The sequence below is a fragment of the Bradyrhizobium sp. genome (assembly GCF_035570375.1).
GTDB lineage: Bacteria > Pseudomonadota > Alphaproteobacteria > Rhizobiales > Xanthobacteraceae > Bradyrhizobium.
Genome location: NZ_DATMLW010000252.1, coordinates 1 through 52795, shown reverse-complemented (window position 1 = coordinate 52795; position 52795 = coordinate 1). Strand labels below are relative to the sequence as shown.

Genomic DNA, 52795 nt, shown 5'->3' with positions numbered 1-52795 from the left:
AATCTGCTTACCTGCAACACGGCGCGTATACCGCTGGTAATTATGCGCGTGACCCGAGAGGAATGCGTCCGGCCAAATCCCCGCTTTCTCGCAGACCGCGTCAATGCTCTGGCTCATTTCCGTGCTGCCGCTATGACCAGCCGCGCTGTAGGGTGGATGATGCGAGGCGATGACGAGCGATTTCTTCGACTTGTTTCGCGCCACCGACTTCAATGTGGCTTCCAGCCATTCCAGCTGGGAGGTGTCCTTCCCGCCATTGCCCTCGAGAAAGCCCGGGTTTTCGAGGCAATTCGAATAAAGGCCGATGATCCTGACAAAGGGCGCCTCTAACATCCAATAGACGCCCGGTTGCGTCATCGTTTCACGGTAAATGCCGCTGCCGGCGGCCTGGTCTGGCACGGTGGCTGCATTCGCGCAGAAATTCGCGACAAAGGCCTTCAGGGAAGGTTTGTCAGCGGCGGACTTGGTCTCTCCGTCGTGATTGCCGGGAATGGCGAGAATCTTTCCGGGATAATGCCGGTAGGGTCGATAGAAACGTTCGCCATAGTGGTCCTCCTTGCCAGGCCCGTAGATCACGTCGCCCAGGTGAAAGAGGAAAGAGGGATTTAGAGACCCGGCGCCTGGCCTGTAGTCGGTCGCCATCTCTTCAGCGACTTTCTCGGCTTCCTCCGCGTGGTTAACTCCGCTGTCGCCAAGCGCATGAAAACGGATTTCGCCGAGTTGCTCCACTTCTGCCACGCCGTCAGAGCCAATGACATCGGCGAGATCGATCACACCGTTGCCCTTGACGGCCGGCACGGGACCCAGTTGCTCCTTGCTCCATTGGGTCATCCGTGTGTGGCCGCTGCTCGTGGGCTGGCGCGCGGCGGGCTCGGCCGGAAGAAAGAAAGGATGTGCGTAGCGCTGACGAGAGTATGAGGTCGACGTGCTGAGGTTATTGGATCGAGCGGCAGTCGGCTTGCGTCCCATGGTTTCCCTCCAGAATGATATCAGTGTGCTAAATCAAAGCGGCTCCTTGTGTGTGGCAATGGCCGCACGGCTCCGTCTCACGCCGCGAAATCGCGCGTGGTCTCGATCGGATCTATTGGGCAATGTCGCCGATTGCCTTTAAATCAGGAAGGGATTGCAATCTGCTCGGCTTAACTCCTAAGATTGCAGACTGACTTGCCGACCGCAAGAGCGATTTTGGTGCAGCCGGTCACATCGTGGCGATAATGCAGGGCTTCTCGGTCCGCGGGCCGGCCGTGGAAGCAATTGCCGCACCGTTAACGAAATTGGATCAGGAATAAAGCTTGCGCGTGGTAGCGCTCTTCTCCGAGGCATCTGGCCCGCGAAACGTCCCGAAGACGCCGTCGAGTGTGGGATTGCTGACGCCGAACCAATGCTTCTCGCTGATGAAGTGATGGCGCAGATGATACTGCTTGATCCAGCGGCCGAAGCGTGTCCGCGGTTGGTAGGGAATGTGGGCGACGTAGTGCACCCATTCATAATGCAGGATCGCAAGCATCATCCCGAACAGTGCGGAAAGCGAAGCCTCCGCGCCGAAGATCAACGCGAACAGGCCGGTCGCCACGGCCAGGTTCGGCACCAGAAACCAGATCGGCAAAAACAACAGATCGAGGCGATTGGGCTCGACATGATGATCGTAGTGCAGGCGGTGCTGAAGCTTTCGCGCCACCGGCCACGACAAGGGCGGCGCATGGAAGGCGAAACGGTGCATGCCGTATTCGCTCAGGTAAAACATCAGCGCGCCGAGCAGGACCAGCACGGGACTGAACGCGATCCAGCCCGGCAGGAAGGCGACCGCCTCGATCGCTGCGCCTACCAGCAATGCAGCGACGCTGCCGTGACGAAGAAAGGTAATGAACATTCGCAAAATCGTCCTTGCCGTGTTCGGTTGGCCTGATCATCCGCCGTGGGCGCCATGCAAAGCGGCGCGCCGCCTGAAAAATATCAGAGCCGGTAGACCATCGCCAGTGGAGTGGATTTGACATTCGCGCCCCACCTGGTGCGCACTTTCCGAAGTTCGCCAGGCCACACCCCGGCGGGGCCCATCTTTCGTTGCGGCGAAAGATATTCCCGGCCCGCGGTGAAAAAAGGCGGCGGTTCCAGGGATGACAGACCGGCCGATAATGGCGACAATCGGCCGGTTTCAGTCTCACCCACCCGGGGAAAAATCGACCGTGCTCTCTTCACCACGCTTGTCGCCACGCTTGGCCTTGCTGTTGGCGGCGATTGCCGCAGGCTTCGCGCTGCACCCTTCGCGTGCGCAGGCCCAATGGTGGTCGCGCGGACCGGCCGATTTCGAGGAATGCGCCGATATCGCGGAGAAGGCAGCGAGCAGGGAGGCGAAGGCAGCGGCGCTTGTTGAGTGCAACGCGAAATTTGCCGGACGCCGCAAACCCGGCGGGGGCTATACCTATTTCGATTTCATGCAGAACCGCAACTTCGATATCGCCGGTCCAAACCCGACGCCGCGAGAGCTGAAGCTGATCGATGAGCAGTACACCGCCTGGCTCGACGAGCAGCGGCGGAGCAACATTGCGGCCGCGTTGGCGGCCAAGCAGCTGCAGCAGACCTCGTTGAAGATCGAAACCGAAAAGGCGCCTCAGGTGAGGCCGAGCATCGGCAAGCCGCGAGCAACGGCAAGCGACGCTAGACGAAGCAAGGCGACGGAATGCTCGCGGCAGTCCTTTTCCTGCGAATGGTCGCGGCTTTCCGAAGGCATCAGCGATTTGAAGAAATGGCTGTTCGGCCCTTCTGCGAGCAAGCCCGGGCGAAGCGGCTGAGTCATATATTTTCTGCCCCACCCCAATTTTCCCTGCAACGAGAGGAGTAGCGCGTTTCTCATAAAAAGAATTTTAGTGGCCTTGCGGGATTGTATTTGCCGAGTTGCGAGTTAGCTGAGGTGCAGCTTACGCAATATGCTTTGTTGCATGATGCGAATTTCTGCTAACTTGACCAGGGTTTCGTAACCCTCGCGTGTCACTCTCAGGGACGACGGCGTCGCCTTTGCCCCCAGACAGGAGAACGTCATGATCAGGTTCGGGCTAATTGGAGCGACCGCACTTTCGCTGACGCTTGCGCTTGCAGTCCCGGCAATGGCGGGGGACACACAGAGTAACGGCGTCCAGCGTTATAAACGCCACGTTCGTACCGTTCCGCCGCCTGCGATCATCGCTGGTGAACCTAACCTGCCGATCGAAAACGCGCTGCGATGGGGTTACAGCCAGGGATATCAGAATTACCCGTCGGGGTGGGGCGGTCTATACGGCGATGGCCGCTATCCCGGCAACACGATTTCCAACAGGAATTACCCCACCTGGTGGTGAGCGCTTTTGCGCCGTTTGGCTGGCTAATCGATGGAAGGCTTACGGGCGCGGACTCACCTCTCCCCTTGCGGAGAGGCATAGGCCGCCTGAGGCGTCCTTTAAGGGACGCCGAAGCAAAGCTTCGGCTACGTCGCATCGAAGATGCGATCCGGGTGAGGTTTATCGCGCTCGAAAATCTCTAAACAGAATGCTCGAATAGAGCCCCCTCATCCGGTTTTCATCCGCGCCACCTTCTCCCGCGGGGGAGAAGGAGTGAGAGTTCGCGGCCAGATCGATTCGACCAAAAATTATTGTGCATGGGTCCGCTCGGATGCCAAATAAAAAAGCCCCGGTCGATACCGGGGCTCTGATTCTTGGGAGTATCAGAAAAAATCAGTAGTTCGCGACCAATGGTGCGGCGCCCCAGTTGAAATGGTAGTTGAAGCCTCCCTTGATCACCCAAATGTTGGTGTCGTGTTCACGCAGCAAGATTGAGCCTGTCGGGATCTCAGCATTGCCCGATGTGACGAACGAACCCAAGGTCCTCTTGCCGAAGCCCATGTAGTCGCCCTCGAACTTTACCGACCAGTTTTGCCAAAAGCCCAGCTCGACCCCGCCGCCGGCGGTCCAGCCGGACCGCGTTGCGCTAAGGGTTTGAGTCAGGATCGTTGCTCCGGTGGCGTCGGTCGTGAATGCGTTGTCGGTGGTCCTCGCCCAGCCCCAGCCGGCCTTGCCGAAGAGAAGCAATTTGTCGAAGGCGTAGCCGAACCGACCGGTTATTGTCGCCAAATCCGTCACCCTGGGATCGGGGTGGGAAATGACGTTCGGGTCGACCTGGCTCACGATCGCGTTTAGTGTCGGCGCGGTGGTAAAGTCGGCAAACGAAAAGTCGCCCTCAACTCCAAGGAAAAAATTCGACGGAAGCTGCCAGTTGTAACCCGCCTGAACGCCCCCGAGGAGCCCGCCGGCGTTTTCCTTGGCAACTGTCCCCGCCGGGAAGTTGATGGAGTTGAGAGTTCCAGCAAAGGTCACCGTGTCATTGATTTGCCCACCTCCGAAATGGCCACCAACATAGAAACCATTCCAGTTGAACGGCAGCACGACCGGAGGGGCCTTGGCCGGCAGGTCAGCAGCTCTGGCGGGTGCAACAAGAACGACAGCGGCAAGACCGACGTAAATAAGCTTGTTCATGGGCGAAAATCCAAAATGCTGAGTCAGTATCTCGCGACCGCCGGGCCGCCGAACCTGAAGTTGACGCCGGCGCGGGCGATCGTGTCAGTCAGGGGGACCGTGCGAGGGCCTTCACCCTGAACCGTGTTGAACGCCGTGCTGTTAAATTTCATGTAAAGCACCTCGAACTTGGCCGACCAGTTCGGCGCGAATCCCCATTCGAGACCGCCGCCTGCGGTCCAACCGCTGTGCGTGGATGTCACCGAAGCGAGGAGCACGTTGGTGTTGGAGTCCTTGATGCCGGCTTCCAAGCCCGCGGCGGCATAACCTACGGTGGCGTAGAACAGCAGGTTGTTGACGGCGTATCCGGCGCGAATCCTTGCCGTGGCATTCCACGTTTCCTTGGCGGTGCTTGTGAAGTCCGGGTTGCCTGCCAACCCGATGTCAACATTGCGGCCGGTTTCGCTGACCCAGGACGCGTCACCTTCGAAACCAACCACGAAGCTCGCCACCTGCCAGTTGTAGCCGATCGTGCCGCCAGCCAACCAGCCCGTGATGTCAAACCCCGCCGCATCGCTACGGCCGGTCAATACATCGATGTGGTCGGTGGTCCCGATGGATCCGCCGGCTGCGCCGCCGATATAAAAACCGGTCCAGTCGTAGATCGCCACCGGAGGCGGGGCCTTCACCGCCAGATCAGCCGCTAATGCTGCTGTCGGAGCGAGAACCAAAGCGGCGGCTGCGCCCAATATGATTTTCTTCGTCATGTGAGTCCCTCGAAATTTCGTCGCTGACGCGCGTCTGTTTGCCGGATCAGGTCCCTAGAACCTCCACTGGATGCCGGTCGACACACCGGCCAGGGTCGGACCAACCCAGCAATGCGGTTGCGATTCGATACCCCCCGATGCGCCAAAGGCGGAGTGGCAATCGGTGGTGACGCCGCGGCTACCGGCACCGAGATCGTAGTGGGCGTTCGGTCCGTTGATGGTCGCCGCCACCGCGGTGTACCAGGTCAGGTTCTCGCCGAACTTGTGCTTATAGGTGGAGGTAACCATGTCCGCGTGGTTGTCGTTTGAAATCTCGAGCAAGCCGCAGGCCGCGCCGCAATTGGTAATGGTGCCCGGAACCGGAATGTTGGTCGTTATGGAGTTGTGCTGTCCGGGATCGCCGTTTGCGTTGAACGCGTGCGCCCAGCCGAAGCTGATGCTGTCTGCCGGCGTCAATTCCTGGGTCAGGAACACCCAGGTGCCGTTGCGGGTGCGCTCGTTCTGGAATTGAATGAGCGGCGGCACATAACGATGCAGCATTTCGAAAATGCCGCCGACCGTGGTCTTGGTCGCAAACGTATAGAGTGCTGCGACCTTGAAGGCATCTTCGTCAGCAACATCCGCATTGAACATGGCTAGCTGAGTAGAATTCGGGAACGAGCCATTCGTAACGAGAGTAAAGGTCGGCACGTTGTTGACCGCCGATCCAACTCCCAGGAATCCCGAGATGTCGCTCTGCCGATTGACCGCATAGTGACGTTCATAGGCAACGGTCGCGTAGAACGGCCCGTTGGTATAGCTCAGGTTCGTGCTGATGGCGTTTGAGAACGAGCCGTCGTTACATCCATTCGGGAAAAGTCCGCCGCTGGTTGGATCGTTGCCGCCCGTACAATCACCTCCGCCCGCAGGGAGATTGTCGCTGATCTGGCTGCGGTTCTGACCGGGCGCGAACAGGAAGTTCCACTGGAAGCCGTAAATGGTCGGCGATTCGTACCAGATCGAGTTATTGAGCCGCGTGCCGAATTCGACGCGGTTGTCGCCGCCGGTGTTACCCATGACGACGCGCATGTCGCCGATCTGGCCGGCGAACGGATTGAAGCCGCCGGTGGAGTTTTCGTAAGGCGCATACGTCTTGCCGATCTTGATCGCGCCGAATTCGGGGTTCGCAAAGCCGACATAGGTGTTGCGGTTGAACAGCGAGCCGTTCACGGTGTTGCTGATCTGGCTGTTGGTCTGTCTCAGGCCAGGGGTTGCGGAAATGTCGTAGCCGACTTCTAACTGGTAAACGAAGTTGAACGGAAAATTGGGAAGCCGCTGGAAGCCGCGCACGCCGAGATAAGAGCTATTGGTCGAGATCGCCGGCAGCCAGCCGAAATTTCCAATCGGGAAAGGCTCACTTCCACCGGTGAAGGCGGGATTGGTGTTAACATTGCCGCCGAAGGCCTTCGTGGTGTCGTCGATCGAGATGTCGAAATTGCCATAACCCGTGATTTCGCCACCCGGCGTGTAGAAGGTGAGCGGATTGCCCTTCTTGTGCTCGAGGAATCCGTGTCCCTGCACATCGATTTCCGGCGCATCTAGCGCGCGCGGTGGGGTCGGGGCAGCGGTCACCGTGGCCGCCGGTTTGCCGGCGGGAGCAGCCATGACGGTCGTAGCCACCGGCGCGGGTTTCGCTCGCAACAACTGCGAGCGGAGCGTGGCGTTTTCTTTCGCGAGTTGCTTGTTGTTTTGCTCGATCGCATCCATGCGCTTGATCAGATCGTCAAGCTTGTCAGCGGATGCAGGTAGCGCTTGATTGACGATCCCCAGGGCCATGACGGCCGCGCCGAGTGCATAGTTCTTCATCGTCGTCCCCCAAGAACGATTCCACGCCAGAAACGAATCAAGCGTGACCGGGTCGGGGAATACCGTCAATCAGGGCAGAATTTACCCATGGCTGCTGCAGATGCGAAGAAAAGCAGGCGCTCAGCACCAAGATACCTTGGGGTATCAATGACATAGCTTACCCAAAATTAATGATGCAGTGCGAAATCGATTGTGACATTTCGGCAACGTTTATGAATAATGTATACCAAAGCAACACAATATGACGAGCCGGTATTCAGGGCCGGCCTGTGCCAAGATGATACGCAACATGAGCGGTCGTTCGGCAGTGAACATGATCTCCTGGAACTCTCTGTGCCAATTTGTGACGTTCGCCGTGACAACGGCTGACGGGTGCGTCGATGATCGCGCAGTTCGGTAGTATTCTCCTTCAGCGCCTATTCGCCCCTCAACGCTTGAAACCAACTGAGCGGATCTGTTCCACCGATAGCCCCGGCGAGCCGCGGCCGGCAGTTTCGGCGTCCTTGACCAGTGCGACGATGCGGCGCGACAGCGGCACTTGCAGTCCGCGCCGATCGGCTATTTCGGTGATGACGCCCTGGAGATAATCGATCTCGGTGCGGCGGCCGCGCTGCAGATCTTCCCACATCGACGAGCGTGCTTGCGGATCGACCTTCATGAGGCCTCCCAGCAAAAGCGCGAACACGGCATCGGGCAGCGCAAGCAGATACGGCGTCCAGCTTGCCGGGACCGGCGTCAGCGACACCGGCTTGATGCCTTCGGCGCTGACCGCCGCCAATCCCTCACCGAGCTGATCGGCGAACAGAAGACGCCATGAACGCTGCGCCAATTGCTGGCGCAGCGGCAGCCCGGAAAGCGCGTTGATCGCGTTGTTGAGATTGACGAGCAGCTTGCCCCATTGCACGCCCGCAATGTCGGACGAGGCGCGCATCCCCAACCCGGGCACCGAAAGCCGGCTCGCGGTAGCGGCATCGTCCCGCTCGATCACGATGTCGCCCGATGTCGCGCGGTGAAATCGTCCCTCGCCTTTCGCGATCACGTTGAACGGCACCATGCCTGCGAGCACCGTTCGCCCCGGCAATCGCGCGCGCAGCACCGGAACATTGCCGACGCCGTTCTGCAAACTGACGATGATTGCGTCGCTGGGCGCATGCCGCTCGATGGCGTCTGCGACCGCTGCGGTATCGGCGCTTTTGACGGCGACCAGCACCATACCGGCATCGGCGAGGATCGCCGGATCGTCCGACAGTTTCAATTGGCCCGGCGCGAGGTGATGCACCGCGCCCTCGAAACTCGTCACCGTTAATCCGTTGCTTTCGATCTCGCCGATGACGCGCGGGCGTGCCAGCAGCGCGACGCGGTGGCCGCTCGCCGCAAGCCAGCCGCCGACGAAACAGCCGATGCTACCCGCCCCGGCCACGACGATCGGTCTATCCAGTGCGGTGGATTTGACATTCGCTTCAGTATCGCCGCGAGTTCTCATAGCGAATGTCCAATCCTAAACCGCACTAAAATCCTATATTTGCTAGTGTTCCTTTGGGTTCCGACATTCGTGAATGCCCTCGCTGCAGCACGAGACGAATGTCAGAACCGGGACACTAGCATCATCCCGAATTACCTCTGCTCCCGGCCGTCTCGATAGCAGAGTTTGCTGCTTGCCGCCTCTCGAAGCTGGTGACGGAGCGACCGCTCACGCGCCTTGTAACCGTCATACCGCACGATTATGGTTTACGTGGCGGGGCAGTCAGTCGGCAGGAGATGACGATGGGCTTACTCGACGTACTCAACGGCATGCAGCAAGGCCCGCGCGGGCCCAGCACTCCAAGCGCACAACAAGACAAAGGCGGCATGTCGCCAATGACCATGGCGATCCTTGGACTGCTCGCCTTCAAGGCATTCAAGCACCTTACCGGAGGCCAGCCTGGCGCCAGCCCGAAGCCGTCACAACCATCGGCGCCGTCGCCCAAAACCGTCACGGCCGGCGTGCCCGGCGGTGAAACCGGGGGCCTCAGCGATCTTCTCAAAGGCGGATTGGGCGGCCTGCTCGCCGGAGGCGCGGCCGGCAGCGTGATCAGCGGCGGACTTGGCGACCTCCTGAAACAGTTCCAGGAGAGCGGCCACGGCGAGACCGCCGACTCGTGGGTTGGCAAGGGGCCGAACAAGGCGATTTCGCCCGGCGATCTCTCCAAGGCACTCGGCGCCGATCAGATCGAGAGTTTGGCGTCGCAAAGCGGCATGTCGCGTCAGGAACTGCTGGATGGGCTGAGCCAGTATCTGCCAGGCGTCGTCGATCATTTGACGCCGGACGGACGGCTGCCGACCGACAGGGAGTTGGCAGGCAGGCTCTAGATCACGATGCGATTGAGTGGAATCGCATCATGATCTCATCTCTTTCTTCGAGCATGATCTCCGCGCAAACGCGTTTTCGCGTTTGTTAGCTAGGGGAAAACCGGTTTCCACGTTGCGCTAACGCGGCCCTTCGGGTCCGGATCATGCTCTAATGGTCCGCCGGCAAAAGCACGAGCCGGTTTTTCAGAAGGATCAACCTCCACGAAGAGGAGCTACCATCCGACATTTTCATTCATGCTCTCGAAAGAGGTGACTGTCATGAGCGGCATAATCTGGGTCATCATCGTCGGCTTCGTCGCCGGCATCATCGCGCGGCTACTCTCACCCGGTCCGAACAATCCAAGCGGATTCATCCTGACCACGGTGCTCGGCATCATCGGCGCGTTTCTCGCCACCTGGATCGGCCAGGCGATCGGCCACTACGGTCCGGATCAAGGCGCGGGCTTCATTACCGCGACCATCGGTGCGCTGGTGGTTCTCTTCATCTGGAACAGGCTGGTGGCGGCCAGGGTGATTTCCGATCCCGGCAATCAATAGCGCGCCTTCCTCCCGACGCCGTCGTCATGCCCCGGCTTGATCCGGGCATGACGTCTTTTTATTTGCGCTCTGAAGAAGACGTGGATGGCCGGGACGGTGCCCGGCCGTGGCGGGGCAACGAATGCTCAGCCTACGTAATCAGGTGCGCGCCGGCGTCGATCCGAACCACTTCGCCGGACATGTTGCTCGATTGCGGCGTGGCAAGGAAGCACACGAGGCCGGCGACGTCTTCAGCGCTCGAGGCGCGCTTGAGCGGCACTTTGGCCACGACGGCATCGCGGACCTTGGCCGCGCCTTCAACGCCCCGGCCCTTGGTGAACCAGGGTGTGTCGATATAGCCGGGGCACACCGCGTTGACACGGATCAACGGCGCCAGCGCGCGCGCCAGCGAAAGCGTAATCGTGTTCAGCGCGCCCTTGCTCGCGGCGTAGGCGACCGAAGAGCCGATGCCGCTGATTCCTGCGACCGACGACACGTTGACGACAGAGGACGCGCGGCCGGATGCCTTCGCGCCGGCTTCCAGCAGCGAGCGCGCGGAACGCACCATCTGGAAAGGCCCGATGGTGTTGACCCCGAACAGGCGCTGGAAATCCTCCGCCGACAGGCCGTCCAGATTGTCGTGCGGCACGTGCTTGGTGGTGCCGGCATTGTTGACGAGCGCATCGAGCCGCCCCCAGGCGGCTGCCGCCGCGACAATCCTCCGGCAATCCTCGTCACGGGAGACATCGCCCTGGACCACCATCACCTCGGCGCCGGCGCTGCGGCAAAGATCGGCGGTTTGTTCGGCTTCCTTATGGCTCGAGGAATAGTTGATGACGACACGCGCGCCGCCCTTTGCGAGGATGGAAGCGGTCGCCGCGCCAAGACCCGACGCAGAACCCGTTACAATCGCGCAGAGACCATCCCAGGACATCGCGTTTCCTCATTGAAATTTGGGGCGATCTAGCACAGCGCGCGGGAAATTGCGCGCAAAATCGGTCGCGCGGAATTGCTAGTCCGCGGGCTTCATTTCATGCTGCGCCTGCAGGGGCGCCTAGTGGAGTGGATTTGACATTCGCTAACTAGCCAAAGACTGGTAACGCGAATGTCAAATCCAAAACTCCACTAGTGTGGCGGTTCAGAAGTCCGCATCATTACTGCCGCGAGTCCGTCATGCGGACTTCTGAACCCAAGCCACACTAGAATCAACGAGTTGCTAGTGTCCCTTCGATTCCGAAGTTCGCAAAGGAGGTTGCCGCACAATAATGCGAACTTCGGAATCGGGACACTAGAAACATATTTTTGCTAGTGGTCCTTTTGATTCTAACATTCGCAAAAGTGCCCGCCGGACCGGGATGCGAATGTTAGAATCGGACCACTAGCGGACATCGGTGCTTGCCAGCCATACCTCTTTTCCTCATCATGGATGGCAATAAAAGCCAACGCTCGGGGCAGCGACTGTCGCACAGGGTGCTGGCGAAAACGGGGAACGCCGTGGCGGAAAGTGAGAATATCGTTGCGCAGACCGCAGAACGGATTTTTGCCGATCTTGCCGACGCGCAAACCGTCAATCGCGACAGCGACGGCAGCTGGAAAGCGCCGCTCTGGCAGGCGCTGAGCGAGGCCGGCCTGCCCTTGTCGTGGGTGGCGAAAGATTGCGGTGGTTCGGGCGCGAGCCTTGCAGAGGGTTTTGGCGTGCTGAGTGCGGCGGGCCGTTTCGCGCTTTCGCTGCCGCTTGCGGAGACCATGCTCGCCGGATGGCTGCTGTCGCAGGCAAGGATCGCCTCGCCCGAAGGCGCCATGACGGTCGCGCCCGCAAATCCGAAGGACGCCATCGCCTATGGAGCCGACGGTACCTTGTCGGGCCGGGCGCGGGATATTCCATTCGCCCGCGAAGCCGGACACGTCGCGGTGCTGGCGCATGGAAGCGAGGGTCCCAGCATCGCGCTGGTCAAGGCCGAGGCCTGCCGGATCGAGCCGGGTCTTAGCCTCGGCGGCGACGCCAACGACACGGTGTCGTTCAGCCACGTTGCTCCGCTCGCCATCTCCCCGGCGCCAGAAGGTTTTGATCTGACCTCGCTCTTCCTGATGGGTGCGGTCGCGCGCAGCCTGCAGATCGCGGGCGCGCTGGAATCGATGCTCGACATCAGTGTGAGATACGCAGGCGAGCGCGTCGCGTTCGAAAAGAAGATCTCGAAATTCCAGGCTGTGCAGCACAATCTGGCAAGACTCGCCGGCGAGTCGGCCGCCGCTCTGGCCGCAGCGACCTCGGCCGCCGACACCCTTGCGAGCGGCGTGCTGTCGGGCGATGCGGCGTTCCTCGAAGCGGCGGCGGCGAAAATCCGCTGCGCGGAAGCTGCGGAAAAGGGTGCGGCGATCGCGCATCAGGTGCATGGCGCGATCGGCTTCACCATCGAGCATGTGCTGCATCGCTTCTCGCTGCGCGCGCTGGCGTGGCGCGACGATTTCGGCTCCGAAACCTGGTGGGCGGTCGAACTCGGCAAGCGCGTGGCCGCGCGCGGCGCCGATGAGTTGTGGCCGCTGGTGGCTTCGCGGTGAGTAGACCAATGAAGCAACTCTCGAAGCGGCTTTCTTCTTTCACCTCTCCCATGGGGAGAGGTCGGCGCGAAGCGCCGGGTGAGGGGGTAAAGACTAACGGTAGACCGTACCCCCTCACCCCAACCCTCTCCCCATGGGAGAGGGAGCGCACCTCCGTATTCGCGTCACCCTCGCCTCCTCGACTGAAACTGCAGCCGCTCTCCTGCCGAGATTTCAAATGACCGCAGCCCTCCGTTTCGATCCGATCCGCCTGCCGAGTGAATGCGTCGAGCTCCGCAAGGAAGTGCGCGCCTTTCTCGCCGAGGAGATCGCGGCCGGCACTTTCGATCCGCACAAGCCCAACCGCGAGGACAGCGATGCGCCGGAATTTTCCCGCCGCGTCGGCGCGCGCGGCTGGATCGGAATGACCTGGCCGAAGAAATATGGCGGCCATGAACGCTCATTCCTCGAACGCTACGTGGTGACCGAGGAAATGCGCGTGGCCAACGCGCCGACCCGCCGCTTCTTCGTCGCCGACCGGCAGAGCGGCCCGGTGCTTCTGAAATACGCCACCGAGCGTATCAGGATGGACATCCTGCCGCGGATTTGCCGCGGCGAGGTCTGCTTTTCGATCGGCATGAGCGAGCCCAATTCCGGCTCCGACCTGTTCGCGGCCAGGACCAGGGCAACCAAGGCCGACGGCGGCTTTTTGATCAACGGCAGCAAGATCTGGACCTCGTCGGCCCATATCGCCGATTACATGATCGCGATCTTCCGCACTTCACAGCCGACCAAAGAGAACCGCCGTCATGGTCTCACGCAGTTTCTGGTCGACATGAAGACGCCCGGCATCAAGGTCAATCCGATCGGCCAGATCACCGGGCAATTCGAGTTCAACGAGGTGGTGTTTACCGACGCTTTCATGCCGGACGATCATGTGCTGGGCGAAATCGACGGCGCCTGGAAGCAGGCGACCAGCGAACTCGCCTATGAGCGCAGCGGACCGGAGCGTTTCCTGGAAACCTATTACGTGCTCACCGAACTGGTCCGCGCTTTGGGGCCTTCGCCCGATACGCGAACGGCGGAAGGTGTCGGGCGCCTGGTGGCGCAACTGCACACCATGCGGCGGATGTCGGTCTCGGTAGCGGGCATGTTGCAGGCGGGCAAGGAACCGGTCGTGGAGGCCGCGATCGTCAAGGACATCGGCACCGTCTGGGAGCAGCAATTGCCGCACCGGGTGCGCGACCTCGCAGCCTTCGTCGATGCGGACGCCAGCAATCACGAGACGCTGGAACACCAGCTTGCATTTGCCATCAAGACCGCGCCCAAACTCACCATTCAGGGCGGCACCACCGAAGTGTTGCGGGGTATCATCGCCCGGGGGCTCGGTCTGCGCTAGGCTGATCAAAATGAATGTGCCGCCACGCACCCAGATCACCTCTCCCTGTGGGGGAGGTCGGCGTGAAGCGCCGGGTGAGGGGTAAGGACTAACGGTAGACCGTACCCCCTCACCCCAACCCTCTCCCCATGGGAGAGGGAGCGCACCGTAGGCAAGTGAATCGGAGAACTCATGAGCAACTACAGTGATATCGGCATCGAGAGGATCGGTCATGTCGGCCTCATCGAAATCCGCCGGCCGCCACTCAACTTTTTCGATATTTCGCTGATCAACCAGATCGCCGACGCCTTGGAAGAGTTCGATTCCGATATCGAAATCCGCGCATCGGTTCTGGCCGCCCAGGGCAAGGCGTTTTGCGCAGGTGCCAATTTCAACGATCCCGCGCGGCAGGAGCAGGAAGCGCGCCAGAAAGCCGATCCCGCCTCTACTCTCGGCCCGATCAGCCATCTCTATATTCAGGCGGTACGCATCTTCCGCAACAAGAAGCCGATCGTCGCGGCCGTCCACGGCGCGGCCATCGGCGGCGGACTGGGACTTGCGGTAGCGGCGGACTTTCGCATTACCTGTCCCGAGGCACGCTTTGCGGCGAATTTCACGCGACTGGGCTTCCATCCGGGTTTCGGGCTCACGGTGACGCTGCCCGAGCTTGTGGGGCGGAACAATGCCGAGCTGATTTTCTATACCAGCCGCCGAGTGACGGGCGAGGAGGCCTGCCGGATGGGCCTTGCCAACGAATGCGTGCCGCAGGACCAGGTGCGCGGCGCCGCCATGAGGCTGGCGCAGGAGATCGCGGAATGTTCACCGCTCGGCCTGCTTTCGACCCGCGCCACGATGCGTGCCGGACTTGCCGATCGCGTCATGGCCGCGACCCATCACGAACTCGCCGAACAAACCCGGCTGCGCGCGACCGAGGATTTCAAGGAAGGCGTCAAGGCGACCGAAGAGCGCCGCGTGCCGAATTTCAGGGGACGGTGAGGTTCGATTAAAGCGCGATGAAGTTAGGTTCGAGCTCTGTCCGCAACAGAAGTGTGCTCCCTCTCCCAAAGGGAGAGGGTTGGGGTGAGGGGGTAAGATTTCTCGTGAGACCACGGCCCCTCACCCGATTTGCTGAGTTTATCATCGGGCGGCGCGTCGCGCCGACCCGTTGGCAAATCGACCTCTCCCCAACGGGGAGAGGTGAACCGAATGAGTCGGCGAAGTGATTCAAACAAACTTCATCCGGCGTTAGCTGCATCAACACCGGCGCCATCCACAACCTCAATGGCCCTCAAACACCGGCTTGCGTTTTTCGACAAAAGCCTTGGCCGCTTCCTTGTGGTCGGCGGTCTCGCCGGCGCGCGAGTGATGAAACGCCTCGGCGTCGAAGCAGGTTTCGAGCGGCAATCGCTCGGCGTTGTTGATGTTGCGCTTGATGTAACCGAGCGTAATCGACGGCCCCTGCGCCAGCGACATCGCAAGCTCCCGCGCCGCCGCATCGACCTCGGCGTCGGCAACGACCCGCGTCACCAGCCCAAGCGCCAGCGCTTCCCGCGCCGTCAATATCGGCGACATCAGATAGAGCTCGCGAGCCTTGGCGCTGCCGAGCATCTGGGTCAAGAAATAGGTCCCGCCATAATCGCCCGACAGCCCGACCTTGGCGAAGGCCGTGGTGATCTTGACCGTCTCCGAGGCGATGCGCAGATCGCAGGCGAGCGCGATCGAAAGGCCCGCGCCTGCGGCCGCGCCGTCGAGCTGCGCCACTACCGGTTTCGACATTTCGTGCAGAATCCGGGAAACTTCCATCGCGCGCCGCAGATTGGTCATCCTGGTTTCGAACGGCAGCGGCGCCCGCCCGTCCGCCATCGACTTGACGTCGCCGCCGACACAGAAGGTGCCGCCGGCGCCCTTGAGCAGAACGGCGCGGACCTCGTGATCTTCCGCCGCGCGCCGCGCCGCCGCGACCAGCCCCAGCGTCATCTCCGGATTGAGCGCGTTGCGCCGGTCAGGGCGGTTCATGGTGATCGTCAGCAAGCCGGACTCGAGGTTTTGCAGCACGATGTCGTTGCTCATGTCGGTTGCCTCCGTTGCTATTGTCAGCTGCCGTCATTCCCGGATGCTGCGCGAGCACCTTGCCTCAGATGCGCGCTTGCGCATCGGGGAACTTGCGGATTCCGGATTCGCGCTTTGCGCGCGCCGGAATGACTGTGCGACTTCGTCACTCCGTCATTTCTTCACCAGCGGGCAGCGTGAAAGTTCGAGCGACTGGAACGCCTCATTGCCGGGAACGGTTGCGATCAGCTTGTAGTCATCCCAGCGCCCTTTGGATTCCGAGGGCTTTTTGACCTCGAACAGGTACATGTCGTGAACCATGCGTCCGTCCTCGCGGATCCGGCCGTTTTTCGCGAACATGTCGTTGATCGGAGTTTCCTTCATGATCTTCATCACGGCGGCAGCGTCGGTGGTGCCGGCCGCCTTCACCGCCTTGAGATAGTGCGACACGGAAGAATAGACGCCGGCCTGTGCCGCGCTCGGCACCCGGCCGACCCGGTCCTTGAAGCGTTTGGAAAAGGCGCGGGTCTCGTCGTTGAGGTCCCAATAAAAGGCTTCGGAAAGCAACAATCCTTGCGCGGTCTCAAGCCCGATACTGTCGATATCGGTCACAAAAACCAGAAGCGGCGACAGCTTCTGTCCTGTCTTCATGATGCCGAACTCGACCGCCTGCTTGATCGTATTGATGGTATCGCCGCCGGCGTTGGCGAGCCCGATGACCTTGGCCTTGGAAGCCTGCGCCTGCAAAAGATAGGACGAGAAATCGGACGTATTGAGCGGGTGCCTGACATTGCCCAGCACCTTGCCGCCGGATTTCTGCACGACATTGGCTGTGTCTTTCTCCAGGTCCTGTCCAAAGGCGTAATCGACCGTAATGAAGAACCAGCTGTCGAGCCCCTGCTTGACTGCGGCAAGGCCCGTCACGTTGGCCTGGGCAAAGGTGTCGAAGACATAATGCACGGTGTAGGGGCCGCAGGCTTCGTTGCTGAGCCGGATCGATCCAGGTCCGTTGAAGAAGACGATCTTGTTGCGTGCCTTGGCGATCTCGCCGGCGGCAAGCGCGGTGGCGGACGCGGCGACGTCATAGATCATCTCGACGCCCTGATTGTCGAGCATGTCGCGGGCGATGTTGGCGGCAAGATCTGCCTTGTTGAGATGGTCCGCCGCAAGGATCTCGATCTTGCGGCCAAGCACCTCGCCGCCGAAATCCTCTGCCGCCATTTTTGCCGCCGTCTCTGAGCCGGCGCCGGTGATATCGGCATAGAGTCCGGACATGTCGAGGATGCCGCCGAGCTTGAGCGGAGGCTTGCTCTGCGCCAGTGCCACCTGGCTTGCACCCACCGCCAGCACCGCGCCAAGAGCGGCGGAAAAAATCCGTCTCATGAAACCTCCCTGTCGCCGCCTTGAATAAGCAGCTTGCTATTTCCGGTCTTTCAATCATGCCGTAAGCGTTGGGAGGCGGCAAGCTGTCGGGCTTTGGCCTTTCGACGCGTGGAATGAAGGGTAGGATGAACAGGACGCCATGAGCGCCCGGGCAATGTCAGACGAGATTCGATCCGTGCGGCAGGCGGCGATTGTGCTTGGCGCACTCGCACTTCTCGCCAGTGCGGCAGGTTCGGCATCCGCGTCACGCTGCGCCTTTGAGGCGCAGGGCGAGGGCCGCGTCGCCGGCATCATCGATGCGCGCAGCTTTCGCCTGCAGGATGGCCGCGAGGTCCGCCTTGCCGGCATCGAGCCGGTGTTGCGAGAGGGCGCAAGCAGCCAGGTGCTGGCGAAAATCCTGGCCAATCGCGACGTGACCTTGCGCGGCGAGGACGATACGCCCGACCGGTACGGACGGCAGGATGCCTTCGTATTCGTCACTTCCTCCGAAAGCTCGGTGCAGGAGGAACTTCTGGACCAGGGAGAAGCGTTCGTTTCGGCGACGGTGACCGACAAGGAATGCGCCACCGCCCTCATCGCCGCCGAGGCAGCGGCCCGCCGCGCCAAACGCGGCCTTTGGGCCGATCCGGCCGTCATAAAAAACACCGAAAGTCCGGGCGATATTTTGACCGGGATCGGGCGTTTTACTCTGGTCGAGGGCAAGGTATTATCCGTCCGGCAGGCGGGGACGACGACTTACCTGAATTTCGGCCGAAACTGGACACGAGACTTCGCTGTGACTATTTCAAGGCGGGCGTCAGCGGGGTTCGAGGCGGCCGGCATTCTGCCTAAGTCCTTCGAGAATCGCCGGATTCGGGTTAGGGGTTTCGTTGAGGCGCATGGCGGGCCGCGAATTGATGTGCTCCGGGTGGGGCAGATTGAGCTGCTTGGCGGGAACTAGCCCGCGCGGGAAAGAGTAGCCGTAGTGGTGCACGTTGAGGGACGGCGCGAGAGCGGGATGAGCCGCGGGCTTTGGGGTGCGTACCAAGGTGCGACGGTACTGCTCGTGTGCGCGACGCTGGCGCTGGCCGCTTGCGGCGACATCAGCCGCTTCCAGGCCGCGGCCCCCTCGAGCCCGAGTTCCGCAAAACCCAATCGTACGATCGTTCAAAGCGCGGCCGCCGAGAAGGAGCATGAGCGCATCCTGACCTCCTACGGCGGCGCCTATGACGATCCGAAACTGGAAGGTTTGATCACCAAGACCGTCGATCGGCTGGTGGCCGCATCCGATCGTCCCGATCAGGCCTACAAGGTGACGATTCTCAATTCGGGCGCGGTGAATGCGTTCGCGCTTCCGACCGGCCAGCTTTATGTGACGCGCGGGCTGATTGCACTCGCCAGCGACACCTCCGAATTATCCTCGGTGCTGAGCCACGAGATGGCGCATGTGCTGGCCAAGCACGCCGCGATCCGCGAGGACCAGGCGCGCCAGGCCGCCGTCGTCACTCGTGTCGTCACCGACATGGGCACCGATCCGGATTTGACGGCGCTGGCGCTCGCGAAAACCAAGCTGACGATGGCAAGCTTCTCGCGCTCGCAGGAATTCGAGGCGGATGGCATCGGCGTCGGCATCTCGGCGCGCGCCCATTTCGATCCCTATGGCGCAGCGCGGTTCCTCAGCGCGATGGAACGCAATGCCGAACTGAAGGCGGGAAAGACCTCGGTCGATCCGCGCGCGCAGGACTTCCTGTCTTCGCATCCGGCAACGCCGGAGCGGGTAGCGAACGCGCAGAACACCGCAAGGCAGTACACCTCGCCGGAGCCTAATGATCGCGAACGCGACACTTATCTCGCCGCAATCGACAACATCGTCTATGGCGAGGATCCGAGCGAAGGTTTTGTTCGCGGACGGCGATTCCTGCATCCCAAGCTCGGCTTCAGCTTCTCGGCGCCCGAAAACTTCACGCTCGACAACACCGCCCAGGCCGTGATCGGCGTGCGCGAAGGCGGCACCCAGGCGATGCGTTTCGACGTGGTGCGGGTGCCGGCGGAACAGTCGCTCGGCGACTATCTCAATTCCGGCTGGATGGAAAATGTCGACAAGTCCTCCACCGAAGACGTCACCATCAATGGTTTCCCGGTGGCTTCCGCCGTCGCCCATGGCGACCAGTGGCAATTCAAGATCTATGCGCTGCGCTTTGGCAGCGATGTCTACCGCTTCATCTTCGCGGCCAAGCAGAAGACGACCGAGAGCGAGCGCAATGCCCGCGAAACCGTCGGCTCCTTCCGTCGCTTGACGCTGGACGAGATCCAGGCGGCGCGGCCGCTGCGCATCAGGGTGATCAACGTGCAGCCCGGCGATACCGTCGAATCGCTGTCTCACCGCATGGCCGGCGTCGACCGCCCGGCCGAGCGCTTCCGCATCCTCAACGGACTTGACATGCATGCCCAGGTCAAGGCGCGCGACCGCGTCAAGATCGTGGTGGATTGAATCGGAAATCTACTCAGCACACGATCACGGAGGTCTCTATGGTCGCCGAACAAAAACGGAGCCTTAAATAGAAAGACCTAGCGAAACTGGAGCAGGCCTATACGCGTCGCCAAACAAAAAGCCCGGTCTTGCGACCGGGCTTTTTCATTTCATTGCTTGAAATCAGATCAGGCGGCTTCATCCGCAACAGCAGCGTCGTCGCCATCGATATCGACCTCGCCATCGATGTCGCCTTCACCGTCGGCTTCGGCTTCGGCTTCCACCTCGGCCTTGGTGCCGCGACGCGGGCTCTTGGCTAGCTGACTTTCGATCTCCTTCACCGCCTCGGTTTCCGTCACATGCTGCACGACGGCGATTTCCCGCGACAGGCGGTCGAGCGCGGCCTCGTAGAGCTGACGTTCGCTGTAGGACTGCTCGGGCTGCGATTCCGAGCGATAGAGGTCACGCACCACCTCGGCAATCGCGACGATATCGCCCGAATTGATCTTGGCTTCGTATTCCTGGGCGCGGCGCGACCACATGGTGCGCTTGACGCGGGCGCGGCCCTTGAGCGTTTCCAGCGCGCGCTTGACCAGTGCCGGCTCCGACAGCTTGCGCATGCCGACATTGGCGACTTTGGCGGTCGGAACCCGCAGCGTCATCTTGTCCTTGATGAAATTGATGACGAACAGCTCGAGCTTCGCGCCGGCGATCTCCTGCTCCTCGATAGCCAGGATCTGGCCAACGCCATGCGCGGGATAAACGACGAATTCGTTGGTCTTGAAGCCCTGGCGCTGGGTCAAGGGCTTCTTGGGCTCCTCGACCCGCGGGGCCACCACCGGCTTGGCAGCAGGCTTGGCGGCAACGACGGGCTTGGTGACCGGTACCCTGGAGGCGGTTTTGTGGCTTGCGGACCTGGCGGCAGTCTTGGCAGCAACCTTCGAAGCAGTGGCCTTCGAACCGGTCGCTTTCGCGGCAGTTTTTGCAGTCTTATGGGGCATTGAGCTTCTTTTGTTTTTGGAGGACTTGGCCGAGACCCCGGCTTTCCTGGTATCGGAACTCCGGGCACGGTGCTTGGATGCGCCACGGCTGGCCGCGGCGGCTTTTTTGGAAGCCTTGGAGGTACTCGGTTTACGCGTTTTTTGTGACACAGCCTGCGCGCGGAACTGCCACGCCCCTGTTCGATGTTTCACGGGAACCCATAGGGGCCATTAAGCGGGCTGACGGGTTCGGCTAGCGAATTGCGGAAATATAGCACATTTCCCGCAAAAATCAATGATTTATGGCCCCTCAGCGGGGTTTTGGGCCGAATTTTGCCGGTCGCAAAAGCGTTAGGGTTAAGCCAATGGGCAATAAAAAACGGGAATCGGCCCGCGACCGCGAACTAAAGTTCCATGCCTGGAACTAGTCGCCCGCCCCTGGCGCTGAAGAAAAATATTTTTCGAACTTGCCTTCGACCCCCTCGAATTCCTTTGCGTCAGCCGGGGATTCCTTCTTCTGGGTGATGTTCGGCCAGGTCTTGGCATATTCGGTATTCACCTCGAGCCATTTTTCGAGACCCGGCTCGGTGTCGGGCTTGATGGCGTCGGCGGGACATTCGGGTTCGCATACGCCGCAATCGATGCACTCGTCGGGGTGGATAACCAGCATGTTTTCACCCTCGTAGAAACAGTCCACGGGGCAGACTTCGACGCAGTCGGTATATTTGCATTTGATGCAGGCTTCAGTGACGACGTAAGTCATCCAGGGCTCCGAACGGTCGTTTTTGTGCGGGTTGCGTAGCGCAGGAACTCATCAGCCGCAAGTGAAGCAAAGCGCCTGCCGGCATGCTTTTTTCAGGCCATCGCGCAACTGGCTGCGCCAGAGATAATCACTCCGGGTAATCCTGCAAATCCAGATAGAGCGCGCGTGCCGACGGTGCATCTCCCCGCCGCTCCGAAAACCCGATCACCTTGAGAAGGCGCACGCTTCGATCGAGTCCGATTGTCAATACGTCACCTACCTTGACCCCATGGCCGGGCGCCGTCTCGCGCACACCATTGATGCGGACATGACCTGCCTCGACCAGCGCGGCGGCGCTGGTGCGGGCTTTGACCACCCGCGCGTGCCACAGCCACTTATCGAGACGCTGACGTTCCAACGATCCGGTCCGGGACGGCCTTTGCCCGTCAATCCCAGAGCATGATCCGGAAAAGTGGGAACCGGTTTTCCGAAAAGATCATGCTCAAACAAAAAGATGAGATCATGATGCGATTCCACTTCATCGCTTTATGACCTAGTCCTTGCGGTTGGCGGCAAGCTGCTCTTTCAGCGCCGCCAGCTTGGCGAAGGGCGAGTTGGGATCGATCGCGCGCTCGCGATCGCGCGGACTTGCGCTCGTCGCATATTGTCGATGCGACGGGCCGCTTTCCCGGCCGCCCTTGTCGCGGTCACGCTTGTCGCGACCGCTCCGGTCGCGCCCACCGCCCTCGCGCCCGCCGTGGTCGCGTTCGCCGCGGAACTTGCCCTTGTTCCTGTCCTCACCCCGCCCCTTGCCTTCGAAGCGTTCGCGCGGCCGACCGCCCTTGTCGTCGCGCGATTCGCGACCCGCCGCCCCCTCGGCTGCGGCAGCCTCGGCCGGTGCATCGGAATGGGGTTTGCGGAACTCATGGCGGTCGCGCCGTCCGTGCCGCCGCTCACGCCTTGCGCCTTCGCCTTGTTCGGTCGCAGCCGCCTCGCCCGCGGCGCCAGGCTGCACCGCATCCGCGGCGCGATGCTGGCGGCGATGCCGGTGACGATCATGGCGCTGCGGCCGCCGCTCGTCTGATCGGCCGCCGGGACGCCAGACCTCGACCAGTTCTGGCTCGGCCGGCGCAGCCACCGCAGGTGTGCCCGAATCCGCCGGCGCCGCCTCGGCGACAACCCCGCTTTCCGCCGGCGCTTCCGTTAGGGGCTGCGCAAGCGTTTCGGGAGGCGCGGGTGTGGTTGCCGCCTCAACGACACTCTCCGCTTCTGTTTTCGCTTCGAAAGCGGCGGGCACATTCTCAGTTGCGGTTTCCGGCTCGCGTGGTCCCATAGAGAACGCGACCTCAGGCAGCAGCGTCAGCGACGAAACCACCGCAGGCTGTTCGACCGGCGCCGACGCCTCGTGAACGACTTCGGCCGTACCTGTTGTTTCCGCTGCGGCAACGTCCTGGGCCACGCTCACGGGAGCGGCTTCGGCAGAAGCCTCCGCCTTGCTTTCCGCGGGCGCGGCTTCGTCAGCCGCTGGCGTTTCGACCGCCACCGGCTTCGGCGGCGGCGGGGGACGGCGCTCCATCCGATAGCCGAGCGCGCGCAGGATCGAGGCGAAATCTTCGCCGGCCGAGCCGGTCAGCGACGTCATCGCCTGCGTGACCACAAATCCGCGGCCGTCGAACGCACCGGGCGGCTTCTCGCTGGGCGAAGCCTCGCGCCATGCCAGCGCGGGACGGATGAGATCAGCCAGCCGTTCCAGAATGTCGACGCGCACCGCGCGCTCGCCACACTGGCGATAGCCGAGCACACGATAGGCATCGCGAGGAAGCGCCTTGTCGACCGGGAAAGAGGTGCGCCCGCTCGCGGCAAGATGCTGCGCACCTGACAGCACCGACAAGTCGACATTGTCCTGCTTCAGTGCCCAGAGCAGCGAGGCGAGCGCGCGCGCCGCAGGCTTGAGAAGCTGCGGGACATAAATGTGATAGGCGCCGAAGCGCACGCCGTATTTGCGTAACGATGCCCGCGACGGCTGGTCGAGATCCTTCATTTCGGAGGCGATTTTCGTGCGCTCCAGCACGCCCAGCGATTCGATCAGCTGGAAGGCGATGCCGCGCGCGATTCCCGTGACATCCTCGGCCTTGCCGAGCTCGAACAGCGGCCCCAGGAGCTTTTCGATATGCGTCTTCAGCCACAGATCGAGCCTCGTCTGCACCGCCTCGCGCGGCGCACCGGTCAGGCGCTCGTCGGAAATGATGCGGATGCGCGGATGCAGCGCGTCGTCGGCCGCCACCAGTCGTGCGACCGCATCGCCGGTCCAGCGGATGGTTCCGTCCGAGGTCAGCACGAACTGATCGTCACGCGCGGCGGCCAGTTTCTCGGCACGCGCGTCAATTTCGCCGGCGAGCGCCTTTTGCGCGGTGGCCTGCAAGGCCTTGGCTTCGGGGCCGGCCTCTGCGGCATCCGGCGCAAAGGTGAAACCATCGAGACGGCCGATCACATGGCCTTCTACGATCACTTCGCCGGTCTTGCCGATTTCCGTGTTCAACATCGTGTTTTCCCGCAAGCGGCGCATCAATACACTGGTACGGCGATCAACGAAACGCTCTGTAAGGCGTTCATGCAGCGCATCGGATAATTTATTTTCGATGTCACGCGTAATTCCCTGCCAATGCTCGGGATCAGCCAGCCAGTCCGGACGGTTGGCGACGAACGTCCAGGTGCGAATCTGCGCGATCCGTCCCGATAACGTGTCGATATCGCCGTCCACCCGATCCGACTGATCGACCTGGGCGGCAAACCAGGCATCCGGAATCCGCCCTTTTTGCATCAGGAATCCGAACAGGCTCGTGACAAGCTCGGCATGCGCGGCCGGCGCGATCTTGCGGTAATCCGGAATCTGGCAGGCATCCCAGAGGCGCTCCACGGCGGCCTCCCCGTGCGCCATATCCCGCACATCGTTATCGCGCGCGGCGTGATCGAGAACGCGCAGATCCTCGGCGATGGGAGCGCGGGTCAAGGATTCGTGAGCGGGTGCGAGCGCCAGCGAGACCTGCAAGGCGCCGAGCGAAGAAAAATCCAGCCTGGAATTGCGCCACTGCAGCACTTTCACGCTTTCGAAGGTGTGGTTCTGCAGCGCATTGACGAGTTCCGGCTCGAACGGGGCGCAGCGGCCGGTTGTGCCGAAGGTGCCATCGCGGGTGGCGCGGCCGGCACGCCCCGCGATTTGCGCGAATTCGGCCGGATTGAGCCGTCGGAACTGATAACCGTCATATTTGCGGTCGGAGGCAAAGGCGACGTGGTCGACGTCGAGATTGAGCCCCATGCCGATGGCGTCGGTGGCGACCAGATAATCGACGTCGCCGTTCTGGAACATCGCGACTTGCGCATTGCGCGTGCGGGGCGACAGCGAGCCCAGCACCACCGCCGCGCCGCCGTGCTGGCGACGGATCAATTCGGCTATCGCGTAAACCTCATCGGCTGAAAAGGCGACGATTGCGGTACGCCGCGGCTGACGGGTGATCTTGCGGTCGCCGGCGAATTCAAGCTGCGAAAGCCTCGGCCGGGTGACGATGTTGGCGCCGGGCAACAGCCGTTCGATGATAGAGCGCATGGTGGCTGCGCCGAGCAGCAGGGTTTCGTCGCGGCCGCGCCGGTTGAGAACGCGATCGGTGAAGACGTGGCCGCGTTCGAGGTCGGCCGCGATCTGAATCTCGTCGACGGCGAGAAACGACACGTCGAGATCGCGCGGCATCGCTTCCACTGTGGAAACCCAGAACCGCGGCCGCGGCGGCTTGATCTTTTCTTCCCCGGTGACGAGTGCGACCGCATCGGAACCGGCGCGATCGGCGATCTTGTTGTAGACCTCGCGTGCCAGCAGCCGCAGCGGCAGCCCGATCACTCCGGAGGAATGCGCCAGCATCCGCTCGATCGCCAGATGCGTCTTGCCGGTATTGGTCGGCCCGAGCACGGCCGTGACCCCGGAACCGGGAGCCCGTCCGTTTGCAAGCGAGGGCGGAGGTGACGAAAGTGCCATGTTTTTACGGGATTTCTGCGGCGATCGGCATCCGGCGCATCTTGCGCGAGGCGTACAGCGATTTGAACGCGAAAGACGCTGAGGGTTGGAAGTGTTTCACAATGCGACGCTTGTGGGGTCGCGGTTTAAGTTTCGGAACGGTTGCGGAACGAATCGCGCCCGAATCGCTGACTCATATGGTCGTCCTGCTTCGTTCACCGCAACATATCGCGCAGATAGCGTGTTTTGCCACTAGATCAAGTTTGACTCGGGCCGACAAGCGGCGGTTTTGACCGCAAAATCCTTAAGCCCGAAGGGGGCTTCGAGTCGAATCAGAAGTGGATAAGAGTCAACAGGATTCGGTGAGGTCCCTTGTCGCCGCGGCGCGACGAATTGATGCGCACCCTCAACTCAGACCGATGGGACGCGACGAAACGCCAGGTGAAATCGCACATCGGCGAATTTCCGGATTCCGGTGCCCACACACCATCAGGGACGACGGATTCCTCGCCTCAGACGCTTTTCAATTCAGTTCGTCTTTGCCACCCGCGGCGGTGTGGCGGTCGTGATGAACTGCGTGGCCTCCAGCATGGCAAGCCCGAGCGGCGTCGGGATCACCAGACGGAACGGAGCCAGGATGCGGGTGCCGAGAACCGGAGCAAACGCGATTTCCATGTTGCGCGCAGCGGCGAGGTACTTGATCACGGGACGATCGGGAATGTAGCCGGCGACCGGCACGAAATAGATCGCGCAGACCACGGCCGGACCCTGATAGCCCTTTTCCGCCTTCACGGTTTCCATGCGCTTGTAATCAAGCCTGAGGTCGTAACGCATGCGGCCGTCGAAGACCGCTGCGCTGGCGCGGCAGGCGTCGGGGCCAAGCGGATCGCCATTGCCCGGCACGCGCAGCATTGCGCCCGTCATCGGATCGAACACGCCGCGGCGGTGGGCCTCGGTCACCGGAATCCGGTTGGGATCGACCGGCCATTCCGGATCAAAGGTGAGTTCCTTGATGGTACCATTCGCAAGGATCATGTGAATGGCCTGGGTATATTTCGGGGTCGTGGTGGTGGCGCTGTAATTGGTTGAGAGCAGCGCGCCGTTGACGACACGTCCCTGCGAGGAAGCGGCGCCCGAGCCGGAGGTGAAGGCCTTGAGCAAGCCGGCCGTGCCGCCGACGGCGGAAGCGGAAAACTGGTCGTCCGAAATGTCGATGGTCCAGGCACCCTTGCCGACCGGAAGACCCGCCAGCGTGGCCTGGTACTGCGCTTCCAGCCTGCCCTGGGCAAAAGCCGGACCGGTGGTCAAGCCGAAAAGACCCGCAAACAGGCTCAAGCCGACCAGCGCCGGAAGCACCCGAACGGCCCGCCCGGGCGAGGTCAATCTGGACATGATCACGGAAGGACAGTCCTCAAGGCAGCAGGATCCAGGGCAGCGGGAGCAAGCGGTCATTTAAACAAAAAAGCCGGCGAACAATGGGTTGCACGCTTTTTAGGTAAACCGGAAAAACCCGTGCCGAAGACGCGCGCACAAAAAATGAACCGGCAATGTCGGTTGCGAATACGCCGTTTGTGTGATGCAAAAAAGACAGGCTAAATGCCTGCAAGACCCCCATTTCCGCGACCGAACGGGGCCTTAAAACCTTGACGCTTGAAGCATCTGCCCCTATAGGTCCCCGGTTCGCTAGTGTGGTGGATTTGACATTCGCTTCAATCTCGCCGCGGCACCTCGAAAAGCGAATGTCAAATCCAAAACCACACTGGAATCTGATATTTGCTAGTGTCCTTTTTGGTTCCGACATTCGTCGAAGAACCCGCCGCGGCACGATACGAAGGTCAGAACCAGGACACCAGGATGGACATGTTTTTGACCCCTTGGCGCCGCCCCCTCGTGAAGCGGGACGGGAGCCGGGACGGAAGAGGATTTCTTAAGATGTCGCGGCGTTGTGAACTGACGGCCAAGGCCCCGCAGGTGGGCCACAAGGTGAGCCATTCCAATATCAAGACCAAGCGGCGCTTCCTACCGAACCTCTGCAACGTCACCTTCATCTCCGACGCGCTCGGCCGCAACGTGCGCTTGCGGGTTTCGACCAATGCGATCAAGAGCGTCGATCACCGTGGCGGGCTGGACGCCTATCTGTTGAAGGCCCGAAACAACGAGTTGTCGCCCCGCGCGCTGGATCTGAAGCGCCAGATCGCGAAGAAGATGGGTGCGGTGGCGCCGGTCAAGAAGGCAGGCTGAGCTTCGCCTCAGGGCTATCTGTCATCGATGATGCTGAAATGGCTGGGTCGAAGTCCCGGCCATTTTGTTGATGTCTGATCACCAGTTTCGCTTTCGATTTTGTCAACGACCCCTTTGCATTGGCTGGCACCTTGCGCCAAACAATCTGGTGGAGTGGATTCGGCATTCGCTACCGTGCCAACCGCTCGTCGAGCAACCCCCTTTGGCAGACCCAAATTGCGCAAGTCTCGCGTTCTTCGTCCCCTTCACACCTTGAAGTTTTTTGGCGCGTGGCTGGTGCCATGGCGGGCGGCCTTCCTGACCCGGGCCGAGCCGTCCGGGCTTTCGTTTTTCGTTTCACACCGCGACGGGATCGGACGCCAGGTGGCCAAATACGGCTGCATCGAGCCGGAATTGACCACCTGGATCGGCAACAGACTTCAACAGGCGCCGACGGGCATTGTCATCGATGTCGGCGCAAATCTCGGCTGGCACTCCGTTCACGCCGCCCAACACGACGGCGTCGAGAAGATCGTCGCTTTCGAGCCGGATGCCTTCAACGCCTGGCTGTTTGAACGAAATCTCGCGATCAACGCCATTGACAAGGTCATCGTCGAAGCCCGCGCCGTCGGCGCCGCGCCTGGTCTGGCCCGGCTTTATCGCTACAAGCCTTCCAACAAGGGACGGCATTCGCTGTTGAAGGACTACGGCCTTGGCTCGCGCCTGGTTCCCATGGTCGACATCGATTCGGCGATCGATGCTCTCGGCCTTGGCGATCGCCGCGTGGTGCTGATGAAGATCGATGTCGAAGGATACGAGCCTTCGGTCATTGCGGGGGCCGCGCGAACGCTCAACCGGACGGACGCGTTGATTACCGAATATTCGCCCTCGCTGAGCCGATCGGGCGATTTGTCTCTCGATGAAATGACGAGCCGGCTCCTCGGGGCCGGCTTTGTCCCACACCTGCTCATGGACGATGGCGACACGAGGCGGATCGACCAGAGCGAGCTGGGTCGAATCGAACGCCAGGTCGATGTGATCTGGACCAGATGATTTTCGGATATGACGAACCTGTCCCTGATCGTGATTACCAAAAACGAAGAGGCATCGATCGCCCGCTGCCTCGGCTCGGTGAAAATTGCGGACGAACTTGTCGTCGTTGACAGCGGCAGCACCGACCGCACCGTCGAAATTGCCCGCGCCCACGGCGCCAATGTCGTTTCAACCACCGACTGGCCGGGGTTCGGACCGCAGAAGGCCCGTGCCCTGGATTTGGCGCGCGGCGACTGGATCATCTCGCTTGATGCCGATGAGTGGATAGAGCCGGGTTCAATGGCCGTCATCGAGAAAGCCATCGCCGATCCGAATGCGCCAAGCGCCTACAGGATGTCGCGGCGATCCCGCTTCTGCGGAAACATCATCCGCCATAGCGGCTGGTCGCCCGATTACGTCGTCCGTCTGTTCCGGCGCGATCGCGCGCGCTTCTCGGATCATCTGGTGCATGAAAGCCTGATTGTGGACGGCCCGATCAGGCGGCTCGACATGCGCATCGAACACGACAGCATCACGTCGTGGGCGGATGCACAGGACAAGATCGAGCGCTATTCCATCGCCGCCGCGCATCAGCTCGCGAGCCGCGGCGTCCGCGGCTCGCCGCTGAAGGCATCTCTGCGTGGATGGTCGGCCTTCCTGAAAACCTATGTCTGGCGCGCCGGTTTTCTCGACGGTGCTGCGGGCTGGCACGTTGCCGAATACAATCGTCGCTACACCGATGCGAAGTGGCGGAGATTGGCGGAAATTTCGGCGGGCAAGCTACGGCACGAATAAAAGTGGAGCGACATGTCGCTGCGAGAGCCTGCAAACGTTTTGGTTCCCCTCGACCGGGTCCGCGGCCTGTCGTCCTGGAAATACGCCAGATTGACCTTCTCGATTTACTGGCGACGGCTCAGGAAGAAATTGCCGCGACATTTCAGGTGCGACTGCGGCGCGCGCTATGTGTGGAGCCTCCACGAACATCAGCATTGGGACCAGATCCAGACGATCACCTGTTACGAGTGCGGCGATATCTATCTCACCCTGCAAAACACCATCGTCCGGATTATCCCGAATCCGCTTCATCGCTCAATGATCAGCGACCGCGGCATCGCTGACGGCCATCCCTTCTCCGCGCTGGCACGCCGGATTCTTCCGTGAGGCGGATGGAACGGGCGGCATCAATCCGGTCTGAAGGCCCTTCGACAGAACGCGGCGACTCCGCCGTGCCTTGATTTCTCGCGTAATTTAAAATGTTACAAATCATTCATTGGAACCTTGCTTGCAAAGGCGAGCCTTTCCCATACCTGTTCGCCAGAGGAAAACAGCATGAAACAATCAGAGATTTTCCGCGAAAATGCCGAGAACTGCGCGCATCTCGCCGAATCCGCAGCCAATGAACCGACCTTTCTCCGATACAAGAGGATGGAAGCTGCCTGGCTGGCGTTAGCCAACGAGCAGGACTGGCTGGACGGAGAAGTGTCTCCTGCACCCCTTTCCGTTGCCCGCAACGGCAATACGAGCAACGCCGGCAAGGCAGCATCCGATCCCGCCGAGTGAGGCTGGTCGCACGCGCCGTAACTCAAAAAAACGCAACACCACCAGCGTGACGCTAACTTGCGCTTGACAGTTTCTTTTGGGGACGAAAGGTGATTTGCCCGTCGTGCCAATTCGTCGCATGCGCTCGGTGTTGCTCGTTGCCCCAAATCAGCGGCACGATTCGCCTCGTCTCGTGCCCGCAAGAGGGGCGTTTCGCGATCGTCACGAACGTTGGCGCGGGATGCGATGGACGTTTATATGCCGATGACGAACGGCATGGAGCGGACGGCGAAGTCGTGTCGTTCTGGCGCCCCGACGCTGGCGTCAAGTTGGCGGCGATGCTTTTCGCATCGCGCCAATGACGGAGGCAAGAAAGCCCGGTCTCCGGGAAGAGCACGAAGGAAACCGTTAAAACCATTCGCGCGGGGAATGCCGGACGAAAACGGTGTGATCCGTGGTGACTTGCTCGTGTGCTTCTCGTTTTTCGCACGCGAGGCTGCGGGCGCATCGATCGCCCGGCATTCCCTGCGCCCTTGATCTTTTTGAGAGGGCCGCGAGTTCGACAAACCTCGGGCGCTTGCGCCGCGGGAATGTTTTGGCGTGTCCTTCGCGACGACCGAACCGAACGCACCAATCGTCGCCCCTGCGACCCGTCTCCGCCAAGGCTTCGCCGGGGCTTGCACCTCAGGCCGACGAAGCTTTAGCGAAGGCGGCAAGCAGGGACCCATAACCCCCGATGTCAATTGCAGCTAAAGCCGCCGACCAAGGTGCAAAAAGGAGAAGCCGCGGCGTATGGGTCCCCGCGTGCGCGGGGACGACATCGATGGTGGTAGCTGCCCAAGTCGGTGCCAGCATCCAACGCCCCTCGAATTAAATTTCGCAGTGTGATGAGATAACAAAAAGCCGTCAGTGCCTCTGGAGCGGAACAATGCTTAAAACAACCAGCGCCCTTGCCTCGCGCCGCCACATGTTGAAAGCCGCGGGTCTTGTGATCGGCGCGGCGGCCGCATCCCACCTCGGCATCAAACGGGCGAGCGCTGCGTCCTATCCGGAGCGGCCGATCAAAATCATCGTGCCGTTCGCGGCAGCCGGGCCCACCGACATCATGGCGCGCATTCTCGCACAGGGTCTTGGCTCCGCGCTTGGCGGCAACATCATCGTGGAGAACAAGCCCGGCGCCGGCGGCAATATTGGAATCGGATATGCGGCACACGCGGCGGCCGATGGCTATACCCTGCTCCTGGTCTCCACCGCTTATGTCGTCAACCCCAGTCTTTACGCCAGGATTCCTTACGACCCGTACAAGGATTTCGCGCCGATCACCGAACTCGGCTCCACGCCGAATTCGATCATGGTGACGCCCAGGCTCAACATCAACTCCATCGCGGAATTGATCGCGCGCGCCAGGGCTAATCCCGGCGAACTCAATTGGGCGAGCCCGGGCGCCGGTACCACGCCGCACCTCTCCGGCGAGTTTCTGAAAATCGTGGGCGGAATCGAAATGACCCACGTGCCGTTCAACGGCGCGGCGCCCGCCATCCAGGCGCTACTCGCCGGCACCACGCAGGTCGCCGTCTCGGCGTTGCCGCCGGTGCTTCCCTTCGCCCAATCCGGCGAGATCAAGGTGCTTGCCGTCACCAGCGCCAACCGCTGGCCCGGCCTGCCGGACGTGCCCACCATGGTCGAGCTTGGATACAAGGACTTCACCGCCGAAACCGCGCAATTCCTTTTTGCGCCGGCTGCGACCGCGCCCGACATCGTGGAAAAATTGTCGGCCAAATCGATGGAAGTGCTCAAGACGCCATCGGTCGTGGAGCAGTTGCGCGTCAACGGCTACGAGGTCACCGCCGCTGGAAGCCAGGCCTTGCGAAAACGCCTCGAGGTCGAAATACCGAAATGGCGCGACATCATCAGCAAGGCCGGCATCAAGCCGGTGTAACCTCGAACGTCATTGCGAGCGCAAGCGAAGCAATCCATCCGGTCTCAGACGCAATATGGATTGCTTCGTCGGTCCACTGCTCGCAAATGACAGCATTGAAGGCCTGAAACAGGAAAGGACTCAAGCGTTGAAGATCGTCGACCTCAGCCGTGAGCTCTACCACCGCACGCCGAGTTATCCGGGGCATTCCGCCATCATCCACGGCGTCTGGAAGACCCACGAGGAATCTTTCGCCGATAGCGGCAACGTTCACGGACTGGCGTCGATGTATTTTTCGATGCCCGATCATGGCGGTACCCACATCGACGCGCCGTCGCATTTCGACCGCAGAGGTCAGCCAATAGATGAATATCCGCTCGAAAAATGCATCGTGCCGGGCATCTGCGTCGATCTGCGCCATATCGCGCCGCGCGCAGAGATCACTCCGGCCGATCTGGAGACGGCGGTCAAGAAGGCCGGCCTTGCGGTGCCGAAGGGCGGCACTGTCCTGCTCTGCACCGGCCACCACGAACGCACCTTCCCGCGCAAGGAATATGCGACCGAGAATTCCGGCGTCAACGTTGCGGCGACGACGTGGCTCGCCCGACAAGGCGTCGTGCATTTCGGCATCGACTCGATGCGGCCTGGACCCGAAGGCAAAGAGAATTTGCTGGTACACAAGGCCTGCTTCGACCTCGGCATCACCCATATCGAGAGCCTGTGCAATCTTGAATCCCTGCTCGGTGCCGGTCCGTTCACTTTCATCGGCCTGCCGATGAAGTGGCGCGGTGGCACGGCCTCACCGATCCGCGCGGTGGCGGTGTTCGGGATGTGAGTGAGTGATGGCTCCGACGAGCGTAAACTGACCACAAGCCGGTCATGCCCGGCCTTGTGCCGGGCATCCACGTCTTAGCTGCCAACCGAGCAAGACGTGGATGGCCGGGTCAAGCCCGGCCATGACGAAATGTAAAACCAGAATTCTCGAAAGGCACGCCATGAAACGAGTGATGATTCTCAACGGCCCAAACCTCAATCTGCTTGGCGTGCGCGAGCCGCATATCTACGGCACCACGACGCTTGCGCAGATCAGGGAGGCTTGCGAGCGCGAGGCAGCGAAGCTCGCTCTGACGATTTCGTTCCACCAGTCCAATCACGAGGGCGAACTCGTCGACCTGATCCAGTCGGCGCGGCAAAATGCCGACGCTATCATCATCAACCCAGCCGCCTATTCCTTTACCTCGATCGCGATGGTCGACGCCATCAAGGCGTTCGATGGCCCGGTCATCGAGGTGCACGTTTCCAACATCCACGCCCGCGACGAACATCACCGGCACTCGAAGATCTCGCACGCCGCGACCGGCGTCATCTGCGGGCTTGGCCCCCATGGCTATATCGCCGCGATGCGGGCGCTCACCGAGATGCCGACGAAGTCATGATCGAATCCGTCTACGGCGTCACCGGCGATCCTTTGGGCAGGGCGATGCCCTTCGAGGCGGCCACCTGGCGCAGGAGATCGGGGCGGTCGGAAATGATTCCGTCCACGCCCAACTCGATCATGCGCGCCATGTCGGCCGGCTTGTTCACGGTCCAGACCACGACCTGAAGACCCAGCGCATGGGATTCGGAAATCAGCGCCGGAGTGACGTCGCCCAAATAGGGCGACCAGATCGCACCGCCCGCGGCCTTGATCGTGCGCGGAAGCGATTGGCCATGTTCGGCGGGATTGAAGCCTGCGGTCCACGCCGTTGCGCCGTCGAGCGAGACCGTCGGCGCCGACCCCGACTGGACAGTCAGATACACCGTGGGCATGCCGGCGGCGAGCCGTTGCACCAACTGCAGCGTCCGCCAATCGAACGACTGCACCATGACCCGGCTTTCGAATTCTTCCGCGCGCAAGAGGTCAAGCAGCAATTCGACAAAGCGGTCGGGCCCCGGCGATTCCTGCGGATGACCGGGATCGATCTTGGTTTCGATGTTGAGCCGCACCTGGCGGTCGCCGGACTTGCGCACGAGGTCGATGACTTCCTTCAGGGTCGGAATTCTCGTCTGCGGCACGGCGCGCTGGTCGGGAAATTGCGCGGCATATCTGCTGCCGGGCCGAATCTGGCCGACATCGAATTGCTTCACCTCCTCAAGCGTGAGCCGGACAAAGGGCGTGCCTGGCGAAGCGACATATTTGCCATCCGGCCCCTGGGCAAGATCGTGGTTGAGACCGCGTTCATGGGAGACGACGATCACGCCGTCGCGCGTCACGCCGATGTCGAGCTCCAGCGTGTCGACGCCAAGCGAAAGCGCATTGGCAAATGAGGCAAGGGTATTTTCCGGAAGCAGTGCGCGTCCGCCGCGGTGGGCTTCAATGTCGAACGCCATGACGTCACCGCCGATCAGGAGAAAAAGTGCCGCGAGCGCGAGGCGATGGACCGAACCCATGAGCGATCCTCCGCCGCGTGATCAGATGATCTCACCTTGCGCCGAACGTCGTCTTTCCGAACAACTCCTTCTGCGTCGACGGCTGCGAACGCCAATATTGCGGCGGCGCGAACACTTGCCCGCCGAGTTCGGCCGCGGCGTGCCACGCCCAGCGCGGGTCGTAGAGCATGGCGCGGGCGAGCGCGACCATGTCGGCCTTGCCGGATGCCACGATCTCTTCGGCCTGCTTCGCCTCGGTGATCAGGCCCACCGCAATGGTGGTGAGGCCGGTTGCTTTCCTGACCGCCTCGGCGAACGGCACCTGATAGCCCGGCGAAAGCGAAATCTTCTGCAACGGCGAGACGCCGGCGGAAGACACGTCAATCCAGTCGACGCCGCGCTTTTTCAGTTCCTGCGCGTATTCGATGGTCTGTTCGAGATCCCAGCCGCCCTCGACCCAATCCGTCGCCGACACCTTGACGCCGACCGGTTTATTGCCGGGAACCACCTCGCGGATCGCGTCGAACACTTCGAGCGGATAGCGCATGCGGTTCTGCAGCGACCCGCCATATTGATCGGTGCGCTTGTTGGCGATCGGCGACAGGAACTGGTGCAAGAGATAGCCGTGCGCGCTGTGCACCTCGATCGCATCGATGCCGAGCCGCATCGCGCGCCTTGCGGTGTCGACAAAGGCCTCGCGCACGCGCTTCAAGCCTTGCGCGTCGAGCGCACGCGGCGGCAATTCGCCCTCCTTGTGCGGCACGTCGGAGGGTCCTTCGGTCTGCCAGCCGCCCTCGGCGAGCGGAATCTGCTGCCCGCCGTGCCAGGGCCGGTGGCTCGATCCCTTGCGGCCGGCATGCGCAATCTGCATTGCCACCGCGATCTTCGAACGCCTGCGCACAGAGGCGAGAATCGGCTTCAGCGCGGCTTCGGTGGCGTCGTCCCAGAGTCCAAGGCATCCCGGCGTGATGCGGCCGATCGGCTCGACATGGGTCGCCTCGATGCAGAACATCGCCGCGCCCGACAGCGCGAGCGAGTTGATATGGGTGAAATGCCAATCATTGGCCTCGCCATCCTCGGCCGAATATTGGCACATCGGCGCCACCATGATGCGGTTCGGCAGCGCAAGCTCACGCAGGCGGATCGGGGAAAACAGGGCGCTCATGGAGGTGTCCTGAAAACGGGTTTGGGCCAGATGAGAGTTCTATACCTTGCCGACTGGCGGAGGTCGAATGCTCGCAAGGGTGAGGCACCCGACAGGATTTCAGGGCTTGATCCCTGCGGCCCTGACCACTTCGAGATTTTCCGCCGTTTCGCGCGCCACGAATGCGTCCATTTCCTGTGGCGTCATCGGCTTTGGCTCGATGCCGAGCCTGCTCAGGCTCTCCTGCATCGAAGGCTCGGCGAGAAGTTTTGCCCCCGCAGCATGAAATTTTTCGACGACATCGCGCGGCGTTTTCGCCGGCATGAACACGCCGAGCCAGAACACGCTTTCGGCGTTCTTCAGACCGGCCTCGGCCGGCGTTGGCACATCCGGCAGCTCGGCAACCCGTTTGGGCGTTGACACCACGAGCGCATGCGCGCGCCCCTCCCTGATCAGGGGAAGCGCGGTCGCAAGCGGGCAGAAATAGAAATCGACGCGGCCGCCGAGAATATCGGCGACCACTTCGGCGCCGCCGCGATAGGGAACATGGGTTGTTTCTATTCCTGCGGCGAGGCGGAATTTCTCCGCACTGATATGTGTCGCACTTCCAATGCCGACCGAGCCGAATACAATCGATCCGGGCTTTGCCCTGGCATCAGTGATGAAATCCTGCACGGTTTTCCACGGCCTCGTCACCGGCACGATCATCACATTGGCGCTGACACCGATCATCAGCGCCGAAGCAAGGTCTTTGGTGACATCAAAGTTCAGCTTGGGATAGATCGCAGGCGAGATCGCAAGTGCCGAGGACTGGGCGAGAACGCTGTATCCATCCGGCTCCGCCTTCACGACCGCCGCGGTACCGAGTGTGCCGCCGGCGCCGGGGCGATTTTCCACGACAATGGCCTGGCCGAGTTCGGCCGAAAGACGGTCGAACACCACGCGCGGCACGACGTCGGCGGCACTTCCTGCGCCGAACGGGATGGTCGCCTTGATCAGCCGCGACGGCCAGTTTTCCGCCCAAGCAGCCGCTGCCGCGAAAAACAACCCCAAAATAATCGTCCATCGCATCGCATGCCGCATCAACCGCTCCGCTTCACTCCGCCACGTGGCGCCGCAGAGCTGCTGGCAAGAGCCGCCCTTTCTGACAAATGTCGCGCCTTTGAACGATAAAATTACAAAACAGACTCACTCCACGAGCGGCACCAGGTTGCGCTTGATCGGCGATGGCCGAAATCCCTGCTGTCGTCGATTGAGAAGATCACGGCGGCAGAGAGCCGCCTGTTCAGCCGGAATCGGTCATCTCATTTGGTCAGGAGTGCAGTCGCCGCGGTGTGCCGTTTCTGGCAGGCGGCGGCACGCCATGCGTCTCGGTGAACAATTCGGCGAGCTTTTCGGTGATGGCGCCGCCGAGCTCTTCGGCATCCACGATGGTAACGGCACGACGATAGTAGCGGGTGACGTCGTGACCGATGCCGATGGCGATCAGCTCGACGGGCGAACGGGTTTCGATCTCCTCGATGACATGGCGCAGATGCCGCTCGAGGTAGTTGCCGGGATTGACCGACAGCGTCGAATCATCAACTGGCGCGCCGTCCGAGATCATCATCAGGATCTTGCGCTGCTCCTGGCGGCCGAGCAGCCGCTTGTGCGCCCAGTCCAGCGCCTCGCCGTCGATATTTTCCTTCAACAGGCCCTCGCGCATCATCAGGCCCAGATTCTTGCGCGACCGCCGCCACGGCGCGTCGGCCGATTTGTAGATGATGTGGCGGAGGTCGTTGAGCCGGCCGGGATTGGGCGGCTTGCCGGCGGCAAGCCAGGCCTCGCGCGACTGTCCGCCCTTCCAGGCGCGGGTCGTAAAGCCGAGAATCTCCACCTTGACGCCGCAACGTTCCAGCGTGCGCGCCAGGATGTCCGCGCAGGTCGCGGCCACCGTAATCGGGCGTCCGCGCATCGAACCCGAATTGTCAAGCAGCAACGTCACCACGGTGTCGCGGAAGGTCGCTTCCTTTTCGTGCATGAAGGAGAGCGGATGATAGGGGTCGGTCACCACCCGCGACAGGCGGGCGGGATCGAGAATGCCCTCCTCGAGATCGAATTCCCAGGCGCGGTTCTGCTGCGCCATCAAACGGCGCTGCAGGCGGTTGGCGAGGCGCGCGACAATGCCCTGCAGATGCGCCAATTGCTTGTCGAGGTAGCTGCGCAGTCGCTCCAGCTCATCATGGTCGCACAGGTCTTCCGCGGCGACCACTTCGTCGAATTTCGGCGCGAAGGCATGATATTCGGGCCCGCGCGGTTCATTGGCGCCGCGCGCATTCGGCCGCGTCGCTTCGCCCGGTGTTTCGTCGTCGCCGAGTTCGCCGTCATCGAAGGTATCGCTGGTGGAAGCCTGCGCGCTTTCCATCGCGCTTTCCGACATCTCGTCGGCCGTCGCCTCGGCCTGATCGGCGCTCATTTCCTGCGCGGCATCGGAATCGGGCGAGCCTTCCGCGCCGGACTGGTCGTTTTCACCGTCGCGATTATCGTCCTGGTCCTCATCTTCGTCGGCATCGGCGTTGCGGTCGTCGCCGAGGTCGAGCGCCGACAACAAGTCGTGAACCGCGTCGCCGAATTTCGCCTGATCCTCGGCCACGCGGTCGAGCCGGTCGAGTCGCGCGCCGATCTTGTCTTCCAGGATCGGCCGCCACAGATCGACCATCTTGCGCGCTGCCGCCGGCGGCGAAAGTCCGGTCAGCCGCTCGCGCACCAGCATGGCCAGGGCGTCGGACAGTGGCGCGTCGGCCCGATCAGTGATCTCATCGAACTTGCCGCGATGGAAATGGTCGTCGAGCATCGCGGTGAGATTCTTCGCAACACCCGACATTCGCCGCGAGCCGAGCGCTTCGACGCGTGCCTGCTCGACGGCCTCGAACACGCCCCGCGCCTGCGGATTTCCCGGCATCAGCTTGCGATGCACCTTCGGATCGTGACAGGCGAGCTTGAGCGCGATCGAATCGGCGTGTCCGCGCACGATGGCGGCATCGCGCCGGTTCATCTTGCGTGCCGGCTCCGGCAGCCGCGCCTTGCCAGGCGCCAGACCCGGCCGCTCGGCCGCGAACGTCACTTCAAGCTCCGGCTTTTTCGCGATCGCCCGCAGGCAAGCGGTCACTGCGCGCTTGAACGGCTCGGTCGGCGCTTCCTTCGGCCCGGTGCGGAATTTGGAATTGGTGGTCATCGCCGTCCTTTGAACGCCCGTCCCTTACAACGCCTTGGTGAACCAGTGACGCGTCACGCCGTCGGGATAGCCGTCGATCGTTCCGAACGCCTTGTAGCCCAGCGCGCGGTAGAAATCCGGCGCCTGGACGCTCATCGTGTCGACATAAGATCGTACTGCGCCGAAACGCCGGGCTTCGTCCTCGATCTTCCTGATCAAGGCGGTGCCGTGACCCTTGCCGCGGTACCGCTCCTCGATCCAGAACAGCTGGATGAACAACACGGTCATCCAGACTTCGCCGACAATTCCGCCGACGATCTTGCCTTTTTCCCGAAGCGAAACCGCGAAGCGGCGATATTTTTGCTTCGCCATCCTCTGTTCGTTGTAGCGGATAAGCCCGCCGAGCACCGCGCGCTTGGTCTCGCCAATCGTGCGCTCGACGGCAATCGCCGGCATGGATCAGCTCAGAGCCACGTTGACCGCAGATTCCGCAAGCTCCGCGTTGAAGCAGCGCTGATAGAATTCAGCCACCAGCGGCCGCTCCAGCTCGTCGCACTTGTTGAGGAAGGTGACGCGGAACGCAAAACCGATGTCGCCGAAAATCTCGGCATTCTCGGCCCAGGTGATGACGGTGCGCGGGCTCATGACGGTCGACAAGTCGCCGTTGGCGAAGGCGTTGCGGGTGAGATCGGCGAGCCGCACCATCTTGTTGACGATGTCGCGGCCTTCCTGGGTGCGGTAGTGGCGGGCTTTCGCCAGCACGATCTCCACTTCTTCGTCATGGGCCAGATAGTTGAGCGTGGTGACGATCGACCAGCGGTCCATCTGGCCCTGATTGATCTGCTGGGTGCCGTGATAGAGGCCGGATGTATCGCCAAGACCGACCGTGTTGGCGGTCGAGAACAGCCGGAAGGCCGGATGCGGCTTGATCACCTTGTTCTGGTCGAGCAGCGTCAGCCGGCCCGAAACCTCGAGCACGCGCTGGATCACGAACATCACGTCGGGACGACCGGCATCATACTCGTCGAACACGAGCGCGACATTGTGCTGGAGCGCCCATGGCAAGATGCCGTCACGGAATTCGGTGACCTGCTTGCCGTCCTTGATGACGATGGAATCCTTGCCGACCAGATCGATCCTGCTGATATGGCTGTCGAGGTTGACGCGCACGCATGGCCAGTTGAGCCGCGCCGCCACCTGCTCGATGTGGGTCGACTTGCCGGTGCCGTGATAGCCGGTGACCATGACGCGCCGGTTCTTGGCAAAACCTGCGAGGATGGCGAGCGTCGTAGCGCGGTCGAAACGGTAATCGGCGTCGACGTCAGGCACGTGCGGATCGACTTCAGAGTAGGCCGGCACCTCAAGATCGCTGTCGATGCCGAAAACCTGTCGCACCGACACTTTCATATCGGGCAAACCGGCAACTTCCTCAATTTTGGTCAGGGCGGCGGTCGTCATCAATCCTCCGAGGTCCCGGGCGCGCCGGAAACCAGATCTGCGGTATGGCTGCGGATGGGTGCTTTACGGAACCTATCAGAGAGCGCGGATTGGCAGAAGCCCGCCATCAAATCAAAGTTCCGTTGAATATTCATTGAGATAAGTATGGGACCCGGTTTTTGGAAGGCTGCTCTGCGAATCGGGCCTGTTTTTCCCGCCGGCCCCGCCGCGACCACCTTTTTCGGGCACTTTCCATCCCGACCACGAGTTGTGTTAGGTCGTCCGTCGGACCGGAAACCGTTGCAGCAAATACAGGAATTCCGTGCATTCATTCATGGATCAATTGATTGCGCTGCTCTCGTCGCACGCATGGCTTGCCTATCTCACCCTGTTTCTGGCGGCGCTCCTGGAGGCGGTTCCGGTCGTCGGCTCGGTCATTCCAGGCTCGACGATCATCTTTGCGCTGAGCGCGCTGGTGCCAGGGGGCGAGCTGCGGCTGGAATGGGTGCTGGCGGCGGCGATTGCGGGCGCGTTGCTCGGCGATGGATCGGCCTTTTGGATCGGACACCGTTCCCAGAGCGAGATCCTCAGCTCCTGGCCGCTCTCCACCTACCCGCGCGTGATCGCCAAGAGCGAGGCCTTTTTCCGCCGATGGGGCACGCTCGCGGTGTTTCTCGCGCGCTTTGTCCCGCCGGTGCGGGCCTTCGTGCCGATCACGGCGGGAGCGCTCGGGATGAGCCCGCCGCTGTTCTACGCCGTCAATATTCCGGCGATCCTGCTGTGGGCGCCGGCGCATGTTTTGCCCGGAGTGCTCGCGGTATCGGCGCTGCATCGATATGCAGGGGCACCTCACAGCGGGCACGCCAGGCATTACTGGATACTGGCGGTGGTCGCTGGCGCCTTGATCGCCGCATTGGTGACCTGGGCGATGCGCCGCAGGAGGGGAGGCGAACCAGTAAAACCGGTTGCGTAGCCGGGCTCAGGCGTTCACGCCCGGACGACGGTCTTCAGGTAGTTATATGCCTTGATGATCTCGATCAGGCGATCCTCGGTCGAGCGATCGCCGCCATTGGCATCGGGATGATGCTGCTTCACCAGCGCCTTGTATTTGGCTTTCACGGTCTCCAGCGTCGCGTCAGAGCCCAATCCCATCACCTGCAGCGCCTTGCGCTCGGCGTTGAAGACCCTCCTTGTTTCGGTCTTGGTCCCGGCGCCCGCTCCAGGCCCCGGCCGCCAGCGGCCGCGGCCATTGAGCTCGCTGAACATGCTGAACGGATCGAAGGCGCCTTCGAGATCGGCCTCGGCACTGCCCTTGCCGCGCCGGGCGCTGGTATTGGCGCCCATCTTCCAGGTCGGCCGGTGTCCGGTGAGCGCGTCCTTTTGGTAACGAGCGACGGCTTCCGGATTCATGCCCTGAAAGAAATTGTAGGAATGATTGTACTCGCGCACGTGGTCGAGACAGAAATGCCAATATTCCCTGTCGTTGGCCCGGCCCTTGGGCGCACGATGCGGCCCCTTGTTCTTGCAGTCAGGCCATTGGCACATCACGCTGGCCTCACGCGCCTGCGCCTGTTGCCTCGCGCTCGGCTTGTTCGGCTTGATGCGAATGGAATCAAAGAATTTGGATGAATCAATCGGCATGGCTGACTTTGACTACGCAATGCGAAAAGCTTCAAGTCTTGACATTGCGAAACCTCATTCTTGATGCGCCATTGACGAAAGCCGGTCTGCTGCGTATTGCCGCAGCCATGAGCACCAGAGAGGCCATCACAGACAAGTTGCGCGAAGCTTTCTCGCCGGAGAGCCTCGACGTCGTGGACGAATCGCATCTTCACGAAGGCCACGCCGGCCACAGGCCCGGCGGCGAGACGCATTTCAGGGTGTATATCGTATCCCCCGCCTTCAAGGGGAAGAGCCGAATCGAGCGTCACCGCATGATAAATTCAGCACTGGCGGCGGAACTCGCCGGCTCCGTGCATGCGCTGGCGATCACGGCACAGGCGCCGGGGGAGCCGGGCTAAGCGGCCGCCTCGCGTTTGGCGAGGCTTCGGGCCAACCAGAGCCTAAAAGGACTTACCGGCGCGCCTCGGCTTCTTTTCCGAGACCTCGGTTTCGCGCGGCACGGCAACGATCCGCAGCGCAGTGATGCGGTTGCGTTCACGCCGCAATACACGGAAACGGAAGCCATGGAACGTGAAGCTCTGACCGCGTTCCGGGATCGAGCGCGCCTCGTGGATTACAAGGCCGGCGACCGTGGTGGCTTCCTTGTCGGGAAGGTGCCAGTCCATGGCGCGGTTGAGATCGCGGATCGGCACCGATCCGTCGACCACCACCGATCCGTCGGGCTGGGCGCGGACGCCCGCCACCACCACGTCGTGCTCGTCGGAGATGTCGCCGACGATCTCCTCCAGAATGTCTTCCAGCGTCACCATGCCCTCGACTTCGCCGTATTCGTCGACCACCAGCGCGAAGTGGGTCTTGCGGCGGCGAAACGCCTTGAGCTGTTCGGAGACTGGCCGCATCTCGGGGACGAACCACGGCGGCAGCATGATGGTCGTGACATCGATCTTCGAGGTATCGCCTTCGGAGGCACGAATCGCGCGCAACAAGTCCTTGGCATGCAGCACGCCGACGATGTTCTCGGGTTTTTCGCGCCACAGCGGAATCCTGGTGTATTCGGTGGCCAGCACCTCGCGCACCAGTTCTTCCGCGGGCAGGTCGGCGTTGATCATCACCATTTCGGTGCGATGGACCATCACGTCCGAAACCTGGAGTTCACGGAGATCCAGAAGGCCGCCGAACATGTCGCGGTCCAGTTTTTCCACCTTGCCTTCGTGGTGAAGCAGATCGACCGCACCCCTGAGGCGTTCGGTTGGCGACAGGATCGGCTGATTGTGTCCGATATTGATGCCGCCGAGCCTCATCAACGCGCGGACGATCACCTCGACCACCGTGAGCAACGGGCCCAACACATACACCATGATTCTCATCGGCCGCGCGATCAGGAGCGCCACACGGTCCGGAGCATTGAAGGCGATGGTCTTGGGCAGCACCTCGGCGAAGATCACGACCAGCACCGTCATCACCGCGGTGGCGTAGAGCACGCCGACTTCGCCAAACCATGATAAAAAAATGCCGGTTGCGAGCGCCGAGGCAGCGATATTGGCGATGTTGTTGCCGAGCAGGAGCGCGCCGATCAGGCGCTCGCGCATCGCCGACAGGCCGGAGACGATGGCGGCGTCGCGATTGCCCTGTTTCGACAGCCGCAGCATGCTGGCGCGCGAAGAGGCGGTCAGTGCGGTCTCGCTCGCTGCGAAAAACGCGGAGACGAGAAGGCAGACAACGACGATAGAGAACGTAACCCAATCTTCCATGGCGCGAAGTTCACTTCATCCGTCTTGGAGGCAAACGACGCCTCACCCGGCTGGCGCTCGGCGTTCCAGCCTCCGTTTAAGAAAATCCCGGACGACCGACGGTTCGACGTTCGGAGCGATCACGGCGCTTCCGACCGCCTTGAACAGGATGAAGGTGAGCCGCCCGCGTTTGACCTTCTTGTCCTGAGCCATCAGCGCCATCAGCGCGTCGGCGTCGGCCAGACCTTCCTGGGCAAATCCGGCGATATCCTGCAGATGGGTCGGCAGGCCGACCGCGGCAAGATGGTTGCTGATGCGCGCCGCCTCCGTCTCGGCGATCATCCCGAGATGCGCGGAGAGCTCCGCCGCCAGCACCATGCCGATGGAAACGCCTTCACCATGAAACAGCCGATCGGAAAAGCCGGTCGCGGCTTCCAGCGCGTGGCCGAAAGTGTGGCCGAGATTGAGCAACGCCCGCTCGCCGGCCTCGCGCTCGTCACGCACCACGATCGCGGCTTTGGCCCGGCATGAAGTCGCGATGGCGTGCTCGCGCGCGGCACCCCCGGCGAAAATATCGGCGTGATTGGCCTCGAGCCAGGTGAAAAAGGCTTCATCGCCAAGCAATCCGTATTTTACGACCTCGGCATAGCCGGCACGGAACTGACGCTGCGGCAAAGTGTCGAGCACCGCGGTATCGGCAAGCACCAACACCGGCTGATGAAACGCGCCGATCAGGTTCTTGCCTTGGGGCGAATTGATTCCCGTCTTGCCGCCGACGGACGAGTCGACCTGCGCCAACAGGGTGGTTGGCACCTGCACGTAATCCACGCCGCGCCGCAGGATCGCTGCGGAAAAACCCGCAAGGTCGCCGACGACGCCGCCACCGAGCGCGATCACCAGATCGTTGCGTTCGATCCTTGCTGCGATCAGCGCTTCGCTGACCTGCTGAAGGCCAGCATAACTCTTGGAGCCCTCGCCCTCTTCGACCGTGAAATGCGAGGTGGCAATGCCGGCGGCTGCAAGCGACGCTTGGGTCTTCTCAAGCCAATGATCTGCGACGTTGCGGTCGGTGACGATCGCGGCCCGCGCGCCGGGCCGTAATGCGGCGACACGCTCACCCAGCGACTGCAGCACGTCGCGGCCGATGACGATGTCGTAGGCACGATCGCCAAGTGCAACGTCGACGATGATCGGATCGGAATGTTTCAGCGGCGCGGTCATCATCTTACGCTATCCCGTCGTGGGCCGGCTGATGCCACCACACAACAGGCCATGCAAGGCCTGGACGCATTCGTCAACGATCTTCTCGTGCGGCACGTCACGCGACCAGACCGTCAGGTCGGCCAACTGGTAGACCGGCTCGCGCGCGCTGATCAGACGACCGACCGTGGCTTCCGGATCGGCAGTCTGCAGCAGCGGCCGATCGGAGCGGCGCTTCACCCTGCGCATGATGGTGTCGATGTCGGCCTTCAGCCAGATCGACACCGCCTTGTCGCGGATGCGGTCGCGGGTCTCCTTGCGCATGAAAGCGCCGCCGCCAGTCGCCAGCACGGCGGGACCGCTGTCGAGCAGCCGCGCGATCACCCTCGCCTCGCCATCCCTGAAATCGGGCTCGCCGCGCGATTCGAAAATGTCCGGGATCGACATGCCGGCCGCCGCCTCTATTTCCGTGTCAGCGTCGAGAAATGGCAGCCCGAACCGCGCCGACAGGCGCCGTCCAATGGTGGATTTGCCGGCCCCCATCATCCCCACCAGTACAACCGAACGGCCGCCCAGGGCCGCCTTGATTTCGGCATCCTGGATCATGGTGGGGCTGGCCGGCGAGATTGTTTCGGGCATTTCATCGCTCAAGGCCGCGGCGAAGGCGGCGTTCCTTGCGACCATACTACCGCCACCGATAACGTTGCTAGTACGCGGATGTGACCCTTGCAACGGAATGGCTAACATGGTGGTAGTCAGATCGGGCCGATTCCCGGTGATTCGAATGGTTAACTCACCGCCCGAGTTCTTCTCCCCATGCCCAGCCTGTTCCGCTTTTTGATGGCGGTCGCGGTGATCGCTGGCGTCGTTTACGGCGTGATTTTCGCGCTGGCGAATTTCGTCAGCCCGAAACCGCGGGAAATGACTGTCACCATTCCCTCGGACAGGTTCCTCAAGAAATAGTGCGATAGGCTTCGGCAAGAATTCGGCGATAGGATTGCTCGATGCGCGCCAAGCCCTCCGACGCCACACTCGTCAACCTCTTCCTCGACATGCTCGCGGCGGAACAGGGAGCGGGCGCCAATACGCTCGATGCCTATCGGCGTGACCTCATCGACCTCTCCGAATTCCTCGCATCTAACGGCCAAGATTTTATCGGTGCCGAGACGGAAGCGCTGCGGAACTACCTTTCCGACCTCGATACCCGCGGCTTCAAATCGTCGAGCGTGGCGCGCCGGCTGTCGGCAATGCGGCATCTGTTTCGATTCCTGCTGAACGAGCGAATTCGCGGCGACGATCCGGCCGCGATCCTGTCCGGGCCCAAGCGAGGCCGCGGCCTGCCCAAAGTGTTGTCGATCGCCGATGTCGATCGCCTGCTTTCACGCGCCAAAGCGTTGGCCGAGGCCGCGGAATCCTCGCCGCGGCGGCGGCTTCGCACATTGCGGCTCCATTGCCTGCTCGAGGTGCTCTATGCGACGGGCTTGCGGGTTTCGGAATTGGTGACGCTACCGCTGTCGGCGTCCCGCCGCGAGGCTCGCATGATCGTGGTGCGCGGCAAGGGAAACAAGGAAAGGCTGGTGCCGCTGAACGAGGCTTCGCGCCGTGCGATGGCCGAATATCTCGCGGCGATGGCAGCGCTGAAGCAAACAAAAAACAGCAACGCCGCAAGCTCGAAATGGCTGTTTCCATCCTTTGGCGAGAGCGGACATCTGACACGGCAGCATTTCGCGCGCGACCTGAAGGAACTGGCGGCCTCCGCGGGCCTCGCACCGCGCCTGGTCAGCCCGCATGTGCTGCGTCATGCGTTTGCGAGCCACCTTCTGCACAACGGTGCCGATTTGCGTATCGTGCAGACCTTGCTCGGCCACACCGATATCTCGACGACGCAGATCTATACCCACGTGGTCGAGGAGCGTCTGAAAAGTCTGGTGCGCGACTTGCATCCGCTGGCGGAGAAGTAGCGGCCGACCGGTTTAAGCCGACACCGCCGCAACGTTGCGTGGACAGCCACCTTGACTTCGGCGCCTTCTCCCCCGAAAGAGCCATTTCCCGCACCTCCCCCCTTGATCGAGAATCGGCCGGAACGGGGGCCCCCGAGCGTCGGAATGCGCATTAAATCATTGAAGATGCGTGCTTTCTTCGCAAACCGGAGGCCGCTTCGCCCGTAAGCGCCTTATTCTCTATATTGACCTGATGCCGGACCACATGCGCAGTTACCTGGATTTCGAAAAGTCAGTCGCCGAGCTCGATTCCAAGGTCGACGAATTGCGCGTACTGGCCGCGTCCGGTAGCGACATCGGCGAGGAAATCGCGCGGATCGAGGAAAAGGCGGCGCAGGCGCTCGCCGATCTCTACGCCAATCTGACGCCGTGGCAAAAAACGCTAGTCGCGCGCCACCCCCAGCGGCCGCATTTCATCGATTTCATCGATGGGCTGATCACCGAATTCACGCCGCTGGCGGGCGACCGCAAGTTCGGCGAGGACGCAGCCCTGATCGGCGGGTTCGGCCGCTTCCGCGGCGAGAGCATTTGCGTGATGGGCCAGGAAAAGGGCGCCTCCACCGACTCCCGAATCAAGCACAATTTCGGCATGGCCCGCCCGGAAGGCTATCGCAAGGCGGTCCGGCTGATGGAGATGGCGGAACGATTCGGTATTCCCGTTCTGTCGATCGTCGATTCCGCGGGCGCCTATCCCGGCATCGGCGCAGAGGAGCGCGGCCAGGCCGAGGCCATCGCGCGCTCGACCGACGCCTGCCTGTTGCTCGGCGTGCCCAATGTCGCGATCATCACCGGCGAGGGGATGTCCGGCGGTGCCATCGCAATCACGACCGCCAACCGGGTTTTGATGTTCGAGCACGCAATCTACAGCGTGATCTCGCCGGAAGCCGCCTCCTCGATCCTGTGGCGCGACGGAACCAAGGCGCAGGAAGCTGCGACCAGCATGAAGATCACCGCCCAGGACATGTTGCGTTTCGGCGTGATCGACCGCATCCTCAAGGAGCCGGTCGGAGGCGCGCACCGCGATGCCGCCGCCATGATCGCCATGACGGGCGAGGCCATCGCCCAGACTCTAAGTGACCTGAGCCACCTCGACGCCGACGCGATTCGCAAGCACCGGCGGCAGAAATTTCTAGAGATCGGCCGGAAGCTGGGGTGATTTTGTCCGGTTAGCCCCAACTTTTCCGGAATCCGGCCAATTTGGCCGCAATTAAGCCCCCACCAGCCCTTTAATCTCTGTTCACCATGGCCGCGAGAGCAACGGCCGCCTCGGCTTGCGAGCAGGGGTGCTTTAAGGATAAGATTTTATTCAATGGCTTCAGGGCGTGGACGCTAGTTTGGGGTGCGGAAACTGCCCGTTGGGTGTGGAGCTTTGCATTGATTCATCGCTCGCTGGTTCGCGCGCTCATCGCATCTGTCGCGCTTGCGGCCGGTGCTTTGCTTGCCGGCTGCAACAGCGATGAGATTTCGCTCGCCAGTAACGCCAAGGCCAACCAGCCCGTCCCGCCGAAACTTATCGCCGAGATGGTGGCCAAGGATATGGACCTGCAGTCGCCGATCCTGATTCGGCTGTTCAAGCAGGAGGCCGAGCTCGAGGTCTGGAAACAGGACCGCTCAGGCCGTTTCGCACTACTGAAGACCTATCCGATTTGCCGCTGGTCGGGCGACCTCGGACCCAAGGTCCGTGAGGGCGATCGGCAGGCGCCCGAGGGTTTCTACGCGATCACGCCAGCGCAGATGAATCCACAATCGGCCTATTATCTTTCGTTCAACACCGGATACCCCAACGCCTATGACCGATCGCTCGGACATAGCGGCTCGGAGCTGATGGTGCATGGCGACTGCTCGTCGCGCGGCTGCTACGCGATGACCGACGAACAGATCGCGGAAATCTATGCACTGGGGCGCGAATCCTTCTTCGGCGGCCAGAAGTCATTTCAGTTTCAGGCCTATCCATTCCGGATGACGGCGCCGAATATGGCCAGGCACCGCAACAATCCGAACATGCCGTTCTGGAAGATGATCAAGGAAGGCTATGATCATTTCGAAGTGACACGGCAGGAACCGAAGGTGGATTTCTGCGAGAAGAAATACGTCTTTGACGCCATGAAGCCGGCGGACGCAAAGCGCGATCCGGTGTTCGAGGCTTCGGCAAAATGCCCCGCCTACATCGTCCCGGAAGAACTGGCACAGGCGGTGCGCGAAAAGCAGGAAGCCGATCAAGCCGAATTCGTCAAAATGGTCGAGAAGGGAACGCCGGTGGCGCGACTGAATTCCGGTGTCGACGGCGGGATGCACAAGGTGTTCGCCGCCAAGCTGCCCAACGGCAATACCGGCTTGTCGGAGGGTGGCCAGGGGCTGGCGTTGCTCACGCTGTCAAAGCCGCCGGGCACGATACCGCCGACCGTCAATCCGCCGCGCGGGCCGGTCACTTCGCCGGATGAGCCGCTGGCGGCGTCGCTGGCACCCTCGACTTCAGCCGTGCGCGTCGCTGCCGCTTCACCACCCGACAACCAGCCTCAATCCACACAATCCGAAGGCTTCTTCTCCAGCCTCGCCCAGAAAATGGGCTTTGGCAGCGCGGCAGCCGACACAACCGCGAGCGCCGCGCAGCCGGCATCAGCCAAGCCCAAGGTCACCGACGCCAAGCCGCGCAGCGAAGCTTCCAAGACCTCGGCTGCCAAGGCCGATACCAAGCAGGCCTCCGCGCACCCGACCTCGAAGCCGACGGAGACCGCGGCCGCGGCACCCGCTCCCGCGCCATCCCAGGGCAATCTCGTTGCCGGAGCACAGCCGGTTCTCTCGACGAATTCGTTCGAGAGCCGCTACTCGGCGATGAAGTAATCCAATATCGGCGTCGTTTCGACCATGGCCGGGCCACGGCTGCTTTCGTCGCGAACGCACGACGCAATTGAGAGCCGCCCGACACGGGATAACGCTCGCTTCGCACGCTTGCTATGACTGTTCATGCGATCGGCTCGCCTCCGACCTGTCGATGCAGTAGTCTTTGGTCCTGACCGATAGACCGGCCATCCGACCTCGATGGCAGAAAAAAGCGGGAGAGCGTCCATGGCTGAACCGGAATCGGCCGCCTTGCATCGCCGTCGATTTCTCGCAGGGATGGTCGTCGCCGGCGGCACAACCATCGCCAGCCCGCCAAACCTCCAGGCGGAGCTAGCGGAAAAGCCGACCGGCATCGCGTTGCCTCCCGGTGCCGCCGCGAAGGCGAACGAGCGCGAACGCCCGCCGGAAGCCGAACGGTTGACGACGGAAAAGACCGGTTCCGATTTCATGGTCGACGTCTGCAAGTCGCTTGATCTGGACTATGTCGCCGCATGCCCGGGTTCTACCTTCCGCGCACTGCAGGAAAGCTTCATCAACTACGGGCAGAACAAGCGCCCGGAGTGGCTGACCTGCCTGCACGAAGAAGTGTCGGTCGGCATGGCGCACGGCTATGCCAAGGTCGCCGGCAAGCCGATGGCGGCGATCGTGCACGGAACGGTTGGCACACAACACGCGGCGATGGCCATCTACAATGCCTACTGCGACCGCGTTCCTGTGATGATCTTCACGGGCAATGCCGGCGCGCTCAATGAGCGTCGGCCCGGCGTCGAGTGGTTTCACAGCGTGCAGGACGCCGCGGCCACCGTGCGCGATTTCGTCAAGTGGGACGATTATCCGATGTCGCTGCAGCATTTTGCCGAGTCGACGGTGCGCGGCTATGCACTCGCCTGTGCGCAGCCGCCAGGACCGGCATTCATTGTCGCCGACACCAAGCTGCAGGAAGATCCGCTTGATGAAGGCGGGCAAAGCGGGCTCAGGATTCCGCGTCTGGTGAGACCATCGCAAACCGCAGGCGAGGCGAACGCCGTGCGCGAGGCCGCCAGAATGCTGGTGTCGGCCGAAGCCCCCGTGATCATCGCCGATCGCTACGCGCGCTCGCAAGCCGCGATGGACGATCTCGTCAGGCTCGCCGAACTTCTGCAGGCGCCGGTGATCGACAACCGGTCGCGCATGAACATGCCGAACACGCATTATCTCTGTCAGTCGGAGCGCTCAGGCAGTCTGCTCGCCCAGGCCGACTGCATCCTGTCGCTCGAACCGGTCGACCTCTTCGGCCAGCTCAATGCCATGCGCGACCAGTTGGAGCGTACCGAAATCTTGCGGACCAAGAAGGGCGTCAAGGTCATCAGCATCTCGACCCGGGATTTGCTGGTCCATTCCAACTACCAGGATTTCCAGCGCTATGTCGGCGCCGATCTCAGCATCACTGCGGATGCGCAAACCACCCTGCCGTTCCTGATCGAAGCAGTGCAGCGCCAAGCAAGCTCCGGCGGCAAAGATTCCATCGCGATACGCGGCGAGAAATTGCGCGACGCCTACAACGGCTTTGCCGAACGCGCGCGTGCGGAAGCCGCGCTGGCCTGGGACGCAACCCCGATCTCAACCGCGCGCTTGTACATGGAACTCTGGGAGTTGATCAGGAACGAGGATTGGGCGCTGGTCTCCGACGGCGACTTCTCTTCCCGATGGCCACATCGGCTGTGGCCCTTGGAAAAGCACTATCGTTTCATCGGCGGCCCAGGCGGTTACGGGGTCGGTTATCAGCCGGTCGCCGCGCTGGGGGCGGCGCTCGCGCACCGCGACGCCGGCGGGCGCGTGGTCGTCAGCATCACCGGCGACGGCGAATTCAACATGGCCCCGCACACGCTGTGGACCGCAGCGCATCACGGCATTCCATACCTGACCATCATCCAGAATAATCGCGCCTATCATCAGGAAGTCATGCACGTGCAACGGATGGCGAACCGGCACAATCGGGGCGTGCGCAATGCCCATATCGGCACCACGATCGACAATCCGGACATCGATTACGTCAAGATCGCGCAGGGCTACGGCGCGGTCGGCATCGGCCCGATCAGCGATCCGAACGATCTGTCGCAAGCTTTCCGCAAGGGCATCGCCGCGGTGAAGGCCGGCCAGCCCGCGTTGATCGACGTCGTCACACAACCGCGTTGAGGAAGAACCCGTTGAAGCCGATGATGCTCGCAGTTGCAGCTCTCGCCTTGACTGCGGGGCCGGCATCCGCCCAACAGGCTTCACCGGTCGGCAATGTGGCGAACGGCGAGCGGCTCTATGTTCAGGTCGGTTGTTATCAGTGTCACGGCCTTGCGGGTCAGGGCGCGCTCATGACCGGCCCGCGCGTCTCGCGAACGGCATTTTCATATCTGGGCTTTCTGGCCCGGCTTCGTCATCCCGTCAACCAGATGCCGCCATACGAAGCGGCGGTTCTCTCCGATCAGGACGCAGCCGACCTCTACGCTTATCTGCAGCAGATGCCGGTGCCTCGCGACCCGGGAAGCATTCCTCTGCTGAAGCCAGCGCGCTGATCAGCGATTTTCGAGACTCACGGTGCACCACCATGATGGCGAAGCGCGAAAGCGACGAAGCAATCCAGAATCTCTTCGTGACCCGCCAGGATTGCCTCACTATCGCTCGCAATGACGCCTTGTCCGCCGACGATCAGCGGGGAAGGCGTGGCGCGCCGTTCACTCAGGCATACTTGCCGTGGCAGTGTTTGAACTAGTCGGGTAGAGTCATTTTTATTTATCAATCAATAGTTTAGTGCCGTGAATTCCCGGTGTCAACTTTTTGTCTAGAGGTCGGCGATTTTCGCATCAATGAACTGGTGTTTGTCGCAGCGAAAAATGGGCTCACTGCGAAATCGCTTTTTCGATGCGATGCAAAGCTCGCTGGTTGGATTTGGCGGCTTACGTGTAGTTTTGTGTGCCTCAATTTTTTTCGGATACTGGGGCGCCGTAGTGGGTTTGGCATTTTCAGATTGTGTTGGATCAGCTGACTGAGATCAA

Annotated in this window: 49 protein-coding genes; 25 read left to right on the top strand and 24 right to left on the bottom strand. The window is 61.8% G+C overall.

Annotation, left to right across the window (positions count from 1 at the left end):
- The coding region (locus tag VNX23_RS27840; RefSeq protein ID WP_325634781.1) for a metallophosphoesterase family protein at positions 1–969 on the bottom strand (969 nt) is incomplete at its 3' end.
- 310 nt (positions 970–1279) lie between these two features.
- A complete protein-coding gene (locus tag VNX23_RS27835; protein ID WP_325634780.1) occupies positions 1280–1870 on the bottom strand; it encodes a sterol desaturase family protein in 591 nt (196 codons plus the stop codon).
- Positions 1871–2183: 313 nt separating this feature from the next.
- Between VNX23_RS27835 and VNX23_RS27830 the strand changes: the two genes are divergently transcribed.
- Together VNX23_RS27830 and VNX23_RS27825 are read left to right on the top strand one after the other, a co-directional pair.
- On the top strand, positions 2184–2789 hold the full coding sequence (locus VNX23_RS27830; protein ID WP_325634779.1) for a hypothetical protein: 606 nt from the start codon (positions 2184–2186) through the stop codon (positions 2787–2789).
- A 246-nt stretch (positions 2790–3035) separates the two neighbouring features.
- Entirely contained in the window at positions 3036–3332 is a 297-nt protein-coding gene (locus tag VNX23_RS27825) for a hypothetical protein (RefSeq protein ID WP_325634778.1), read from the top strand.
- A 372-nt stretch (positions 3333–3704) separates the two neighbouring features.
- On the opposite strand, the gene VNX23_RS27820 is transcribed toward VNX23_RS27825, so the two are convergent.
- From VNX23_RS27820 to VNX23_RS27805, 4 genes are all read right to left on the bottom strand, one after another.
- Positions 3705–4502 (bottom strand): outer membrane protein, encoded by a 798-nt coding sequence (locus VNX23_RS27820; protein ID WP_325634777.1) that lies wholly within the window; start codon positions 4500–4502, stop codon positions 3705–3707.
- A gap of 23 nt (positions 4503–4525) precedes the next feature.
- Complete coding sequence (locus VNX23_RS27815; RefSeq protein ID WP_325634776.1) at positions 4526–5230, bottom strand: outer membrane protein; 705 nt, start codon at positions 5228–5230, stop codon at positions 4526–4528.
- Between the two features lie 72 nt (positions 5231–5302).
- Complete coding sequence (locus tag VNX23_RS27810; RefSeq protein ID WP_325634775.1) at positions 5303–7093, bottom strand: porin; 1791 nt, start codon at positions 7091–7093, stop codon at positions 5303–5305.
- Between the two features lie 427 nt (positions 7094–7520).
- Entirely contained in the window at positions 7521–8576 is a 1056-nt protein-coding gene (locus tag VNX23_RS27805; RefSeq protein ID WP_325634774.1) for a 2-dehydropantoate 2-reductase, read from the bottom strand.
- A gap of 281 nt (positions 8577–8857) precedes the next feature.
- Here VNX23_RS27805 and VNX23_RS27800 point away from each other — a divergent pair, with 281 nt between their 5' ends.
- Together VNX23_RS27800 and VNX23_RS27795 are read left to right on the top strand one after the other, a co-directional pair.
- Positions 8858–9442, top strand: a complete 585-nt coding sequence (locus tag VNX23_RS27800; RefSeq protein WP_325634773.1) for a YidB family protein — start codon at positions 8858–8860, stop codon at positions 9440–9442.
- A 258-nt stretch (positions 9443–9700) separates the two neighbouring features.
- Positions 9701–9979: a GlsB/YeaQ/YmgE family stress response membrane protein gene (locus VNX23_RS27795; RefSeq protein ID WP_325634772.1), complete on the top strand. Its 279-nt coding sequence runs from the start codon at positions 9701–9703 to the stop codon at positions 9977–9979.
- A 130-nt stretch (positions 9980–10109) separates the two neighbouring features.
- On the opposite strand, the gene VNX23_RS27790 is transcribed toward VNX23_RS27795, so the two are convergent.
- Entirely contained in the window at positions 10110–10892 is a 783-nt protein-coding gene (locus VNX23_RS27790; RefSeq protein WP_325634771.1) for an SDR family NAD(P)-dependent oxidoreductase, read from the bottom strand.
- Between the two features lie 560 nt (positions 10893–11452).
- On the opposite strand from VNX23_RS27790, the gene VNX23_RS27785 reads away from it, so the two are divergent.
- From VNX23_RS27785 to VNX23_RS27775, 3 genes are all read left to right on the top strand, one after another.
- Entirely contained in the window at positions 11453–12517 is a 1065-nt protein-coding gene (locus tag VNX23_RS27785; RefSeq protein ID WP_325634770.1) for an acyl-CoA dehydrogenase family protein, read from the top strand.
- Between the two features lie 217 nt (positions 12518–12734).
- The gene (locus VNX23_RS27780; protein WP_325634769.1) at positions 12735–13895 is read left to right on the top strand and encodes an acyl-CoA dehydrogenase family protein; all 1161 of its coding nucleotides are present in this window, start codon (positions 12735–12737) and stop codon (positions 13893–13895) included.
- A 171-nt stretch (positions 13896–14066) separates the two neighbouring features.
- Positions 14067–14870: an enoyl-CoA hydratase/isomerase family protein gene (locus VNX23_RS27775; protein ID WP_325634768.1), complete on the top strand. Its 804-nt coding sequence runs from the start codon at positions 14067–14069 to the stop codon at positions 14868–14870.
- A gap of 282 nt (positions 14871–15152) precedes the next feature.
- Here VNX23_RS27775 and VNX23_RS27770 read toward each other — a convergent pair whose 3' ends face one another.
- Together VNX23_RS27770 and VNX23_RS27765 are read right to left on the bottom strand one after the other, a co-directional pair.
- Positions 15153–15944: an enoyl-CoA hydratase gene (locus tag VNX23_RS27770; RefSeq protein WP_325634767.1), complete on the bottom strand. Its 792-nt coding sequence runs from the start codon at positions 15942–15944 to the stop codon at positions 15153–15155.
- A gap of 153 nt (positions 15945–16097) precedes the next feature.
- Positions 16098–17306 (bottom strand): ABC transporter substrate-binding protein, encoded by a 1209-nt coding sequence (locus tag VNX23_RS27765; protein ID WP_325634766.1) that lies wholly within the window; start codon positions 17304–17306, stop codon positions 16098–16100.
- Positions 17307–17460: 154 nt separating this feature from the next.
- Here VNX23_RS27765 and VNX23_RS27760 point away from each other — a divergent pair, with 154 nt between their 5' ends.
- Positions 17461–18246 (top strand): thermonuclease family protein, encoded by a 786-nt coding sequence (locus tag VNX23_RS27760; protein WP_325634765.1) that lies wholly within the window; start codon positions 17461–17463, stop codon positions 18244–18246.
- A 57-nt stretch (positions 18247–18303) separates the two neighbouring features.
- Positions 18304–19776: a M48 family metalloprotease gene (locus tag VNX23_RS27755; protein WP_325634764.1), complete on the top strand. Its 1473-nt coding sequence runs from the start codon at positions 18304–18306 to the stop codon at positions 19774–19776.
- Between the two features lie 167 nt (positions 19777–19943).
- On the opposite strand, the gene VNX23_RS27750 is transcribed toward VNX23_RS27755, so the two are convergent.
- From VNX23_RS27750 to VNX23_RS27730, 5 genes are all read right to left on the bottom strand, one after another.
- Positions 19944–20756 carry a CarD family transcriptional regulator gene (locus VNX23_RS27750; protein ID WP_325634763.1) on the bottom strand — a complete coding sequence of 271 codons (813 nt, stop codon included), beginning with the start codon at positions 20754–20756 and terminating at the stop codon, positions 19944–19946.
- Positions 20757–21159: 403 nt separating this feature from the next.
- Positions 21160–21498: a ferredoxin FdxA gene (fdxA, locus tag VNX23_RS27745; RefSeq protein WP_325634762.1), complete on the bottom strand. Its 339-nt coding sequence runs from the start codon at positions 21496–21498 to the stop codon at positions 21160–21162.
- Between the two features lie 127 nt (positions 21499–21625).
- Positions 21626–21895, bottom strand: a complete 270-nt coding sequence (locus VNX23_RS27740; protein WP_325634761.1) for an RNA-binding S4 domain-containing protein — start codon at positions 21893–21895, stop codon at positions 21626–21628.
- Between the two features lie 135 nt (positions 21896–22030).
- Entirely contained in the window at positions 22031–25504 is a 3474-nt protein-coding gene (locus tag VNX23_RS27735) for a helicase-related protein (RefSeq protein WP_325634760.1), read from the bottom strand.
- A gap of 507 nt (positions 25505–26011) precedes the next feature.
- On the bottom strand, positions 26012–26875 hold the full coding sequence (locus tag VNX23_RS27730) for a DUF3108 domain-containing protein (protein WP_325634759.1): 864 nt from the start codon (positions 26873–26875) through the stop codon (positions 26012–26014).
- Between the two features lie 540 nt (positions 26876–27415).
- Here VNX23_RS27730 and rpmB point away from each other — a divergent pair.
- From rpmB to aroQ, 8 genes are all read left to right on the top strand, one after another.
- Positions 27416–27724 (top strand): 50S ribosomal protein L28, encoded by a 309-nt coding sequence (gene rpmB, locus VNX23_RS27725; protein ID WP_325634758.1) that lies wholly within the window; start codon positions 27416–27418, stop codon positions 27722–27724.
- Between the two features lie 216 nt (positions 27725–27940).
- Positions 27941–28756 carry an FkbM family methyltransferase gene (locus tag VNX23_RS27720; RefSeq protein ID WP_325634757.1) on the top strand — a complete coding sequence of 272 codons (816 nt, stop codon included), beginning with the start codon at positions 27941–27943 and terminating at the stop codon, positions 28754–28756.
- A gap of 9 nt (positions 28757–28765) precedes the next feature.
- Positions 28766–29530 carry a glycosyltransferase family 2 protein gene (locus VNX23_RS27715; protein WP_325634756.1) on the top strand — a complete coding sequence of 255 codons (765 nt, stop codon included), beginning with the start codon at positions 28766–28768 and terminating at the stop codon, positions 29528–29530.
- A gap of 12 nt (positions 29531–29542) precedes the next feature.
- Complete coding sequence (locus VNX23_RS27710; protein ID WP_325634755.1) at positions 29543–29896, top strand: hypothetical protein; 354 nt, start codon at positions 29543–29545, stop codon at positions 29894–29896.
- Between the two features lie 117 nt (positions 29897–30013).
- Positions 30014–30295, top strand: a complete 282-nt coding sequence (locus tag VNX23_RS27705; RefSeq protein WP_414643094.1) for a hypothetical protein — start codon at positions 30014–30016, stop codon at positions 30293–30295.
- Between the two features lie 907 nt (positions 30296–31202).
- Entirely contained in the window at positions 31203–32213 is a 1011-nt protein-coding gene (locus VNX23_RS27700) for a tripartite tricarboxylate transporter substrate binding protein (RefSeq protein ID WP_325634754.1), read from the top strand.
- A 127-nt stretch (positions 32214–32340) separates the two neighbouring features.
- Positions 32341–33027 carry a cyclase family protein gene (locus VNX23_RS27695; RefSeq protein WP_325634753.1) on the top strand — a complete coding sequence of 229 codons (687 nt, stop codon included), beginning with the start codon at positions 32341–32343 and terminating at the stop codon, positions 33025–33027.
- A gap of 160 nt (positions 33028–33187) precedes the next feature.
- Positions 33188–33628, top strand: a complete 441-nt coding sequence (aroQ, locus tag VNX23_RS27690) for a type II 3-dehydroquinate dehydratase (RefSeq protein ID WP_325634752.1) — start codon at positions 33188–33190, stop codon at positions 33626–33628.
- A gap of 10 nt (positions 33629–33638) precedes the next feature.
- On the opposite strand, the gene VNX23_RS27685 is transcribed toward aroQ, so the two are convergent.
- From VNX23_RS27685 to cobS, 6 genes are all read right to left on the bottom strand, one after another.
- A complete protein-coding gene (locus VNX23_RS27685) occupies positions 33639–34622 on the bottom strand; it encodes a glycerophosphodiester phosphodiesterase (RefSeq protein WP_325634751.1) in 984 nt (327 codons plus the stop codon).
- Positions 34623–34653: 31 nt separating this feature from the next.
- Positions 34654–35766: an NADH:flavin oxidoreductase/NADH oxidase gene (locus tag VNX23_RS27680; protein ID WP_325634750.1), complete on the bottom strand. Its 1113-nt coding sequence runs from the start codon at positions 35764–35766 to the stop codon at positions 34654–34656.
- Positions 35767–35865: 99 nt separating this feature from the next.
- A complete protein-coding gene (locus VNX23_RS27675) occupies positions 35866–36828 on the bottom strand; it encodes a tripartite tricarboxylate transporter substrate binding protein (RefSeq protein WP_325634749.1) in 963 nt (320 codons plus the stop codon).
- Between the two features lie 229 nt (positions 36829–37057).
- Positions 37058–38959, bottom strand: coding sequence for a cobaltochelatase subunit CobT (gene cobT / locus VNX23_RS27670; protein WP_325634748.1), 1902 nt, complete (start codon positions 38957–38959; stop codon positions 37058–37060).
- Positions 38960–38983: 24 nt separating this feature from the next.
- Positions 38984–39394, bottom strand: coding sequence for a GNAT family N-acetyltransferase (locus VNX23_RS27665; RefSeq protein ID WP_325634747.1), 411 nt, complete (start codon positions 39392–39394; stop codon positions 38984–38986).
- A gap of 3 nt (positions 39395–39397) precedes the next feature.
- Entirely contained in the window at positions 39398–40396 is a 999-nt protein-coding gene (cobS, locus tag VNX23_RS27660; protein ID WP_325634746.1) for a cobaltochelatase subunit CobS, read from the bottom strand.
- A gap of 301 nt (positions 40397–40697) precedes the next feature.
- Between cobS and VNX23_RS27655 the strand changes: the two genes are divergently transcribed.
- Positions 40698–41348, top strand: coding sequence for a DedA family protein (locus tag VNX23_RS27655; RefSeq protein WP_325634745.1), 651 nt, complete (start codon positions 40698–40700; stop codon positions 41346–41348).
- A gap of 14 nt (positions 41349–41362) precedes the next feature.
- On the opposite strand, the gene VNX23_RS27650 is transcribed toward VNX23_RS27655, so the two are convergent.
- On the bottom strand, positions 41363–42016 hold the full coding sequence (locus VNX23_RS27650) for a J domain-containing protein (protein WP_325634744.1): 654 nt from the start codon (positions 42014–42016) through the stop codon (positions 41363–41365).
- A 107-nt stretch (positions 42017–42123) separates the two neighbouring features.
- On the opposite strand from VNX23_RS27650, the gene VNX23_RS27645 reads away from it, so the two are divergent.
- A complete protein-coding gene (locus VNX23_RS27645; RefSeq protein ID WP_325634743.1) occupies positions 42124–42396 on the top strand; it encodes a BolA family protein in 273 nt (90 codons plus the stop codon).
- Positions 42397–42438: 42 nt separating this feature from the next.
- Here VNX23_RS27645 and VNX23_RS27640 read toward each other — a convergent pair whose 3' ends face one another.
- The 3 genes from VNX23_RS27640 to VNX23_RS27630 are packed head-to-tail and all read right to left on the bottom strand — an operon-like array spanning position 42439 to position 45567.
- Positions 42439–43749: an HlyC/CorC family transporter gene (locus VNX23_RS27640; protein WP_325634742.1), complete on the bottom strand. Its 1311-nt coding sequence runs from the start codon at positions 43747–43749 to the stop codon at positions 42439–42441.
- Between the two features lie 42 nt (positions 43750–43791).
- Positions 43792–44949, bottom strand: coding sequence for a 3-dehydroquinate synthase (aroB, locus tag VNX23_RS27635; RefSeq protein ID WP_325634782.1), 1158 nt, complete (start codon positions 44947–44949; stop codon positions 43792–43794).
- A gap of 9 nt (positions 44950–44958) precedes the next feature.
- Complete coding sequence (locus VNX23_RS27630; RefSeq protein WP_325634741.1) at positions 44959–45567, bottom strand: shikimate kinase; 609 nt, start codon at positions 45565–45567, stop codon at positions 44959–44961.
- A 177-nt stretch (positions 45568–45744) separates the two neighbouring features.
- Between VNX23_RS27630 and VNX23_RS27625 the strand changes: the two genes are divergently transcribed.
- From VNX23_RS27625 to VNX23_RS27600, 6 genes are all read left to right on the top strand, one after another.
- A complete protein-coding gene (locus VNX23_RS27625) occupies positions 45745–45891 on the top strand; it encodes a histidine kinase (RefSeq protein WP_325634740.1) in 147 nt (48 codons plus the stop codon).
- Positions 45892–45932: 41 nt separating this feature from the next.
- Positions 45933–46889 (top strand): site-specific tyrosine recombinase XerD, encoded by a 957-nt coding sequence (xerD, locus tag VNX23_RS27620; RefSeq protein WP_325634739.1) that lies wholly within the window; start codon positions 45933–45935, stop codon positions 46887–46889.
- A gap of 232 nt (positions 46890–47121) precedes the next feature.
- The gene (locus VNX23_RS27615) at positions 47122–48084 is read left to right on the top strand and encodes an acetyl-CoA carboxylase carboxyltransferase subunit alpha (protein WP_325634738.1); all 963 of its coding nucleotides are present in this window, start codon (positions 47122–47124) and stop codon (positions 48082–48084) included.
- Positions 48085–48302: 218 nt separating this feature from the next.
- A complete protein-coding gene (locus tag VNX23_RS27610; protein ID WP_325634737.1) occupies positions 48303–49769 on the top strand; it encodes a L,D-transpeptidase family protein in 1467 nt (488 codons plus the stop codon).
- A gap of 225 nt (positions 49770–49994) precedes the next feature.
- A complete protein-coding gene (locus VNX23_RS27605; protein WP_325634736.1) occupies positions 49995–51944 on the top strand; it encodes a thiamine pyrophosphate-binding protein in 1950 nt (649 codons plus the stop codon).
- 20 nt (positions 51945–51964) lie between these two features.
- Positions 51965–52315: a cytochrome c gene (locus tag VNX23_RS27600; protein ID WP_325634735.1), complete on the top strand. Its 351-nt coding sequence runs from the start codon at positions 51965–51967 to the stop codon at positions 52313–52315.
- The last annotated feature ends 480 nt before the right edge of the window (positions 52316–52795 follow it).

Bases quoted from the DNA above. Each gene is read 5' to 3' on its own strand.
- VNX23_RS27835 (WP_325634780.1), bottom strand. From the start codon at position 1,870: ATGTTCATTACCTTTCTTCGTCACGGCAGCGTCGCTGCATTGCTGGTA.
- VNX23_RS27825 (WP_325634778.1), top strand. From the start codon at position 3,036: ATGATCAGGTTCGGGCTAATTGGAGCGACCGCACTTTCGCTGACGCTT.
- VNX23_RS27820 (WP_325634777.1), bottom strand. From the start codon at position 4,502: ATGAACAAGCTTATTTACGTCGGTCTTGCCGCTGTCGTTCTTGTTGCA.
- VNX23_RS27810 (WP_325634775.1), bottom strand. From the start codon at position 7,093: ATGAAGAACTATGCACTCGGCGCGGCCGTCATGGCCCTGGGGATCGTC.
- VNX23_RS27805 (WP_325634774.1), bottom strand. From the start codon at position 8,576: ATGAGAACTCGCGGCGATACTGAAGCGAATGTCAAATCCACCGCACTG.
- VNX23_RS27800 (WP_325634773.1), top strand. From the start codon at position 8,858: ATGGGCTTACTCGACGTACTCAACGGCATGCAGCAAGGCCCGCGCGGG.
- VNX23_RS27795 (WP_325634772.1), top strand. From the start codon at position 9,701: ATGAGCGGCATAATCTGGGTCATCATCGTCGGCTTCGTCGCCGGCATC.
- VNX23_RS27790 (WP_325634771.1), bottom strand. From the start codon at position 10,892: ATGTCCTGGGATGGTCTCTGCGCGATTGTAACGGGTTCTGCGTCGGGT.
- VNX23_RS27780 (WP_325634769.1), top strand. From the start codon at position 12,735: ATGACCGCAGCCCTCCGTTTCGATCCGATCCGCCTGCCGAGTGAATGC.
- VNX23_RS27775 (WP_325634768.1), top strand. From the start codon at position 14,067: ATGAGCAACTACAGTGATATCGGCATCGAGAGGATCGGTCATGTCGGC.
- VNX23_RS27770 (WP_325634767.1), bottom strand. From the start codon at position 15,944: ATGAGCAACGACATCGTGCTGCAAAACCTCGAGTCCGGCTTGCTGACG.
- VNX23_RS27765 (WP_325634766.1), bottom strand. From the start codon at position 17,306: ATGAGACGGATTTTTTCCGCCGCTCTTGGCGCGGTGCTGGCGGTGGGT.
- VNX23_RS27760 (WP_325634765.1), top strand. From the start codon at position 17,461: ATGTCAGACGAGATTCGATCCGTGCGGCAGGCGGCGATTGTGCTTGGC.
- VNX23_RS27755 (WP_325634764.1), top strand. From the start codon at position 18,304: ATGAGCCGCGGGCTTTGGGGTGCGTACCAAGGTGCGACGGTACTGCTC.
- VNX23_RS27750 (WP_325634763.1), bottom strand. From the start codon at position 20,756: ATGCCCCATAAGACTGCAAAAACTGCCGCGAAAGCGACCGGTTCGAAG.
- fdxA (WP_325634762.1), bottom strand. From the start codon at position 21,498: ATGACTTACGTCGTCACTGAAGCCTGCATCAAATGCAAATATACCGAC.
- VNX23_RS27735 (WP_325634760.1), bottom strand. From the start codon at position 25,504: ATGGCACTTTCGTCACCTCCGCCCTCGCTTGCAAACGGACGGGCTCCC.
- VNX23_RS27730 (WP_325634759.1), bottom strand. From the start codon at position 26,875: ATGTCCAGATTGACCTCGCCCGGGCGGGCCGTTCGGGTGCTTCCGGCG.
- rpmB (WP_325634758.1), top strand. From the start codon at position 27,416: ATGTCGCGGCGTTGTGAACTGACGGCCAAGGCCCCGCAGGTGGGCCAC.
- VNX23_RS27715 (WP_325634756.1), top strand. From the start codon at position 28,766: ATGACGAACCTGTCCCTGATCGTGATTACCAAAAACGAAGAGGCATCG.
- VNX23_RS27710 (WP_325634755.1), top strand. From the start codon at position 29,543: ATGTCGCTGCGAGAGCCTGCAAACGTTTTGGTTCCCCTCGACCGGGTC.
- VNX23_RS27700 (WP_325634754.1), top strand. From the start codon at position 31,203: ATGCTTAAAACAACCAGCGCCCTTGCCTCGCGCCGCCACATGTTGAAA.
- aroQ (WP_325634752.1), top strand. From the start codon at position 33,188: ATGAAACGAGTGATGATTCTCAACGGCCCAAACCTCAATCTGCTTGGC.
- VNX23_RS27685 (WP_325634751.1), bottom strand. From the start codon at position 34,622: ATGGGTTCGGTCCATCGCCTCGCGCTCGCGGCACTTTTTCTCCTGATC.
- VNX23_RS27680 (WP_325634750.1), bottom strand. From the start codon at position 35,766: ATGAGCGCCCTGTTTTCCCCGATCCGCCTGCGTGAGCTTGCGCTGCCG.
- VNX23_RS27675 (WP_325634749.1), bottom strand. From the start codon at position 36,828: ATGCGGCATGCGATGCGATGGACGATTATTTTGGGGTTGTTTTTCGCG.
- cobT (WP_325634748.1), bottom strand. From the start codon at position 38,959: ATGACCACCAATTCCAAATTCCGCACCGGGCCGAAGGAAGCGCCGACC.
- VNX23_RS27665 (WP_325634747.1), bottom strand. From the start codon at position 39,394: ATGCCGGCGATTGCCGTCGAGCGCACGATTGGCGAGACCAAGCGCGCG.
- cobS (WP_325634746.1), bottom strand. From the start codon at position 40,396: ATGACGACCGCCGCCCTGACCAAAATTGAGGAAGTTGCCGGTTTGCCC.
- VNX23_RS27650 (WP_325634744.1), bottom strand. From the start codon at position 42,016: ATGCCGATTGATTCATCCAAATTCTTTGATTCCATTCGCATCAAGCCG.
- VNX23_RS27645 (WP_325634743.1), top strand. From the start codon at position 42,124: ATGAGCACCAGAGAGGCCATCACAGACAAGTTGCGCGAAGCTTTCTCG.
- VNX23_RS27640 (WP_325634742.1), bottom strand. From the start codon at position 43,749: ATGGAAGATTGGGTTACGTTCTCTATCGTCGTTGTCTGCCTTCTCGTC.
- aroB (WP_325634782.1), bottom strand. From the start codon at position 44,949: ATGACCGCGCCGCTGAAACATTCCGATCCGATCATCGTCGACGTTGCA.
- VNX23_RS27630 (WP_325634741.1), bottom strand. From the start codon at position 45,567: ATGCCCGAAACAATCTCGCCGGCCAGCCCCACCATGATCCAGGATGCC.
- VNX23_RS27625 (WP_325634740.1), top strand. From the start codon at position 45,745: ATGCCCAGCCTGTTCCGCTTTTTGATGGCGGTCGCGGTGATCGCTGGC.
- xerD (WP_325634739.1), top strand. From the start codon at position 45,933: ATGCGCGCCAAGCCCTCCGACGCCACACTCGTCAACCTCTTCCTCGAC.
- VNX23_RS27615 (WP_325634738.1), top strand. From the start codon at position 47,122: ATGCCGGACCACATGCGCAGTTACCTGGATTTCGAAAAGTCAGTCGCC.
- VNX23_RS27605 (WP_325634736.1), top strand. From the start codon at position 49,995: ATGGCTGAACCGGAATCGGCCGCCTTGCATCGCCGTCGATTTCTCGCA.
- VNX23_RS27600 (WP_325634735.1), top strand. From the start codon at position 51,965: ATGATGCTCGCAGTTGCAGCTCTCGCCTTGACTGCGGGGCCGGCATCC.